General features: G+C 60.9%; 54 protein-coding genes and 1 other RNA gene (2 of these 55 cut by a window edge). 26 read left to right on the top strand and 29 right to left on the bottom strand.

From position 1 onward, the window contains the following. Together pepP and BLT16_RS08225 are read right to left on the bottom strand one after the other, a co-directional pair. On the bottom strand, positions 1-234 hold the 5' portion of the coding sequence (pepP, locus tag BLT16_RS08230) for a Xaa-Pro aminopeptidase (RefSeq protein ID WP_089658044.1). Its footprint begins 1,125 nt before the window's first position; the window shows 234 of its 1,359 coding nt (coding positions 1-234); its start codon is at positions 232-234; its stop codon lies off the left edge, out of view. Then, entirely contained in the window at positions 235-807 is a 573-nt protein-coding gene (locus tag BLT16_RS08225; RefSeq protein WP_089658043.1) for a UPF0149 family protein, read from the bottom strand. A 143-nt stretch (positions 808-950) separates the two neighbouring features. Here BLT16_RS08225 and BLT16_RS08220 point away from each other — a divergent pair, with 143 nt between their 5' ends. The 3 genes from BLT16_RS08220 (at position 951) to BLT16_RS08210 (ending at position 2,154) form a co-directional block, all read left to right on the top strand. Beyond that, positions 951-1,250 (top strand): cell division protein ZapA, encoded by a 300-nt coding sequence (locus tag BLT16_RS08220; RefSeq protein WP_089658042.1) that lies wholly within the window; start codon positions 951-953, stop codon positions 1,248-1,250. Between the two features lie 60 nt (positions 1,251-1,310). After that, a non-coding RNA gene (gene ssrS / locus BLT16_RS08215) (6S RNA) lies at positions 1,311-1,495 on the top strand. A gap of 29 nt (positions 1,496-1,524) precedes the next feature. Beyond that, positions 1,525-2,154: a 5-formyltetrahydrofolate cyclo-ligase gene (locus tag BLT16_RS08210; RefSeq protein ID WP_089658041.1), complete on the top strand. Its 630-nt coding sequence runs from the start codon at positions 1,525-1,527 to the stop codon at positions 2,152-2,154. Between the two features lie 366 nt (positions 2,155-2,520). On the opposite strand, the gene ilvA is transcribed toward BLT16_RS08210, so the two are convergent. Continuing rightward, on the bottom strand, positions 2,521-4,041 hold the full coding sequence (gene ilvA / locus BLT16_RS08205) for a threonine ammonia-lyase, biosynthetic (RefSeq protein WP_281243299.1): 1,521 nt from the start codon (positions 4,039-4,041) through the stop codon (positions 2,521-2,523). 165 nt (positions 4,042-4,206) lie between these two features. Between ilvA and rpiA the strand changes: the two genes are divergently transcribed. Next, on the top strand, positions 4,207-4,884 hold the full coding sequence (gene rpiA / locus BLT16_RS08200) for a ribose-5-phosphate isomerase RpiA (protein WP_089658039.1): 678 nt from the start codon (positions 4,207-4,209) through the stop codon (positions 4,882-4,884). 8 nt (positions 4,885-4,892) lie between these two features. Here rpiA and waaA read toward each other — a convergent pair whose 3' ends face one another. Genes waaA through BLT16_RS08185 form a run of 3 tightly spaced genes read right to left on the bottom strand, consistent with a single transcriptional unit; the run spans position 4,893 to position 8,684 of the window. Further along, entirely contained in the window at positions 4,893-6,188 is a 1,296-nt protein-coding gene (gene waaA, locus BLT16_RS08195; protein ID WP_089658038.1) for a lipid IV(A) 3-deoxy-D-manno-octulosonic acid transferase, read from the bottom strand. Then, positions 6,188-7,618 carry a bifunctional D-glycero-beta-D-manno-heptose-7-phosphate kinase/D-glycero-beta-D-manno-heptose 1-phosphate adenylyltransferase HldE gene (hldE, locus tag BLT16_RS08190; RefSeq protein ID WP_089658037.1) on the bottom strand — a complete coding sequence of 477 codons (1,431 nt, stop codon included), beginning with the start codon at positions 7,616-7,618 and terminating at the stop codon, positions 6,188-6,190. The genes waaA and hldE overlap by 1 nt, the downstream gene beginning before the upstream one ends. Further along, complete coding sequence (locus BLT16_RS08185) at positions 7,608-8,684, bottom strand: glycosyltransferase family 9 protein (RefSeq protein WP_089658036.1); 1,077 nt, start codon at positions 8,682-8,684, stop codon at positions 7,608-7,610. The genes hldE and BLT16_RS08185 overlap by 11 nt, the downstream gene beginning before the upstream one ends. Here BLT16_RS08185 and BLT16_RS08180 point away from each other — a divergent pair. Continuing rightward, a complete protein-coding gene (locus tag BLT16_RS08180) occupies positions 8,683-9,411 on the top strand; it encodes a 3-deoxy-D-manno-octulosonic acid kinase (protein WP_089658035.1) in 729 nt (242 codons plus the stop codon). The two genes, BLT16_RS08185 and BLT16_RS08180, sit on opposite strands and share 2 nt — an antisense overlap. Here BLT16_RS08180 and BLT16_RS08175 read toward each other — a convergent pair. Together BLT16_RS08175 and BLT16_RS08170 are read right to left on the bottom strand one after the other, a co-directional pair. Continuing rightward, positions 9,375-10,409, bottom strand: a complete 1,035-nt coding sequence (locus tag BLT16_RS08175) for a glycosyltransferase family 9 protein (protein ID WP_089658034.1) — start codon at positions 10,407-10,409, stop codon at positions 9,375-9,377. The two genes, BLT16_RS08180 and BLT16_RS08175, sit on opposite strands and share 37 nt — an antisense overlap. Further along, the gene (locus tag BLT16_RS08170; protein WP_245701530.1) at positions 10,406-11,533 is read right to left on the bottom strand and encodes a glycosyltransferase family 4 protein; all 1,128 of its coding nucleotides are present in this window, start codon (positions 11,531-11,533) and stop codon (positions 10,406-10,408) included. The genes BLT16_RS08175 and BLT16_RS08170 overlap by 4 nt, the downstream gene beginning before the upstream one ends. A gap of 12 nt (positions 11,534-11,545) precedes the next feature. Between BLT16_RS08170 and BLT16_RS08165 the strand changes: the two genes are divergently transcribed. Continuing rightward, positions 11,546-12,619, top strand: coding sequence for a glycosyltransferase family 9 protein (locus BLT16_RS08165; RefSeq protein WP_089658033.1), 1,074 nt, complete (start codon positions 11,546-11,548; stop codon positions 12,617-12,619). On the opposite strand, the gene BLT16_RS08160 is transcribed toward BLT16_RS08165, so the two are convergent. After that, positions 12,576-13,349, bottom strand: a complete 774-nt coding sequence (locus BLT16_RS08160; protein ID WP_089658032.1) for a glycosyltransferase family 2 protein — start codon at positions 13,347-13,349, stop codon at positions 12,576-12,578. The two genes, BLT16_RS08165 and BLT16_RS08160, sit on opposite strands and share 44 nt — an antisense overlap. A 137-nt stretch (positions 13,350-13,486) precedes the next feature. Here BLT16_RS08160 and BLT16_RS08155 point away from each other — a divergent pair, with 137 nt between their 5' ends. Further along, positions 13,487-15,136: a sulfatase-like hydrolase/transferase gene (locus BLT16_RS08155; protein ID WP_089658031.1), complete on the top strand. Its 1,650-nt coding sequence runs from the start codon at positions 13,487-13,489 to the stop codon at positions 15,134-15,136. Between the two features lies 1 nt (position 15,137). On the opposite strand, the gene waaF is transcribed toward BLT16_RS08155, so the two are convergent. After that, positions 15,138-16,160, bottom strand: a complete 1,023-nt coding sequence (waaF, locus tag BLT16_RS08150) for a lipopolysaccharide heptosyltransferase II (RefSeq protein WP_089658030.1) — start codon at positions 16,158-16,160, stop codon at positions 15,138-15,140. After that, positions 16,153-17,109: an ADP-glyceromanno-heptose 6-epimerase gene (gene rfaD, locus BLT16_RS08145; RefSeq protein ID WP_089658029.1), complete on the bottom strand. Its 957-nt coding sequence runs from the start codon at positions 17,107-17,109 to the stop codon at positions 16,153-16,155. Before rfaD ends, waaF begins: the two co-directional genes overlap by 8 nt. Positions 17,110-17,255: 146 nt before the next feature. Between rfaD and glyQ the strand changes: the two genes are divergently transcribed. From glyQ to gmhB, 3 genes are all read left to right on the top strand, one after another. Beyond that, positions 17,256-18,215, top strand: coding sequence for a glycine--tRNA ligase subunit alpha (glyQ, locus tag BLT16_RS08140; protein WP_089658028.1), 960 nt, complete (start codon positions 17,256-17,258; stop codon positions 18,213-18,215). Positions 18,216-18,217: 2 nt separating this feature from the next. After that, positions 18,218-20,284, top strand: a complete 2,067-nt coding sequence (glyS, locus tag BLT16_RS08135) for a glycine--tRNA ligase subunit beta (protein ID WP_089658101.1) — start codon at positions 18,218-18,220, stop codon at positions 20,282-20,284. 194 nt (positions 20,285-20,478) lie between these two features. After that, entirely contained in the window at positions 20,479-21,054 is a 576-nt protein-coding gene (gene gmhB, locus BLT16_RS08130) for a D-glycero-beta-D-manno-heptose 1,7-bisphosphate 7-phosphatase (RefSeq protein ID WP_089658027.1), read from the top strand. A gap of 93 nt (positions 21,055-21,147) precedes the next feature. Here gmhB and gyrB read toward each other — a convergent pair whose 3' ends face one another. The 4 genes from gyrB to dnaA are packed head-to-tail and all read right to left on the bottom strand — an operon-like array spanning position 21,148 to position 27,350. After that, complete coding sequence (gyrB, locus tag BLT16_RS08125) at positions 21,148-23,568, bottom strand: DNA topoisomerase (ATP-hydrolyzing) subunit B (RefSeq protein WP_089658026.1); 2,421 nt, start codon at positions 23,566-23,568, stop codon at positions 21,148-21,150. Between the two features lie 3 nt (positions 23,569-23,571). After that, a complete protein-coding gene (gene recF, locus BLT16_RS08120) occupies positions 23,572-24,702 on the bottom strand; it encodes a DNA replication/repair protein RecF (protein ID WP_089658025.1) in 1,131 nt (376 codons plus the stop codon). Positions 24,703-24,723: 21 nt separating this feature from the next. After that, positions 24,724-25,827, bottom strand: coding sequence for a DNA polymerase III subunit beta (gene dnaN / locus BLT16_RS08115; RefSeq protein ID WP_089658024.1), 1,104 nt, complete (start codon positions 25,825-25,827; stop codon positions 24,724-24,726). 47 nt (positions 25,828-25,874) lie between these two features. Further along, positions 25,875-27,350: a chromosomal replication initiator protein DnaA gene (gene dnaA / locus BLT16_RS08110; protein ID WP_089658023.1), complete on the bottom strand. Its 1,476-nt coding sequence runs from the start codon at positions 27,348-27,350 to the stop codon at positions 25,875-25,877. Between the two features lie 501 nt (positions 27,351-27,851). Between dnaA and rpmH the strand changes: the two genes are divergently transcribed. The 4 genes from rpmH to mnmE all read left to right on the top strand — a co-directional run bounded on the left by rpmH (position 27,852) and on the right by mnmE (position 31,666). Next, positions 27,852-27,986, top strand: a complete 135-nt coding sequence (gene rpmH, locus BLT16_RS08105; RefSeq protein ID WP_010626003.1) for a 50S ribosomal protein L34 — start codon at positions 27,852-27,854, stop codon at positions 27,984-27,986. 13 nt (positions 27,987-27,999) lie between these two features. Further along, positions 28,000-28,407, top strand: coding sequence for a ribonuclease P protein component (rnpA, locus tag BLT16_RS08100; RefSeq protein ID WP_089658100.1), 408 nt, complete (start codon positions 28,000-28,002; stop codon positions 28,405-28,407). 97 nt (positions 28,408-28,504) lie between these two features. Then, the gene (gene yidC / locus BLT16_RS08095) at positions 28,505-30,193 is read left to right on the top strand and encodes a membrane protein insertase YidC (protein ID WP_089658022.1); all 1,689 of its coding nucleotides are present in this window, start codon (positions 28,505-28,507) and stop codon (positions 30,191-30,193) included. 102 nt (positions 30,194-30,295) lie between these two features. Further along, positions 30,296-31,666, top strand: a complete 1,371-nt coding sequence (mnmE, locus tag BLT16_RS08090) for a tRNA uridine-5-carboxymethylaminomethyl(34) synthesis GTPase MnmE (protein WP_089658021.1) — start codon at positions 30,296-30,298, stop codon at positions 31,664-31,666. 28 nt (positions 31,667-31,694) lie between these two features. Here the strand turns inward: mnmE and BLT16_RS08085 are convergent, their stop codons facing one another. From BLT16_RS08085 to BLT16_RS08070, 4 genes are all read right to left on the bottom strand, one after another. Beyond that, entirely contained in the window at positions 31,695-32,546 is an 852-nt protein-coding gene (locus BLT16_RS08085) for a 23S rRNA (adenine(2030)-N(6))-methyltransferase RlmJ (RefSeq protein ID WP_089658020.1), read from the bottom strand. Between the two features lie 61 nt (positions 32,547-32,607). After that, positions 32,608-33,282 (bottom strand): YiaD family glycine zipper/OmpA-like lipoprotein, encoded by a 675-nt coding sequence (locus BLT16_RS08080; protein ID WP_089658019.1) that lies wholly within the window; start codon positions 33,280-33,282, stop codon positions 32,608-32,610. A gap of 40 nt (positions 33,283-33,322) precedes the next feature. Next, complete coding sequence (gene hemW, locus BLT16_RS08075; protein WP_089658018.1) at positions 33,323-34,486, bottom strand: radical SAM family heme chaperone HemW; 1,164 nt, start codon at positions 34,484-34,486, stop codon at positions 33,323-33,325. Then, positions 34,486-35,088: an XTP/dITP diphosphatase gene (locus tag BLT16_RS08070; protein ID WP_089658017.1), complete on the bottom strand. Its 603-nt coding sequence runs from the start codon at positions 35,086-35,088 to the stop codon at positions 34,486-34,488. The genes hemW and BLT16_RS08070 overlap by 1 nt, the downstream gene beginning before the upstream one ends. A gap of 372 nt (positions 35,089-35,460) precedes the next feature. Here BLT16_RS08070 and BLT16_RS08065 point away from each other — a divergent pair, with 372 nt between their 5' ends. The 4 genes from BLT16_RS08065 to BLT16_RS08050 all read left to right on the top strand — a co-directional run bounded on the left by BLT16_RS08065 (position 35,461) and on the right by BLT16_RS08050 (position 40,312). After that, positions 35,461-36,156, top strand: a complete 696-nt coding sequence (locus BLT16_RS08065; protein ID WP_089658016.1) for a LuxR C-terminal-related transcriptional regulator — start codon at positions 35,461-35,463, stop codon at positions 36,154-36,156. 42 nt (positions 36,157-36,198) lie between these two features. Further along, complete coding sequence (locus BLT16_RS08060) at positions 36,199-37,542, top strand: sigma-54 interaction domain-containing protein (RefSeq protein ID WP_176817192.1); 1,344 nt, start codon at positions 36,199-36,201, stop codon at positions 37,540-37,542. 288 nt (positions 37,543-37,830) lie between these two features. Then, positions 37,831-39,198, top strand: a complete 1,368-nt coding sequence (locus tag BLT16_RS08055) for a sigma-54 interaction domain-containing protein (RefSeq protein ID WP_176817191.1) — start codon at positions 37,831-37,833, stop codon at positions 39,196-39,198. Positions 39,199-39,253: 55 nt separating this feature from the next. After that, positions 39,254-40,312, top strand: coding sequence for a transporter (locus BLT16_RS08050; RefSeq protein WP_143025053.1), 1,059 nt, complete (start codon positions 39,254-39,256; stop codon positions 40,310-40,312). 51 nt (positions 40,313-40,363) lie between these two features. On the opposite strand, the gene BLT16_RS08045 is transcribed toward BLT16_RS08050, so the two are convergent. The 10 genes from BLT16_RS08045 to BLT16_RS08000 form a co-directional block, all read right to left on the bottom strand. Then, positions 40,364-40,972, bottom strand: coding sequence for a hypothetical protein (locus BLT16_RS08045; RefSeq protein WP_143025052.1), 609 nt, complete (start codon positions 40,970-40,972; stop codon positions 40,364-40,366). 80 nt (positions 40,973-41,052) lie between these two features. After that, positions 41,053-41,751, bottom strand: a complete 699-nt coding sequence (locus BLT16_RS08040) for a C39 family peptidase (protein ID WP_176817190.1) — start codon at positions 41,749-41,751, stop codon at positions 41,053-41,055. A gap of 43 nt (positions 41,752-41,794) precedes the next feature. After that, on the bottom strand, positions 41,795-42,136 hold the full coding sequence (locus BLT16_RS08035; protein WP_089658012.1) for a hypothetical protein: 342 nt from the start codon (positions 42,134-42,136) through the stop codon (positions 41,795-41,797). Between the two features lie 120 nt (positions 42,137-42,256). Further along, positions 42,257-43,423 carry a hypothetical protein gene (locus BLT16_RS21100; protein ID WP_176817189.1) on the bottom strand — a complete coding sequence of 389 codons (1,167 nt, stop codon included), beginning with the start codon at positions 43,421-43,423 and terminating at the stop codon, positions 42,257-42,259. 394 nt (positions 43,424-43,817) lie between these two features. Then, positions 43,818-45,392, bottom strand: a complete 1,575-nt coding sequence (locus BLT16_RS08025) for a bifunctional aminoglycoside phosphotransferase/ATP-binding protein (RefSeq protein ID WP_089658010.1) — start codon at positions 45,390-45,392, stop codon at positions 43,818-43,820. Positions 45,393-45,422: 30 nt separating this feature from the next. Continuing rightward, positions 45,423-46,715, bottom strand: coding sequence for a glutamate-1-semialdehyde 2,1-aminomutase (hemL, locus tag BLT16_RS08020; RefSeq protein ID WP_089658009.1), 1,293 nt, complete (start codon positions 46,713-46,715; stop codon positions 45,423-45,425). A 90-nt stretch (positions 46,716-46,805) separates the two neighbouring features. Beyond that, a complete protein-coding gene (gene thiE, locus BLT16_RS08015) occupies positions 46,806-47,486 on the bottom strand; it encodes a thiamine phosphate synthase (protein ID WP_089658008.1) in 681 nt (226 codons plus the stop codon). Beyond that, on the bottom strand, positions 47,476-48,342 hold the full coding sequence (thiD, locus tag BLT16_RS08010; protein WP_089658007.1) for a bifunctional hydroxymethylpyrimidine kinase/phosphomethylpyrimidine kinase: 867 nt from the start codon (positions 48,340-48,342) through the stop codon (positions 47,476-47,478). Before thiD ends, thiE begins: the two co-directional genes overlap by 11 nt. Further along, positions 48,342-48,773: a protoporphyrinogen oxidase HemJ gene (hemJ, locus tag BLT16_RS08005; RefSeq protein WP_089658006.1), complete on the bottom strand. Its 432-nt coding sequence runs from the start codon at positions 48,771-48,773 to the stop codon at positions 48,342-48,344. The genes thiD and hemJ overlap by 1 nt, the downstream gene beginning before the upstream one ends. A 37-nt stretch (positions 48,774-48,810) precedes the next feature. Continuing rightward, on the bottom strand, positions 48,811-50,556 hold the full coding sequence (locus tag BLT16_RS08000; RefSeq protein ID WP_245701529.1) for a chloride channel protein: 1,746 nt from the start codon (positions 50,554-50,556) through the stop codon (positions 48,811-48,813). Between the two features lie 196 nt (positions 50,557-50,752). On the opposite strand from BLT16_RS08000, the gene erpA reads away from it, so the two are divergent. The 8 genes from erpA to BLT16_RS07960 form a co-directional block, all read left to right on the top strand. After that, positions 50,753-51,106 carry an iron-sulfur cluster insertion protein ErpA gene (gene erpA / locus BLT16_RS07995; RefSeq protein ID WP_089658004.1) on the top strand — a complete coding sequence of 118 codons (354 nt, stop codon included), beginning with the start codon at positions 50,753-50,755 and terminating at the stop codon, positions 51,104-51,106. A gap of 104 nt (positions 51,107-51,210) precedes the next feature. Beyond that, positions 51,211-51,996: a transporter substrate-binding domain-containing protein gene (locus tag BLT16_RS07990; protein ID WP_089658003.1), complete on the top strand. Its 786-nt coding sequence runs from the start codon at positions 51,211-51,213 to the stop codon at positions 51,994-51,996. An 80-nt stretch (positions 51,997-52,076) separates the two neighbouring features. Continuing rightward, the gene (locus BLT16_RS07985; RefSeq protein ID WP_089658002.1) at positions 52,077-52,748 is read left to right on the top strand and encodes an amino acid ABC transporter permease; all 672 of its coding nucleotides are present in this window, start codon (positions 52,077-52,079) and stop codon (positions 52,746-52,748) included. 11 nt (positions 52,749-52,759) lie between these two features. Continuing rightward, a complete protein-coding gene (locus BLT16_RS07980) occupies positions 52,760-53,530 on the top strand; it encodes an amino acid ABC transporter ATP-binding protein (protein ID WP_089658001.1) in 771 nt (256 codons plus the stop codon). Positions 53,531-54,077: 547 nt separating this feature from the next. Then, positions 54,078-55,982, top strand: a complete 1,905-nt coding sequence (gene mnmG / locus BLT16_RS07975; RefSeq protein ID WP_089658000.1) for a tRNA uridine-5-carboxymethylaminomethyl(34) synthesis enzyme MnmG — start codon at positions 54,078-54,080, stop codon at positions 55,980-55,982. Continuing rightward, the gene (rsmG, locus tag BLT16_RS07970) at positions 55,979-56,617 is read left to right on the top strand and encodes a 16S rRNA (guanine(527)-N(7))-methyltransferase RsmG (protein ID WP_089657999.1); all 639 of its coding nucleotides are present in this window, start codon (positions 55,979-55,981) and stop codon (positions 56,615-56,617) included. The genes mnmG and rsmG overlap by 4 nt, the downstream gene beginning before the upstream one ends. Positions 56,618-56,656: 39 nt before the next feature. Beyond that, a complete protein-coding gene (locus tag BLT16_RS07965) occupies positions 56,657-57,427 on the top strand; it encodes a ParA family protein (protein WP_089657998.1) in 771 nt (256 codons plus the stop codon). Between the two features lie 34 nt (positions 57,428-57,461). Next, positions 57,462-57,671, top strand: partial view of a ParB/RepB/Spo0J family partition protein gene (locus BLT16_RS07960; RefSeq protein ID WP_089657997.1) — the start only. 705 nt of this gene lie beyond the right edge of the window; only the first 210 of its 915 coding nucleotides appear in the window; the start codon lies at positions 57,462-57,464; its stop codon lies off the right edge, out of view.

Here is a 57,671-nt window from a genome sequence, read left to right as displayed (position 1 = left end):
CAGCAGGGCATCTGGTTCAGGAAACCCCGTCAGATAGTGGAAGTCGCTGTTCTGGCGAAAGGCGAACTCGCTATCCCGCGAGCGGGTCACCAGTGCCGCCGATGGCAGTAGCACGGCGCTATTGGGCGCCAGTGACGCCATCAGGGTCTGGCGACGGCGGCGATATTCGGCCAAGCTGATCGGCGCCGGCCGTGGCAGGGCAGGGCAGGTTGGTGGGATTACTTGTGACGCCATTCAGTGAGGCTCCTCGACCTGTTCGACCTGGGGCTGACCGGGATGCTGCTCGGTATACAGCAGCATCGCCGCCATGCGTACGTGCTCGGTAAGAGCGAACAAGTCGTTCTCGTTGTCACTGCTCTCTTCGAGCTCGGTATCGATGGCAGCCAGGCCTTCGAGGTCGTCCAACGCTTCGCGCAGCGGCGCCGACCAGCCCTGGCGACGCTCAGGATCCACGTCGTTGAGGACCTCGAGAAAACCCAGTGTCCACTCCTGCAGGCCACGGGCGCGCTCGGCCAGCGAGAACATCTCGTCGGGCAGCAGCGGCTCGTAGTTGAGTGCCTCGCCGGCCAGCGCCTCGAGGCTCTGGCACCGCCAGGCCAGCAGTACCTCGGCGCTCTCGGGGTCGCGCGGCTGGTCGACGCCGAGCGCATCGCAGAGTTCGTTGAGCCAGGCCTCGGCGGCCAGGTCGTGAAGGGCCAGACCTGCGGCCAAGCGACCATCCAGAAACGCCGGCGACTGCAGGCTGCCGTGTATCAGGAAGGCGTCGGCGACGTCAGAAAAGCTGAGCTGTTGATTGATCAATGACATGACTAGGCATCCGGAGGAGAAGGGCGAGACGCTGCGGCGCGTTGACCGTCTGCAAGCGGCTCTCTTATGATGATCGAATAGTCATAGCCTAACGCATCTGCCCCATTCTTGGCCCACCCTCATCCCTTACCCGGGAGCGCACCATGACCGATGAAAGCCGGCCGACCACTGAGATCACGCTGCTGGGGCGCGGCTACGTCATCGCCTGCCCGCCGGAAGAGCAGGAGCAGCTCAATCGTTCCGCCCGCTACCTGGATCGGGCCATGCACGGCATCCATGCCCGCGGCAAGGTGCTCGGCGCCGAGAAGATCGCTATCATGGCGGCACTCAATATCACCCACGAGCTGCTGCAGGCCCTCGACGAGCGCAAGGACAGCGAGGCCGCGCTGGCGCGTCTCGGCGAGCGCCTCGAACGGGCCCTGACCGACCTCACGCCGCGCTAGGCCGCCGCGATAATTCACACCATCGCTTTGGCGCACCCACCGCCTCTGTTAGGATGAAGACGTTCTCTGGGGTGTGCGCCAGTCGTTATAGTCCCTCGAGCCTATGCGCAGTACCCAGGGGGCCAATTGCTAGACAGACCCGTGTGCATGTCCGTGCGACGGAAAGCCTGACGGTCTGTCTGCGGCCACCCACCTTGAACCAATGGGTTCAAGGGCCAGAACGACAGCGGCACTCCGGGGAACTCTCTACATCCGACTACGCGGTTTCCGCTCTGTGACCAACACCGCCCCGACACTTGCCGAGCAGCGCCGCCAGCTGCGTCGTGAGCTGCGCCAACGCCGACGCGCCCTGAGCGCCAGCCAGCAGCGCGACGCCTCTCGCCGCCTGTGCCGCCAGCTGCGCCGGCTACCCGAAGTACAGCGCGCCCGCCGTGTTGCCCTCTACCTGCCCAACGACGGCGAAATCGATCCTACACCGCTGCTCGACTGGCTACGCCAGCGTGGCGCCAAGGCCTATCTGCCAGTACTGATGCCACTGGCCGACAACCGGCTGTGGTTCGTCCACTATCACGCCGCCACGCCCATGGTACGCAACCGCTTCGGCATCTCCGAACCCAGCACCCGCCATGCCGCTCATCGTGCTCGACGCCTGCCGCCCTGGGCGCTGGACCTGGTACTGCTGCCGCTGGTGGGCTTCGACGCCCACGGCCAACGTATGGGCATGGGCGGCGGCTTCTACGACCGCAGCTTTGCCTTTACCCGTCGCCAGGGGCCGCGACCGCGGCTGCTCGGCGTGGCTCATACCTGCCAGCAGGTCGCGGCGCTGCCCAGTGCCGGCTGGGACATCCCGCTGGATGCCATTGTCAGCGATAGCGCCGTGATACGCCCGCCGCGTCCGGCCTGAGCCCGCGATTTCCACGAAAAAGCCGATGCGGGTCGTCCCGCATCGGCTCGGTCGTTCTCTGGTCATGGCACTGCCGTGCCAGGGATATCTGCTCAGCTACCGGCAAGTGCCTGAGCGTAGCCGGTCGCCACGACACCAATGACAAACAGCAGCGCCAATGCCATGACCAGATCGGGCTTGCGCTTCATGGAGAGCTCCGTGAAATTGTTACATTCGGAAACGTTAATGTCGCCCTTGACGACAGGCTGACTATAGGCCTCAAGGACAACAAAAACAACTCTCTCGATCCCACGATTTGAGCATCAACCCCCTGCCATATCGCCATCAGGGAGTTAGTTTGCGCTCACTACCACCCGGTGCGATCCATTAGGCCATGAATAAGCGGTAGGCCGGGTTATCGGTTTCTTTCCAGTAGCGATAGCCGATTTCGTCGAAATGCTCCTCTACATGGCTGCGATCGCCGTTGGGGATCTGCATCCCCACCAGCACCCGACCGTAGGCGGCACCGTGGTTACGATAGTGAAACAGTGAAATGTTCCAATCGTGGGGCAGATGGGTGAGGAAGTTCATCAACGCCCCGGGGCGTTCGGGAAACTCGAAGCGGTAGACCTCTTCCTCGAAATGCTCCTTGGGTCGGCCGCCGCCGAGGTGGCGAATGTGCAACTTGGCCAGTTCGTTGTCGGTAAGGTCTTCCACCGGATAGTCGGCATCGCGCAACCGCTCGATCACCGCCTGGCGATCCTCGCCGCCGGGCTTGACCTGCACGCCGACGAAGATGTGAGCATGCGCCGGATCGGCATAGCGGTAGTTGAACTCGGTGACCATGCGCTTGCCGATGGTCTTGCAGAACTTCTTGAAGCTGCCGGGCTGCTCGGGGATGGTCACCGCCAGGATCGCCTCGCGCTGCTCACCGAGCTCGGTACGCTCGGCGATATGCTGCAGGCGGTCGAAGTTGGTATTGGCCCCGGAGTTGATGCACAGCAGGGTCTGACCCTCGACTCCGGTCTGCTGGACGTACTTCTTGAGACCCGCCAACGACAGCGCGCCGGAGGTCTCCGAGACCGCTCGGGTGTCATCGAAGATATCCTTGACCGCGGCACACATCTCATCGGTGTTGACGGTGATGACGTCATCGACCAGATCGCGCATGATCTTGAACGGCATCTCGCCGATCTGTGCCACCGCCACGCCTTCGGCGAACACCCCTACCTGGTCCAGGGTGACCCGCTTGCCGGCGTCCAGCGCCGCCTTGAGACAGGCGCTATCCTCGGCCTCGACGCCGATCACCTTGATATCGGGGCGCAGGTACTTGAGGTAGGCCGCCACGCCGGCGATCAGACCGCCGCCGCCAACCGGTATGAACACCGCATCGAGGCGGCCGCTGTGCTGACGCAGGATCTCCACGCCGATGGTGCCCTGACCGGCGATCACGTCGATATCGTCGAACGGCGGAATGTAAGTATAACCGTGCTCGGCCACCAGCTCGCGGGCATGCTCGGCGGCGGCGGAGAAGGCGTCCCCCTTGAGGATTACCTTGGCGCCGCGGGCACGCACCGCCTGAACCTTGATGTCGGGCGTGATGCGCGGCATCACGATCACCGCCTTGACGCCCATCAGCTTGGCGGCCATCGCCAGTCCCTGGGCGTGGTTGCCCGCCGAGGCGGCGATCACGCCCTTGGCTTTCTGCGCCTCGCTGAGCTGGGACATCTTGTTGAAGGCGCCGCGAATCTTGAACGAGTAGACCGGCTGCAGGTCCTCGCGCTTGATCAGGATCTGATTATTGAAGCGGCGGGAGAGGAAAGGGGCCTGGGAGATCGGCGTTTCCCGGGCGGCATCGTAGACCCGGGCCTGGAGAATCTTCTTGACGGTAGCTTCGAGCATCCTGATGTCCTGATGGGAATGACGCAGCGCGGGAGCGCAAACCGCAAACGGCGGAGAAAACCCCTATTGGTAGCATTCCCGCGGCCCCGGCGTCCAGCGCGTCATCCACAGCGGCGAGCGGCTCACGTATACTGATGGCGCTTTCATCCACCAGTTGCGACGAATACGCCCATGACCCAAGACGAACTCAAGGACGCCGTGGCCGCCGCGGCCATCGATGAAGTCCGCCCGTATCTTTACCGCGACACCGTACTCGGCATCGGCACCGGCTCCACGGCCAACTGCTTCATCGACCGACTGGCCGAGCTGCGCGACAGCTTCAAGGGGGCAGTGGCCAGCTCCGAAGCCAGCGCCGAGCGTCTGCGGAGACACGACATCGCGGTGTTCGAGCTCAACGAAGTAGGAAGCGTGCCTTTCTACATCGATGGTGCAGACGAAGTAAATGCTCACTTACACATGATCAAAGGCGGCGGAGCGGCCCTGACCCGCGAGAAGATCGTCGCCGCCTGCAGCGAGCTTTTCATCTGCATCGCCGACGCTTCCAAGCGGGTGGCACGCCTCGGCGCCTTTCCGCTGCCGGTGGAGGTGATCCCCATGGCGCGCTCCTATGTAGCCCGAGAACTGGTCAAACTGGGCGCCGATCCGGTCTATCGCCAGGGGGTGGTGACCGACAACGGCAACCAGATCATCGACTGCTTCGACTTCATGATCGATGACCCGGTGGCCATGGAAGCGCGCTTGAACGCCATCGTCGGCGTAGTGACCAACGGCCTATTTGCCGCCCGCGGGGCCGACGTGCTGTTTCTCGGCGATACCAGCGGCGTTGAGCGCCTGACACCCACCGAGTAAGCGAGTACTCACTCAGCTGGTAGCAATCGCGCCAAGCCTTCCCGGGTACTCGCCAGAGCGCCGCGGTTGGCCGCCACCACCCGCTGGCCAGCCTCGCCCAGTCGCAATCGCTCGGCTTCATCGTCAAACAGGGCGGCGAGTGTGCTAGCCAGCCCAGCGGCGTCGGCGACACGTACCAGCGCATCGGCGTCATCAAGCACGGCGGCGACATCCTGGAAGTTGGCCAGCTGCTCGCCGCTGAGCACCGGAGTGCCCATTGCCGCCGGTTCGAGCAGGTTGTGGCCGCCCACCGGCACCAGGCTGCCGCCGACGAAGGCCAGATCAGCAGCGCCGTAGAGAAGCGTGAGTTCGCCAAGGGTATCGCCCAGGTAGACCGCCGCGTCACGTGGCGGCAGCTGTCCAAGCGAGCGGCGAGGCGCCGGCATGCCATGCGCCTCGCACAGCGCTGCGACCGCATCGAAACGCTGAGGGTGGCGCGGCACCAGCACCAGCAGCGCGTTGCGGTGGGAGCGGCGTAACAGCGCATGGGCCTCGAGCAACTGCTGATCCTCGCCGGGATGGGTGGAACCGGCAATCCATACCGGACGATCACCCAGCGTGACGCGCAGCGTTTCGGCCTCGCTTCGCAGCTCGGGCGCCACGCTGATATCGAACTTCAGCGAACCCACCGCCTGGCTGCGCGCGGCATCCATGCCCAGCGCCCGGAAGCGGGCGAGATCCTGTGCGGACTTGGCCGCCAGCCAGTCGATGCCGCACAGCGCGTCCTGCATCAGCGGGCGAATCCGACGATAGCGTGCAAAGGCCTGCGGCGAGAGTCGGCCGTTGACCACCGCCAAGGGGATCCCGCGGCGGCGGCAAGCAACCAGCAGGTTGGGCCATAGCTCGGTTTCGAAGACGATCGCCAGCGCCGGTGACAACCGCGCCACGAAGCGCCGCGCCGCGCCGGGGAAATCCAACGGCAGGAAACGATGATGCAGTCGCGTCGCTAGACTGGCCTCGCGGCGCGCGGCGATCATTGCCTCGACGCGCTCGGCGCCGGTGGCGGTCATGGTGGTGACCGTGAGGTGGTGAGCAGGATAGTCGTCGAGCAGCGCCTCGATCAGCGGCCGAGCAGCCTGTATCTCGCCCAGCGACGCACAGTGCAGCCATAGACTGGGGCGCGGCGGCGGCGCCATCAGCCCCAGCCGCTCGCGGCGCGGACGCCCGGGGCGCTGCTCGCGCCAGACCCGACGCCAGATCAGCGGCGCCAGCAGGGCCAGCGCCGCGGAATAGAGTCCCCGCGCCCAGGGCTTGCCAGCCGCCATCAGCGCTCGCGGTCGAGGATGGTGGAAATCATCGCGGTAGTCGAGACCCCGTCCTCGAAGCCCAGCACCCGCACCTCGCCGCCAGCGTCACGCACCGCCTGACCACCGGCGATCTCCTCGGGCCGGTAGTCGCCGCCCTTGACCAGAATATCCGGCAGCACCGCCTCGATCAGCCGCTGCGGGGTGTCCTCACCGAAGGGGACCACCCAATCCACCGCGCCGAGCCCGGACAGCACTTGCATGCGTCGCGCCAGCGGGTTGATCGGACGCTTGGGCCCCTTGAGGCGGCCGATGGACGCGTCGTCGTTGACTGCCACGATCAAGCGATCTCCGAGCTGGCGGGCATGCTCCAGGTAGGCGACGTGCCCGGCGTGTAGGATATCGAAACAGCCATTGGTCATCACTACGCGCTCGCCGCGGGCCTGGGCCGCGCGCACTGCCTCGATCAGCGGCACCTCGCCGATCACGCCGAACTCGGCCAGCTTGTCGCCATGCACAGCGGTATATAGCTCGGCGATCGAAAGCGTGGCGGTGCCCGGCTTGGCCACCACCAGGCCAGCGGCGAGATTAGCCAGGGTCATGGCCTCGGCGAAGCCGTGATCGGCAGCCAGGGCCAGGCCGAGCACCCCAATCACGGTATCGCCGGCGCCGGTGACATCGAACACTTCACGCGCCCGGGTCGGCAGGTGCAGGGGGGCGTGATCACCGCGAATCAGCGTCATGCCCTTCTCACTGCGGGTGATCAGCAGCGCTTCCAGTTCCAGCTCGGCGCGCAGCGCCTCACCTTTGGCAGCCAGCTCGTCATCGCTGCGGCAAGGGCCTACCACCGCCTCGAACTCGGTAAGATTGGGGGTGATCACGCTGGCGCCGTGATAACGGCGAAAATCGCTGCCCTTGGGATCGACCAGCACTCGCTTGCCGGCGCCACGCACCAGTGCGATCAGCTCCTCGATGCGGTTGAGCGTACCCTTGCCGTAGTCGGACAGGATCACCAGGTCGACGTCGTCCAGTGCCGCCGCGACGCGCTCGGTGAGCGCGCTAGTATCGACATCACCGAGCCCCTGCTCGAAGTCGAGACGGATCAACTGCTGATTGCGGCTCATCACCCGTAGCTTGGTGATCGTGGGAATCTCTGCACTGCGCTGGAAGTGAGTGCTCACTCCGGCATCTTCCAGGCGGGTACTGAGCAGATCGGCGTTGGCATCGTCGCCGACCAGACCGGCGAGGCCGGCATGGCCACCCAATGAGGCGATATTGAGCGCCACGTTGGCGGCACCGCCCGGGCGGTCGTCGGCCTCCTCGACGCGCACCACCGGCACCGGCGCCTCGGGGGAGATCCGCGAGGTGCCGCCATGCCAGTAGCGGTCGAGCATGGCATCGCCCACCACCAGCACGCGGGCCTGTTCCAGGGCGGTGAGATCAAGTTTCATCACGTGGCTCCGTGAGTAGAGTATCCAAACGCTCGATGACGTCGTCGGCAGCAATCAGGGACATGGCATCCGGGTGACGCACCCGCTCGCCCCAACCGAGCGCCTCGATGTCCTTGTGCAGAAAGCGCGCCACCGCCTGGGGGTAGCGGTCCACCGCCAGGTGGCGCCAGTCATAGGGGCCGGTACGCTGCAGGTTGGAGGTGGCGTAAAGGCCAATCACCGGAGTGCCGAGGGCATTGGCCATGTGCACCGGGCCGGAGTCGGGTGCGATCACCGCCTGGGCCTCGTCGATCAGCGCCAGCAAGCCCTTGAGCGATAGCTGGCCAACGCCGTCGACCAGCGCCTCGCGGTCCGGCACCAGGGCGGTGATTCGCTCGCACATCTCGCGCTCCTTGGCAGTGCCGCTGCCGGTGAGCAGCGTGACTAGCCCGTACTGCTGCCAGGCATGTTCGATCACCGCGGCAAAGCCCTCTGCCGACCAGTTGCGGAAGTTGCGCACCCGCACACTGCTGCAGGGGCTGACCATCAGGTAGCGGCGCCCGGCGCTGAGCTGGCGCGCCTCCTCGTAGGCGGCATCGGGGACGCTGAGCTGCCACTCGAGGCGGGTATCCTCGACCCCAAGCAGCCGCGCGAAGTCCATGAACGAGTCGACAACGTGGGCACGCGGATGTGGTGGCAACTGACGGTGGGTGAACCAGTGCTGAGCGTCCTTGGCGCGAGCCTTGTCGTAGCCCACTCGTACCCCGGCCTTGAGCCCCAGCCCAAGCAGGCTGGCGCGCAGCGCCTGCTGCATGTGCAACAACACGTCGAAGCGCGTATCGGTGAGTTCGCGCCATAGCGCGCGCATGCCGGCCACGCCGGAGGCCTTGTCGTAGACCACGAACTCGACCCCGGACAGGCCCGCCAGTAGACTATGTTCACCCTTGCCGATGATCCAGGTGATGCGCGCATCGGGCCATTGGCGCTGCAAGGCACGCACGGTGGGCACCAGATTACACACATCGCCCAGCGCGGACAGGCGCAGGATGCCAATGTGGCGAGGCTGGGCGGGTAGAGGACGCTTCATGCAGTTGGCAAGGTTCCAGGCGGCGAAAACATTCATTCTATATGATGCGCACAGTGTATGTGACGCCTTGCCCGCCTCACAAATCGACCCAACGCTGTTCTCGACCACCTACTGGCACCGCCAAGGGGCCGTGGTGGGCGAGGCCCCCGGGCGCGGCACCAGCCTGTTCGTGCAGGCCGGTACACAGCAGTGGGTGTTGCGCCACTACCGCCGCGGTGGCCTGATCGGCCGCATCAACCGCGCTCGCTACCTGTGGACCGGCCTGGAGCGGACCCGCGCCTTCCGCGAGCTGCGCTTGACCGCCGAGCTCCATGCTCGCAGCCTGCCAGTGCCCCCGCCGGTGGCGGCCTGCGTGTGGCGCTCTGGCCTGAGCTACCAGGCGGCACTGATCACTCAGCGGCTGGCCGGCAGCCGAGCGCTGGCCGAGCGGCTGATCGATGCCGACCCTGAGCTGCTCGAACGGGTTGGCACCACCGTTGCGCGTTTCCATGCTGCCGGTCTCGACCATGTCGACCTCAACGCCCGCAACCTGCTAGTGGATGCTGAGGACCGCGTGTGGTTGATCGACCTCGACCGCTGCCGGCTGCGGCGGCCAGGCGCCTGGCAGGCCGCCAATCTCGACCGCCTGGCCCGTTCGCTGGCCAAGTTCGACGCTCCACCCGGTGCAATGGCGGTGATTCGCCGCGGCTATCAGGCTTGGCCAGCAGTGACGCCTCGCGCCGGGTAGAGCCGATTCAACAGGGCCTCGAGACCGTCAACGATATCCATCCGACCCGGGACTTGGCCATCGCGGTGAAACACTGCCTCATGGCAATCTTCGTAGCGCGGCCAGTAGCGAAACGGCACCGTCATGAAGAAGATCCCCAGCGTCGGCGTATGAGTCGCCAGGGCCAAGTTACGCACTCCGGTATCCCCCGACACCAGCACGCTGGATGCCGCCATGTAAGGCCCCAACGCGTCGAGGCTTAGGCGTGGTTGCACACTTACATTGTCATGCTGAACCAACACCTGATCCAGAAACTCACTGCCCTCCTCGTCCTTGTGGCCCTCCAGCAATACATGCTCGAACTGCGGCAAGCGCTGTGCCGCCTGCTCGATCACCCCGCACCACGACTCAGGCGATAGCGACTTTTCAGCCATCGCGGCGAACGGAAAGTAGACGATACGCGGGTGCGCCGTCTCACGCCGATGGCGAGGCATGGCGAATTCCAGCGGATACTGTGGCTTGTGGCCCATGATCTTAAGGAAGTCGAGCAGCACCTCCGCCTCGTAATGAAAGTCCGAACGCAGAATACCGATGTCAAACAGCAGGCGGTTGAAGCTTCGCCGATAGGGAAAACCGAGCTTGACCCGCGCCGGCGTCAGCAGGGTCAACAGTCGCGAGCGAGCAGTATCGGCGAGATCGAACAGCACGTCCGGCTCGCCCAGAGCCTTGAGCTGCGCCCAGCGCCCTTTCAGAGAGCGCTGTTCGGTGTCGAGTACATGCACGGCATCGACCAGGTCATGCGGCAGCGCGTACTGGTAGCGGCTGACGGTGCTCAGGGTGATATGCGCTCCGGGGAAGAATCGCCGCAGCTCAACCAGGAAAGGCCGGGTCGCCATCATGTCACCGAAGGCGCACTGGCGAATCACCACGATGCGCTTGATGTTGTCGACGTGCAGGCGCGACAGCCAGCGCCGACCGGTATGATTGAGATAGCCGCCTTTTTCCACCCAAGCTTTCATGCCGACTCCATGCTGATTGTGTAGGCGGTGCACAGAGCCGCCACGTGAGCGCTCAGCGTAAAATCACGCAGCACCCGCTCGGCAGCGGCCTTGCCCAAGCGTTGGCGCAGCCCGGGGTCGCTGGCCAGGGCCTCGAGCTGGCGCGCCCAGGCGTCAGGATCGTCGGGCGCGGCCAGACGCCCAACCTCGCTGTCGAGCAACTCAGGAATTGCCCCGCTGTCGGCACCGATCACCGGCCGACCGGCGGCCATGGCTTCGATCACCGTCAGACCGAAGGCCTCATTGGTCGAGGGAATGCAGACGATATCCAGCGTACCCAGCAGACGCGGCAGATCGCTGCGGAAGCCTGCAAAGCTGACCCGCTCGTTGAGCCCCAGTGCCGTGACCTTGGCCTCGAGCTCAGCGACATAGGCCTCGTCGCTGCCTTCGCTGGCCGTCAGGCCGCCAATCATAGCTGCGTGCCAAGGCAGCGCCGGCGCCCGCTCGGCCAGCCGCGCCAGGGCCTCCAACCAGAGGTCCTGGCCCTTGCCCGGCGTCAGCCGTCCAGGCAAGCCGATGAGCAGCGCGCCCTGTGGGGTACCAAGCTCGCCACGCAGCGCCTGGCTATCGTCGCCAGCGGCGTAGGGGGCCGGATCGATCCCCAGATAGAGCCGCTGGATACGCTCGGGTGGCAAGGCAAACGCCTTGAGGTTGCGCGCGCGGGTTGCCTCGCTGATCGAGAAAAGACGGCTCAGTTTACCGTAGGCCCATCGGTGGTAGAGTCCCTTCTTGGGGCGGGTAACGCCCATGTGCTCGGTGAAGAACAGCCGCAGGCCGGGGCGCAGCGACTTGAGCAGCGCGGCCAGCCGCAGGTCGGAAGACTTGTGGCAGTGCAGCACCTGAATATGGTGGCGACGCAGATACGACAGGATGCGCACCGTCGCCAGCAGCGCCTGGCCGCGTGACGCCACCGTCAGCGGCGTTACGCCCGCGGCCCGCAGGCTATCGGCCACCCGCGAGCCGGCCAGCGCCATTCCATGGACCTCCCAGCCCTGATGCTCCAGCTCGGGTATAATCCGCGAGGGATACATTTCCAGACCACCCCAGCCGCTTGAGAGGCAGATGTGCATGACCTTGTGCGACAAGACGACTCTCCTATGACCGCGCCCCAGGATGCGCCGCGGCGCATCCTGGTGGTGCGTAACGATAAACTCGGCGATTTCATGCTCGCCTGGCCGGCGCTGGCATGCCTCAAGCAGGCTAACGCCGTGCTGCATATCACTGCCCTGGTGCCGGCCTACACCGCACCGCTGGCCGAGGCCTGCCCGTGGATCGACGCAGTGATCCTGGATCCCGGCGATGACGCACCGCGTCAGGCGCAGCGCGAACTGCTCGAACAGCTGCGTAGCGCCCGCTTCGATGCAATGCTGACGCTGTTCTCAACGCCGCGCATCGGCTGGCTGGGCTTCCGCGCCAAGATTCCTCTGCGGCTGGCCCCGGCCACCAAGTGGGCACAGCTATTCTATAATCACCGCCTGACGCAGCGCAGGTCGCGCTCGCTACAGCCCGAGTATGCCTACAACCTCGAACTCGCCGAAGCGCTGTTGAAGCGTTTAGGCATTACCCCACCCCGGGTGGCACCGCCCTACTGGCCGCTCGACGCGGCGACGTGCGCCAACGAACGGCGGCGCCTGGCGCAGACTCTCGACCTCGACCTCACCCGCCCCTGGGTGTTCCTGCACCCAGGCAGCGGCGGCTCGGCAGTCAATCTCGATAGCGCACAGTACGCGCGGCTGGCGGCCGACATCGAGCGCCATGCGCAGTGCTCACCGCACTGGCTACTGACCTTCGGCCCCGGCGAGCAGCAAGCCGCCGAGACGCTGTGCGAGGCACTCGGTGAGCATGGGCTCGACGCGCAGCTGGTGCCGCCGCGCGCATCGCTGCGCGACTTTGCCCAGGGTCTCGCCGCCGCCGACCTGTTGATCGCCGGCTCCACCGGGCCACTCCACGTGGCCGGCTGCCTGAACCTGGCCACCGCGGGGTTCTATCCGGCCAAGCGCTCATCGACGCCGCTGCGCTGGCAGACCTGCAACGCCGCTGAACGCCGCCTGGCATTCAGCCCGCCGCCGGGCAAAGAGAGCGAGAGCGACATGTCGCGCATCGACTTGCACGATGCCGCCCTGCGCATCAGCGCACTGCTGGATCGTCTGGCGGTGCCGTCCGGGTCCTGACCCATAGATCGGCGTACTTGGCGAAGGTCGAATGCGCCGACAGCAGTGCCAACAGCAGCCCAGCACGCCCATCGAGAAACCCCGCCTTTAGCAGATACATGCGCAGAAAGCAGCCGAGGCCGTGGCCAATCCCCGCCGCCAGGCTGCCGCGCTTGCCACGGGCAGCGCGCTGCTCGGCCCAGGCCTGAGCGTAGTGAGCCGACTTTTCCAGATAGTGGCGCAGGTCACGGTAAGTGAAATGCAGCAGGTCACCCTTGAGGTCACGCACCGCCAGTCCCTCGGGGTTGGTGAGCTTTTCATGCACCAGGGCGCTGTCGTAGCCGGCGCGGCCACGCGGGTAGAGTCGTGCCACCCGGTCGGGATACCAGCCGGCATGCCGGATGTAGGCGCCGAAACACCATGACAGCCGCGCCACACGGTAGATCGCCGGTTCTCCGCTCAGCGCCGCTTCGATGCTGGCGCGAAGCTCGGGGGTTACGCGCTCGTCGGCATCAACCATCAGGATCCAGTCGCTTTCGACCAGCGCCTCGGCGCGCTGGCGCTGCACCCCGAACCCCTGCCAGTCGGCGTTGACCTCGACCTTGTCGGTAAAGCGCCTGGCGATCTCGACGCTGGCATCCTGGCTGCCGGCATCCAGCACCACCAGCTCATCGACCCAGCGCAGGGTGTCGAGGCAGGCGGCCAGGTTGTCGGCTTCATTCTTGATGATCACTACCGCAGCCAGCGACATGGGATTTCCTTGAGGGTCGGCAAACCGCCAAGTGTAGAGCCGCGCGGCAAGTCCGGCAAACACAGGTCCGCCATGCGTATGAGCGAGCGCCTAGCCTTGCTAAGCTAGAGGCACATAGAACCTGCCGAGCGCTTGCAATGATCCACGCCGTACTCCGTGACCCCAGGCTCCGCCAGCCGCGCTGGTGGGCACTGCTCTTCCTGGGCGGGTGCCTGGCTTACGCTACTACATCGCTACTACCGTTAGGCCCCTGGCCGTTTTTCCTGGTCGCCGCTGCTTGGCTGCTCGCCGCGTACCTGTTCCGCTGGGGGGCGCCACGTCAGCCACGGCCACCCAAGTCGGTGATTCCCTGGTCGCTTGTCCCGCTACTGCTATGGTGGCTCTATGTCTATCTTGCCGCCAGTTTCGGCATCGTGGATCTGGGGGCGATCTATTTCCACCTCCAGGCCGGCATGACCGACCACGGCGGCGCCAGTCGTATCGTGGCGGCCATCGTTTCCACCCTGTGTGCGCTGCTGATCGTCGTCGCTTTCACCTGGCTGGTCCGAAACGACCATCGCTGGCGGCTGTTCGAGCGTATCCTGGCGTTGATACTGCTGGCCAGCAACCCGCTGCTCCACGGCATTACCCAGCGCAGTGCCGCCATTGTCGCCGACGATGGCGCCTGGCTCGACCGCCGCTACGTGGAACCGGTGATTCATAGTGCCCCGGACACGCCGCCCAACCTGCTATTCATCTACATTGAAAGCATTGAACGCACCTACGCCGACCGCGAACGCTTCGGCGACGCCTATGCCGATTTCGACGTCATCGGTGAGCAGGGCAAGGTCTTCGAAGGGGTTCGTCAGATCGACAACACCGGCTGGACCATGGCCGGCATGATCGCCAGCCAGTGCGGCAGCCCGCTGATGCCCGCCGGCCTGCTCCATGACCGGCAGTTCGAACCCCTCGATGATGTGGTGCCCGGCGTCACCTGCCTCGGTGACCTGCTCAGCGAGCAGGGCTACCGTCAGTCCTACCTGGGCGGTGCCAGCAAGGTCTTCGCCGGTAAGGGGTTGTTCTACTACGGCCACGGCTTCGACAGCGTCTACGGTCGCGAGGAGCTGGTCCCACGAATGGAGGACCCGGAGTACCTCAACAGCTGGGGGCTTTACGACGACACCCTTTTCGATTTCGTCCACGAAGAGATACGTGAGCTGGCCGCCGGCGACGCGCCCTGGAACCTCACCACCCTGACCATCGGCGGTCATGCGCCTCACGGCCATCCGGCCCAGCGCTGCCTGGACCGCCAAGGCGAATTCGACGGCGTCGATATCCTCTATTCGGTGGAGTGCAACGCCTGGCTGACCCGTGAACTGCTCAATGACCTTTCCGACGAGGGGCTACTCGACAACACCCTGGTGGTAATCGCCAGCGACCACCTGACCATGCGCGTCTCAGTCTGGGATGAGCTGATTGCCGGCCCGCGCGATAACACCTTCATGCTGCTGGGCAACGACCTGGAGCCCCAGCGCATCGAGCGCGAGTCGTCGATGGTCGACCTCTTCCCGACCATTCTCGAAGCGATGGGCTTCGAGATTCATCAGCATCGCGCCGGCCTCGGTGCCTCGCTGCTGTCACCGGTGCAGACGCTGCTCGAACGTCATCAGATCGAGCTGATCAATACCAAACTGCGCGAGGAGCGCGAGCTGCAGCTGAGGCTATGGGACGGCCTGGCGCCGACAGCACGCCAGCAGCAGGACGCGGGCCTCAGCGAAGAGGAGGAGCAGCTACCACCAGTGATGTAGCTTACCCCGCTTGAGAGGTCACCAGCGCGTCAAAAATGCGCTGGGGCGACAGCTGGTTGAGGCAATTGGTATGCCCCAGCGGGCAGACCCGGGCAAAACAGGGCGAACAGGACAGGCCCAGCCGATGGATCTGCGCCTGGACGGTCAACGGCGGCGTGAAATCGGGCGACGAGGAGCCATAGAGGGCATGCACCCGGGTACCCACCGCCGCCGCCACATGCATCAGCCCCGAGTCGTTGGTCACCACCTGCTGGCAGTCGGCGAGAAGGTCCACGGCATCGGCCAGCCGCGTCTTGCCGCACAGGTTGTGGACGTGCTTTAGCTCCGCAGCAATCTGCTCGCCATCCTCGACGTCCTTGGGGCCGCCAAGCACCCTGACTTCGAACCCTGCCTCGACCAGCCAAGCGGCCAACTGTCGAAAGTAGGCCGGCGGCCACTGCTTGGCCGGGCCGTACTCGGCGCCGGGCATCATGCCGATCGCCGGGCGTGACGAGAGCCCCAGGCGAAGGCGCAGTTCGACCAGGTTGTCGGCATCCACCGCCAGGTGTGGACGGGGAATGGCGAAGTCGCCGCTGACAGCATCTGATTCGGGCAAGCCCAGCGAGACGAAGCGCTTGACGGTCTGGTCGAGCCGTTGCTTGTCGAGACGACGGCGCTGGTTGAGCAGCACCACACGCTGCTCACCGGTGAACCCGAGACGCTGAGGAATCCGCGCCAGGAACGGCACCAGCGCCGACTTCCACGAGCGCGGCAGCACGATGGCGCGATCGAAGCGCCCGCGCAGCGCTGCCGCCACATTGCGTCGCGCCCGCCAGCCAAACTCGCCGTGCCCCACGTCGAGGGCGATCGCCTCGTCGACTTCGACCATACGCGACAGCATCGGCAGCGACCAGGCCGGCGCCACCACCCCGATTCGGCAACAGGGGTGACGCGCCTTGAGGGTCATCAGCAAGCTCTGGGCCATCACCATGTCACCGACCCAGGAGGGTCCTACGACCAGGATCCGCTCACCGGCATCAGCCATTCAACCACTCCAGGTAGGCCTGTACACCCTCGGCGACGGTCTTGAACTCATGCGGATAACCGGCGGCGCGCAGCCGCGAGATATCGGCCCGAGTGTAGCTCTGATAGCGGCCTTTGAGCTCGTCGGGAAACTCGATGTAGTCGATATCGCCCTTGCCGTAGTAGTGGATGACACTCTCGGCGATGGCCTTGAAGGGCTCGGCGCGGCCGCTGCCCAGGTTGAAGATGCCCGACTGTTCAGGGTGGTCAAGGAACCACAGGTTGACGTCGACCACGTCACCGACATAGACGAAGTCGCGACTCTGCATGCCGGCTTCGTAGCCGTCCCAGGCACCGAACAGCTTGGGGTTCTCGCCGGCCTGCACCTGGGTATGATGATGAAAGGCGACGCTCGCCATCTTGCCCTTGTGCTGCTCCCGCGGTCCATAGACATTGAAGTAGCGGAAACCCACCACCTGGCTGGTGAACTGCTCCCAGCGTGCCCGTACGTACTGGTCGAAGAGTAGCTTGGAGTAGCCATAAACGTTGAGCGGGCGCTCGTGCTCGGGCGCCTCGACGAACACCTCGCTGCCGCCGTAGGTCGCCGCCGAGGAGGCGTACAGGAAGGGAATGCCCTTCTTCTGGCAGTAGTGCAGTAGCACCTTGGAGTACTCGAAGTTGTTCTCGAGCATGAAACGACCATCCCACTCGGTAGTGTCCGAGCAGGCCCCCTCGTGGAAGATCGCCTCGATGCTCGGCAGGCCTGCGTCCTCACCGCGCAGCTCCGCCTCGACGCGCATCAGGAAGTCGTCCTTGTCGAGGTAGTCCCCCAGGGTGCAATCGGCCAGGTTGACGAACTTGGTGCCGTCGCTCAGGTCGTCGACCACCAGCACATCGTTGCGGCCGCGCGCGTTCAACGCCTTGACCAGATTGGCGCCGATGAACCCGGCGCCGCCCGTCACTACGATCATGTGTCTATCCTCTTGGTTGCCGCGCCTGCCGGGGCAGGCCTCGGACCGATGGCCAGGCCGACATTCCTGCAGCGTGCCTATAACCGATTCGCTGGTAATTGTATACTTGGCGGTTCTTGAATTCATGGGCCAACGGTGCATCAGCAATGACACAGTCGACGCCAGACGTGGCAACCTTCCAGGGCCTGATCCTCGCCCTGCAGCAATATTGGGCCGAACACGGCTGCGTGATCATGCAGCCGCTGGACATGGAAGTCGGTGCCGGTACCTTTCACCCGGCGACTTTCCTGCGCGCCATTGGTCCCGAGACCTGGAACGCCGCCTACGTGCAGCCCTCGCGACGCCCGACCGACGGCCGCTACGGCGAGAACCCCAACCGCCTTCAGCACTACTATCAGTTTCAAGTGGTAATGAAACCCTCACCCTCCGACCTTCAGGACCTCTACCTGGGTTCCCTGGAGCGTCTCGGCATCGACCCGCTGGTGCACGACATCCGCTTCGTCGAGGACAACTGGGAGTCGCCCACTCTAGGCGCCTGGGGATTGGGCTGGGAAGTCTGGCTCAACGGTATGGAGGTTACCCAGTTCACCTATTTCCAGCAGGCCGGCGGCATCGAATGCTATCCGGTCACCGGAGAGCTGACCTACGGTCTGGAACGCATCGCCATGTACCTACAGGACGTCGACAGCGTCTATGACCTGGTCTGGACCCATGCCCCGGACGGCAGCAAGGTCACCTACGGCGACGTCTATCTGCAGAACGAGCGCGAGCAATCGGCCTATAACTTCGAGCATGCTGATGTGCCGGCACTGTTCGAGGGCTTCGACCATCAGGAGCGCGAGTGCAGCAAGCTACTCGAGGCCGGTTTGCCACTGCCCGCCTACGAGATGGTGCTCAAGGCCTCGCACACCTTCAACTTGCTCGATGCCCGCCACGCCATCTCAGTGACCGAACGCCAGCGCTTCATCCTCCGTGTTCGCACCATGGCCCGCAACGTGGCTCACGCCTACTACGAATCACGCAAGGCTGCCGGCTTTCCCATGGCACCCGACGCCTTGCGCCGCGAGCTGCTCGAGACAGCCGCCGACACACAGGGAGATGCATGAGCATGGCTTTTCACCCGCTACTGGTCGAACTCGGCGTTGAGGAACTGCCGCCCGCCGCCATCGATCGCCTTTCCGATGCGCTGGCAGACGGTATCCGCCAAGGCCTTAACGACGCCGAGGTACGCTTCGGCGAGGTGACCGCCTACGCCTCGCCGCGGCGCCTCGCAGTGCATATCAGCGAACTGGCCGACAAGCAGCCTGACCGTGAGATCGAGCGCCGCGGCCCTGCACTCGCCGCCGCCTTCAAGGACGGCCAACCGACCAAGGCCGCCGAGGGCTTCGCCCGCTCCTGTGGCGTCGACGTCGGCGACTTGATCCACCTCGAGACCGACAAAGGTACCTGGCTTGGCTACCGTGAACAGCAACAGGGCGACGCGATCGAGCAGTTGCTGCCGGCTATCGTCGACAAGGCCATCGCTGCACTCCCGGTGCCCAAGAACATGCGCTGGGGCGCGTTACGCACGGAGTTCTCACGCCCCGTGCATTGGCTAGTAATGCTTTATGGCGAGCGAGTGATCGAGGCCGAGACCCTCGGCTTGAGCGCCGACCGCCTCACCTACGGTCACCGTTTCCATGCGCCCGCAGCCATCTCGCTTGCCCACGCCGATGATTATCTCGACGCCCTGGAAAACGCCTACGTACTGGCCGACCGCCAGCGTCGCCGCGAGCGCATTCGCGAGCAGGTGCTGGCCGAGGCCGAAGTACAGGATGCCCAGGCGGTCATCGACGACGCACTGCTTACTGAGGTCAGCGGCCTGGTCGAGTGGCCGGTGGCACTCACCGGCAGCTTCGACGAGCGCTTCCTGGAGGTCCCGCCGGAGTGCCTGATTTCCTCCATGAAGGCCAATCAGAAATACTTCCACCTGCTTGACGAGCACGGCAAGCTCAAGCCGCTGTTTATCACCATCGCCAATATCGAAAGCCATGAGCCTGAGCGGGTGATCGACGGCAATGAGAAGGTCATACGCCCACGCCTGGCCGACGCCGCCTTCTTTTACGATGTCGATCGCAAGACGCCGCTGGCCGAGCGCCAGGCCGGCCTCGACAGTGTGGTCTTCCAGCAACAGCTCGGCTCCCTGGCCGATAAGGCCCGCCGTAGCGCCGTCGTAGCCCGAGCCATCGCCGAGCGCATCGGCGGTAATAGCGACCACGCCGAACGCGCCGCACTGCTCGCCAAGTGCGACTTGGTCACCGAGATGGTGCTCGAGTTCCCCGAACTTCAGGGCATCATGGGCTGCTACTACGCGCGCCAGGATGGCGAGCCCGAGGAGGTTGCTCAGGCGCTCTATGAGCAATACCTACCGCGTTTTGCCACTGATGCTATCCCCCAGACTCGCACTGGCCTGGCACTGGCGCTGGCTGACCGCCTCGATACGCTTACCGGCATCTTCGGTATCGGCCAGCGCCCTACCGGTGCCAAGGACCCATTCGCCCTACGCCGTGCCGCCATTGGCGTACTCAATATCATGGTCAAGGCCGAACTCGACCTCGATCTGCGTGAGTTGCTAAACCTGGCGGCAGAACAGCACCAGCAGCTGCCCAAGGCAGAGGGCTTGGTGGATGAGGTCTTGGACTACATGCTGGAGCGCTTCCGGGCCTGGGCCCAGGATGAAGGCATTGCGGTTGGGAGTTATCTAGCGGTCCGCGCCCGCCCAGTGACCAAACCACTCGATTTCGCCCGCCGTATGCGAGCAGTACACGGCTTCGCCGCTCGTGACGAGGCCGCTGCGCTGGCCGCTGCCAATAAGCGGGTTTCCAACATTCTCTCCAAGCAAACCCATGACCGGAATATCTCGGTTAATGCCGAGCTGCTTCAGGAGAACGCCGAGATAGCCCTTCATCGCGCCCTTGCGGCCCGGCGCGAGGAAGTTGTCCCGCTGTTCCAGGCCGCGGACTACAGTGCCGCACTGGACTGCCTGGCCGCCCTGCGTGAACCGGTGGATACCTTCTTCGATCAAGTCATGGTAATGGCCGAGGAGCCTGCAGTCCGCGACAACCGCCTGGCACTATTGGCTGAGCTCCAGGCACTGTTCCTGGAAGTTGCCGATATCGCCGAGCTTCAGCAGTAACCCCTGCTCGGCTACAGAATGGGCCGGCGAGCGTTATGCTTGCCGGCCCTTTTCATGCCCTCAGCAACGTGTTTCACGTGGAACATATCCGTGATGGAGTGACGGAAACAGGTTGAGGTTTCTTCAACCTTGGCAGACGCTGTTCCACGTGAAACACTCAGTGCTCACTCCTAGCCGAGAGCAACACCATAGCCATGCCCAGAGCCAACCGCCTGGTAATTCTCGACCGAGACGGCGTAATCAACCGGGACTCCGACAATTACGTGAAGTCGCTGGATGAGTTCCTGCCCTACCCCAGTGCTATCAACGCGATTGCCCGCCTGTGTCGAGCCGGCTGGACGGTGGCAGTGGCCACCAACCAATCAGGCATCGCCCGCGGCTACTATGACGAAGACACCCTGGCCACCATGCATGAATATCTTAGCGCGCTGGTGACCCAGGCCGGCGGTAAAATAGCGCATTTCGCCCACTGCCCCCACGGCCCCAACGATGGCTGTGACTGTCGCAAGCCGCTCCCGGGGCTCCTCGAGCAGATCCGCACCGCCCTAGGCATGACGGATCTACAAGGGAGCTGGATGGTCGGTGACAGCCTGCGCGACCTTCAAGCCGGTGAACCAATGGGCTGCAGGCCTGTGCTGGTACGTACCGGCAAGGGCGAACGCACTCTGGCCAAGCAGCCCGAACTGATGTCAGTCGACAGCGGCATACGCATCTTCGATGACCTGGCCGGCTTCGCTGACTGGCTCCTCGACCAACAGCGAGCGCACTAGCATTACGTAGTGCACAAGCAAAAGCCCCGGGATGTATAATCCCGGGGCTTTTTGCTTGGCGCTTAACCAGCATGTTTCACGTGGAACATCACCTTAAATATCGAGATTGGCCACCAAGGCGAAGCGCTCGATGAAGTCGCGACGCGGCTCGACTTCATCACCCATCAGGGTGTTAAACATCATATCGGCCGCTACCGCATCCTCAATCGAAACCCGCAGCATACGCCGCGTCTCGGGATTCATGGTGGTCTCCCACAGCTGATCGGGGTTCATTTCACCGAGCCCCTTGTAGCGCTGGATAGAAAAGCCGCGCTGTGCCTCCTTCATAAGCCACTCGAGCGCCTCGTAGAAGGTCTCAACGGGCTGTTGGCGCTCACCACGGGCTACGTAAGCCCCCTCGTCGAGCAGGCCGTTAAGCGTCTCGCCAAGCTTGGCCATAGCGCGATAGTCGGCGCTGCGGAAAAAATCCACGCCCCATGTGTAGTCCGTGGTCACACCATGCGCGGCCAACGAAACTGCAGGCAGGAAGAAACCGCGCTCGGTATCCTCCTGCAGCTCGAAGGTATAGCGTGGCCCACCCTGATAGGCCACCACTTCGTCCATCTCCTGCTGCAGGAAGTCGATCCAGTGCTGCATGGTGACGCGATCCTTGAGGCTGGCCTCGGCCTCAAGGGTCGCACCGTGCACGATCTTGCGCAGCACTTCGCTGGGATAGACGCGCGACAGGCGGTCGATACGCTTCATGACGTCACGATACTGATTGACCAAGGCTTCGAGCTGCTCACCGGCAACGCCTGGCGCATCGGGATTGACGTAAAGACGCGCGCCGTCCAGCGCGGTAGTGGTCAGGTAGTCGATCAGCGCCTGCTCATCCTTAAGATAGCTCTCCTGCTTGCCACGCTTGATCTTATAAAGCGGCGGCTGAGCAATGAACACATGCCCGCGCTCGATCAGCTGAGACATCTGGCGGAAGAAGAAAGTCAGCAGCAGAGTCCGGATGTGCGAGCCGTCGACATCAGCATCGGTCATGATGATGATCGAATGATAGCGCAGCTTGTCGGGGTTGAACTCTTCTCTACCGATACCACAGCCGAGCGCGGTAATCAGAGTCCCCACCTCGGCAGACGATAACATCTTGTCAAAACGTGCTTTTTCGACGTTGAGAATCTTGCCCTTGAGCGGCAGGATCGCTTGGGTACGCCGGTCACGGCCCTGCTTGGCACTGCCGCCCGCGGAATCACCCTCGACCAGGTACAGTTCCGACAGGCTTGGATCTTTCTCCTGGCAGTCGGCCAGCTTGCCAGGCAAACCGGCAATATCCAGTGCGCCCTTGCGTCGCGTCATGTCACGCGCCTTGCGCGCAGCCTCACGAGCACGCGCTGCCTCGAGCATCTTGTTGACGATCGCCTTGGCTTCATTGGGCTTTTCAACTAGATAGTCAGCAAACAGGCGGCCCATCTCCTGCTCAACCGCGGTCTTTACCTCGGAAGAGACTAGCTTTTCTTTTGTCTGCGAGGAAAATTTCGGATCAGGAACCTTCACTGAAATGATCGCAGTCAATCCCTCTCGGGCATCGTCGCCAGCGGTATTGACCTTTGCCTTCTTGAGCAAGCCTTCGGCTTCGATATAGTTGTTCAGGGTCCGAGTCAGCGACGCACGAAAGCCTGCCAGGTGCGTACCGCCGTCACGCTGAGGGATATTATTGGTATAGCAGAAGATGTTTTCCGCGAAGGTGTCATTCCACTGCATCGCTACTTCTACGCCAACGCCATCGTCACGCTCAGCACTGAAGTGAAAGACGGGGTTGATGGCCGTCTTGTTGGTGTTGAGGTGGTCGACGAATGCCCGTAGCCCGCCCTCGTAGTGGAAAAGCTCCTCTTTACCGCTGCGCTCATCGAGTAATCGAATCGCCACACCGGAGTTGAGAAAAGAGAGTTCTCTCAGTCGCTTGGCAAGAATATCATAGTGAAACTCGATGTTGCCGAAGGTGTCAGGAGATGGACGGAAGTGCACACGGGTACCGGACTTCTCGGTCTTGCCAACGACACCCAACGGGCCCTCAGGTACGCCATGATGATAGATCTGCTCATGTACCTGACCAGCACGCCATATCGTCAGTTTGAGTTCTTCCGAGAGCGCATTGACCACCGATACCCCCACACCGTGGAGGCCACCGGACACCTTGTAGGAGTTGTCATCGAACTTTCCGCCAGCGTGCAGTACCGTCATGATGACTTCGGCGGCGGATACGCCTTCTTCCTCATGGATATCGGTCGGAACGCCGCGGCCGTTGTCGCTCACCGTGATCGTCTCATCTGGGTGGATGATGACACGTATCTCGCTGCAGTAGCCCGCCAGAGCTTCATCGATGGAGTTGTCCACCAGCTCGAACACCATATGGTGTAGCCCCGTGCCATCATCGGTGTCACCGATATACATGCCGGGACGTTTGCGTACTGCATCCAGTCCCTTGAGGACCTTGATGCTCGATGAGTCGTAAGCTTGTTCGCTCATTGACTACTCCGTCGTGAAGTCTTTCGTTCCGTGATTCAGTGCCACCGAATCATCCGGGGCGACCTTGCCATGTTTCACGTGAAACACGCTGAGCGGTGTTTCTGGTTGCCAGGCATTGTTCAGTGCCTGAGGGTCGACGCTGGTAATAAACGCCTGACAACGCATCGCCTCCAACCACTGGCAAAACACCTGCTGGTGTCGCGCATCGAGTTCAGCTGGCAGGTCATCAATCAGATATAGGCAGCGCCGTCCTGTCTGGTACTCCAGCAGACGACCTTGCGCCAGCTTGAGGGCACTGACGACGAGCTTCTGCTGGCCACGCGACAGCACCTCCACTGCTGGACGACGCTCAAGCCGGAGGCGCAAATCAGCTCGCTGCGGACCCTGCTGGGTAAAGCCCATCTGGCGGTCACTATTCCTGCTCTGTTCAAGCACCTCTCGCAGTGAGCGTTGCCTATCCCAACCGCGATAGTAGCGCAACATCAGGCCAGGCAACGGCAGCAGAGCGGCCAGAGTCTCTTCAAACACTGGCACGAAGGCGTTCATGTAATTGCTGCGCATGGCATCAAGACGCTCGCCCAACTGCACCAACTCATGCTCCCATACCGCCAGGGAGCGATCATCCATACTACCATGCCTTAATAGTGCGTTCCGATGTTTCAATGCCCGGCGCACGCCCTTCCAGACCTCGAAGAAGTCGTGTTTCACGTGAAACACCCCCCAGTCGAGGAACTCTCGGCGCGAAGAGGGGGAGCCCTCCAGCAACCGGAATGCATCGGGATTGATCAGCTGCAGCGGAAGTGCATCGACCAACTGAGCGACTCGCGCGACGCGCTCGCCGGCCATGCGCATCTCGAGCTCACTTCCACTGCGCTGCCGGCGCACACCTATCGGCAACGGTGGATCACCGGCGATTCGGGCATGGAGGGTTAGCGCATCGGCATCATGGGAGATGACATTCTTGAGCTGATGGGTACGGAATGAACGCCCCATGCCAAGCACATGGATGCCTTCAAGCAAGCTGGTCTTGCCACTGCCATTGGCACCCAGTAACAGGTTAATACCGGGCTGAGGCCGCATATCCAGGGGGGCCAGATTACGCACCCCCTGGAAGGCGAGACGATCTATCGGCATGGGCTCGATGTCGGCCGGGGCTTAGAGGCGCATCGGCATAACGACGTACATGGCGTCGCCACCACCCGGCTCCTCCATCAGCGCACTACTGTTGGGATCAGCCAGCGTCATCTGTACGCGGTCCTCGTCGAGGACACCTAGTACGTCGATCAAATAACCGACGTTGAAGCCGATTTCCATGGCGGCACCGCTGTACTCAACGGCCACGTTCTCCTCCGCCTCTTCCTGCTCAGGGTTATTGGCCATGACCCTCAGGTTGCCCTCTTCCAGGTGCAAGCGCACCCCACGGTATTTCTCGTTGGAAAGAATCGAGGTACGTGACAACACCTGGCGCAGCTCGGCACGCTCGGCGATGAAGACCTTGTCTCCCCCGCGCGGCACCACTCGTTCGTAGTCGGGGAACTTGCCATCGACCAGCTTGGACGTGAACGTGAAGTCCCCCGTGTGAGCGCGCACATGGCTGGCTCCCAGGGTCAGGCTGACCGGCTCGTCACTATCATCCAGCAACCGCACTAGCTCGAGAATGCCCTTGCGCGGCACGATCAGCTTCTGGGCCGGCTCGACGCTGATCTCCACCGGTCGAGAGCATACCGCCAGGCGGTGGCCGTCGGTGGCCACGGTTCGCACCAGGTTTGAGCGCAGCTCGAGCAGCATGCCATTCAAATAATAACGCACGTCTTGCTGGGCCATGGCGAAGGAGGTGGCATCGATCAGATGCTTGAGCGTACCCCGCGGAAGACTGAGCTCAACGCTGCCCTGGCCTTCTTCGATATTGGGAAATTCCGCCACCGGAAGAGTCGATAGGGTGAAGCGCGAGCGGCCACTGCGTAGCACGGCACGGCCCTCTTCCAGTGCAAGGCTGATCTCGGCCTGCTCCGGCAGTGACTTGCAGATGTCCATCAGCTTGCGTGCTGGCACCGTTGCTGAACCGGGCTGCTCGACCTGAGAGGGAGCCGTTCGTCCGATCAGCTCGACTTCGAGGTCGGTACCGGTCAGCGACAGCTCATCGGTGCTGGCCTGAATCAGTACATTGGAAAGTACCGGCAGCGTCTGGCGCCGTTCGACCACGCCGGCGACCAGCGTCAAAGGGCGCAGCAAGGCTTCGCGGGAGATGGAAAATTTCATGAAGGCTCCACTCTAGTCCTGAGTTTCAATGACTTGCATTGCCACGATCAGCTGGTCAGCAACCGTAGCAGGTTCTTGTAGTCCTCGCGGATGTCCGCGCTCTCTTCCTTGAGCGATTGCACCTTGCGACAAGCGTGCAATACGGTGGTGTGATCGCGGCCACCAAAGGCATCGCCGATCTCTGGCAAGCTATGGTTGGTCAGCTCCTTGGCCAGCGCCATGGCCACCTGACGAGGCCGTGCCACCGAGCGCGAGCGACGCTTTGAGAGTAGATCGGCCAGCTTGATCTTGTAGTACTCCGCCACCGTGCGCTGGATATTGTCGACGCCGACCTGCTTGTCCTGAAGTGCCAGCAGATCCTTCAACGACTCACGGATGAAGTCCTGGGTGATCGTCTTGCCCATGAAATGAGAGTCAGCGATCACCTTTTTCAACGCGCCCTCCAGCTCACGCACGTTGGAGCGTATTTTCTGGGCGATGAAAAAGGCAGCATCGTGGGGCAGATCGACCTTGGCCTGGTCGGCCTTCTTCATCAGGATCGCCACCCGCGTCTCGAGCTCCGGTGGCTCGATGGCCACGGTCAGCCCCCACCCGAAGCGAGACTTGAGTCGTTCTTCTACACCATTGATTTCTTTGGGATATCTGTCAGACGTCAGGATCATCTGCTGGCCGCCCTCGAGCAGCGCATTGAAGGTGTGGAAGAACTCTTCCTGGGAGCGCTCCTTGCCGGCGAAGAACTGGATATCATCGATCAGCAGAGCATCGACGCTGCGATAGAAGCGCTTGAAGTCGTTGATCGCGTTGAGCTGCAGCGCCTTGACCATGTCGGCCACGAAACGCTCGGAGTGCAGATAGACCACCTTGGCATTGTCGCGCCGGGTGGCCAGTGCATTGCCCACCGCGTGCATCAAGTGAGTCTTACCCAGGCCAACGCCACCGTAGAGGAATAGCGGATTATAGGCGCCGCCGGGGTTCTCAGAGACCTGGCGCGAAGCAGCACGTGCCAACTGGTTCGACTTACCCTCGACAAACGTCTCGAAGGTAAAATTGGGGTTGAGGCCACTCTGGTGCTTCAGACTGCCTTCAACCTGCACCTGCCTTTCACCGCCGCCACGCGATGACCCGCTGCGCGATGACGCCTCGCTGGGTGTCTCGATCTCACGCTCGTCGGCAAGATCGCCGCGTGGTGGCGTATGCACTGCCGGTGCCGCGGGCTGACGAAGAGTGGCAGAGACAGGATTGCCCAATTCTCGTGGCTGCGGGCTAGGCACGGCGCGTCGACTGCCCACTACCAGCGTCACCTTGGGCGGCTTGGTAGGCGCCAGTTCGCGCAGCAGTTCATTGATTCGCTTGATGTACTTGTCGCTTACCCAATCACGTACGAAACGGTTGGGGGCCAACAGGCAGAGTTCGTTGGATTCTCCCTGCTCCGCCTGAAGAGGGCGAATCCAGGTGTTGAACTGCTGTGAGCTGAGCTCGTCCTGCAAAAAATCCAAACATTGTTGCCAAAGAGCGACCGACACGCGACCTCACCATCCCGTTGATGAATGACCGGCCATTGTATAGCTCAAGAGGCAAGTTATCCACACGCACCAGCACCGAAGCCGCGCTGTGGAAAACTCAGCACACCAGCGTGCCGCAACCCAGATGGCACAGCGATCCGCCAAGCAATCACACAGCAGCAGGCGGTGATGCTTTTGGCCATCGCCTAACAAGTTGTCAATACTTTTCCCACACCGCCAACTCCCGACTATCTATATGTAATAACTACAGAAAATCTTCTTATCCACATATTTCGTCCCCAGTCTTAATAACAAGATGGTGTAACCATGGCCGGGATTCACGCGATGCCACATGGCAAGTCCGCTTGACGCTTCGTGCCCTAGCCACGAGAAAAATTGCACCCGTGGCTCGAATTCACTAAAATGCCCGGTCTTGAGCCGAATTACCCCGGGTTCCCCGCCGGAGCCAGGGCGCCTCACCATTGACGTTCCGTCCAATTAACCACGTGGGAATCGATAGTTATGAAACGCACTTTTCAACCCAGCGTTCTCAAGCGCAAGCGCGTGCACGGTTTCCGTGCCCGCATGGCCACCAAGAACGGTCGCGCCGTTCTGGCGCGGCGTCGCGCGAAGGGCCGCAAGCGTCTGAGCGCTTGATCTCGGCTTGCGTGTGTCCTGTCTGGGCTTCCCCCGGCGTCTGCGACTGCTGAATGCCGGGGAATACCGACACGTCTTCGATCACGCGGCGTTCAAGATTCACGGCAAAGGATTGCTGGCACTGGCAAGCCCCAACGCAATGGGCCACCCGCGCGTGGGCTTGGTCTTCAGCAAGAAGAACGTGCGCCGGGCCGTGGATCGCAACCGGTTAAAACGACTGGTTCGCGAATCCATCCGTCTCCAGCAGCATCGGCTTCCCGCTGTCGACATCGTGGTACTCTCCCGGCGAGGCGTACACGAGCTGGACAACGACACCCTGCATCGTCAGCTATACGGCATGTGGCGGCGTCTGGAAAAGGATGTGCGTAGGCAGTCGACGGCCGCTGTCAGTCAGGACACTTCCTCGCCGTCTTCGCGGTGACGCTTCGAGCCTGCCTCCGGCAGGCTTTCGCGTGTATCGGCACCGCTGATATCGATGTTGCCGTCAGAATGTTCATTACCCATCGGGCAGGACCCTCATGGACGTAAAACGACTACTGCTGCTGGTTCCGCTGGCCGTGCTGGCATATCTGCTGGTGGTACAGTGGAATCAGGATTACGGCCAGGCAACGCCTGAGCCGGACGCCCCCTCCTTCACCAACGGCGGCGCGCCTCAGGTCGAGCAAGAGCCTAGCGACGACGATGGAGGCCTGAGCGTTCCCAGCGCCAGTCAGGAGGCGGCAGAAAGCGAGCTGCCACAGGCTACCGAGAGCGATACCCGTAGCCGCGACCTGATTGCCGTGGTTACCGATGTACACGACATACGCATCGACCCTCAAGGTGGCGATATTGTCTACGCTGCGCTGCCGCAGCATAAGCTGACGCTGGACTCCGACCGCCCCTTCGTACTGCTTTCCGACAGCGAGTCACGCAGCTACGTGGCCAAGTCGGGCCTGCAGCTTGAGGGCCACTCGGGGCGCATCGGTTTCAACGTCGAGCAGACCGAGTATCGTCTCGAGGAGGGTGAAGATAGCCTGACTGTCGACCTCACCGCGCAGGTCAACGGTGTCGACATAATCAAACGCTACACCTTCCAGCGCGACAACTACGCGGTCGACGTCGACTATTACCTGGCCAACAATACCCAGGAACCGGTGACCGCACGTTTCATCGGTCAGCTGGCTCGTGACGATAGTCCCGATCCCACCAGCGGTGTAGCGCTCGGCATGAGCTCCTATCTGGGGGCTGCCTTCTCCTCGCCTGACAATCGCTATGAGAAAGTCGATTTCAGCGACATTCGTGGCGGCAGCCTCAATAACCGCGATGTGGAAGGCGGCTGGGTGGCAATCATCCAGCACTACTTCACCACCGCCTGGGCACCGGCTCAGAACCAACAGAACCTCTACTACGGCACTACTGACTCCCGTAACCGCACCGTGGCGGCTTTCGCCGGGCCGTCGACGCAGATCGCCGCCGAGGGGGAGAGTCGCCTGGGTGCAACCCTGTACATGGGGCCCAAGGTCCAGGAGCGGCTCGAACAGGTGGCGCCCAACCTGCGGCTGACGGTTGACTACGGCTGGCTGTGGTTCATCGCCAACCCGCTGTTCTGGCTGCTCGATCAGATTCACAGTCTGCTCGGCAACTGGGGCTGGTCGATCGTGTTCCTGACCATTCTGGTCAAGCTGGCCATGTGGCCGCTGTCGGCCAAGGCCTACAAGTCGATGGCACGCATGCGTAAGCTGGGCCCGGAGATGCAGCGGCTCAAAGAGCAGTACGGCGACGACCGCCAGAAGATGTCCCAGGAGATGATGAAGTTCTACCAGAAGGAGAAGATCAATCCTCTGGGTGGCTGTCTGCCGATCCTGGTACAGATGCCGGTATTCATCGCCCTGTACTGGATGCTGCTCGAGTCGGTGGAGCTGCGCCACGCGCCCTTCATGTTCTGGATTCAGGACCTGTCGGTGAAGGATCCATTCTTCATCCTGCCGATCCTGATGGGCGCCTCGATGTTCGTTCAGCAGCTGCTCAACCCGACGCCGCCGGACCCCATGCAGGCCAAGATCATGAAGATGCTGCCGATCGTCTTCACGTTCTTCTTCCTGTGGTTCCCGGCCGGCCTGGTCATCTATTGGGTGGTCAACAACATCATCTCGATTGCGCAGCAGTACGTGATCACGCGCAAGATCGAGAACGACCCCAGCATTGGCAAGGGTATGAAGACCAAGTAACCCGTCCCATGCCCGCCCCCAGACCCCCGCCCCCGTGCGGGGGTCTGGCGTTTGTGGGCCACGCCCGAGACAATACGCAACGCCCACGATCAGGAGTTCCCCATGTCGCAGCGCCTCTACACGCAGGACACTATCGCGGCACTGGCCACACCCCCCGGCCGCGGCGGGGTCGGCATCATTCGCGTATCGGGGCCGCTGAGCCGTGCTATCGCCGACGCAGTGGTCGGCCACTGCCCCGCCCCGCGCCGCGCCCACTATGGCCCCTTCCAGGGCGCCGAGGGCAACATCGACGAAGGCATCGCGCTCTACTTTGCCGGTCCGCACTCCTTCACCGGCGAAGACGTGCTGGAGCTACAGGGCCACGGTGGCCCGGTGCTGATGGATCTGCTGCTGGAGCGCTGCGTTCAGCTCGGTGCACGCCTGGCACGACCCGGCGAGTTTTCCGAGCGTGCCTTTCTCAACGACAAGCTCGATCTGGCCCAGGCCGAGGCCATTGCCGACCTGATCGAAGCAAGCTCGAGGGCTGCCGCCGAGAACGCCCTACGCTCGCTCCAGGGCGCCTTCTCCCAGCGCGTCGAGGGACTGGTCCAGCGCTTGATCGAACTACGTATGTACGTCGAGGCGGCGATCGATTTTCCTGAGGAGGAGATAGATTTCCTGGCGGACGGCAAGGTCGCGGCGATGTTGTCAGGGGTCAAGAGCGAGCTAGCCGATGTTCGCGACGCCGCCAACCAGGGTGCCCTGCTGCGCGAAGGCATGAGCGTGGTGATCGCCGGGCGTCCCAATGCCGGCAAGTCGAGCCTGCTCAACGCCCTGACCGAACAGGAGACGGCGATCGTCACCGAGATAGAGGGCACCACCCGCGACGTGCTCCGCGAACATATCCACATCGACGGAATGCCGTTACACGTGATCGATACCGCAGGGCTCCGCGATACGCCCGATGCGGTAGAGAAGATTGGCGTGGCTCGCGCCTGGGACGAGATCGCCAAGGCCGATCGGGTCCTGCTGTTGGTGGATGCGACCACCTCCAACGCCACCGACCCGATGGCCATCTGGCCGGAGTTTGTGGCCCGGCTGGCCGATCCTGGCCGCTTGACGCTGGTACGTAACAAGATCGACACCAGCGATGAACCAGCAGGGCTCGATGATACCCTCGCCACCCCGGTACTGCGTCTGTCGGCCAAGACCGGCGCCGGCATCGAGCCGCTCAAGGAGCATCTCAAAGCGGTGATGGGCTTCAACGCGACCCCGGAGGGCAGATTCTCGGCACGGCGCCGCCATCTGGACGCACTCGATCGTGCCCAGACGGCCCTCACCAATGGCGAAACCCAACTCGCGGGCTACGGCGCCGGCGAGCTGCTTGCCGAGGACCTACGCGATGCGCAGCAGGCACTGGGTGAGATCACCGGCGAATTCAGCGCCGATGACCTGCTGGGCGAGATTTTCGGCAGTTTCTGCATCGGTAAATAAGCCCCCTACCCTGTTAGGATCCATAGGATCACTCCTCGACCCACCACTCACCGCGGTGCCGAGCCGACTCGCCGAGCAGCGGCAACGCGGTATCGAGTGCCTCACCTAACGCAGCGTCTAGCCCCCAGGGCGGATTGAGCAGCAGCAGGCCACTGCCGTACATGCCATGGCGGCTGGCGCCGGGCGCATGGCGCACCAGCTCACTGCGCCACAGCTTGCGCAACCCCGCGGCACGCAATGCATCGAGCATCTCCTGATGACGAGCAGCCGGTAGCAGCGGATACCACACCATCACCATCGCATGACGCGCCTTGCGCGCCGTCTCGAGCAGCGCATCAGCCACCTCGAGATATTCCGACTTGCGCTCGTAGCTGGGATCGATCAGCACGCACAGCCGCGGCGTGGACACCGGCAGCCGCTTAAGCAGTCCAGCCAAGCCATCGCCGAAGGTATGTGAAGCATTGCCGGGCAGCTGCTGGCGCTCGAGTTCTGCATGCTCTCCAGGATGAAGCTCGAACATCTGTAGATGATCCTGCGCGCGCAGCGCCCGGGCAAGCCACCAGGGCGAGCCGGGATAGTGGCTGAGCTCTGAGCTGCTCTGCTGTGCCTCGCCCAGGGCCGCCAGCCAGGCATCCAGCAGCGCACTGCCCCTCTGCAACCGCTCGCGGGCCAGCCATAGTGGCGCCACTCCCTGACGGTACTCCTGTAGCTTGCGAGTCTCGGGCGCCCCCAGCGGATAGAGTCCACGCCCGGCATGAGTGTCGACATACGTAATAGGGGATTCTTTACGTAAAAGGTGCTGAGTTAGCGCAAAGAGCGTCAAGTGCTTATGAACGTCGGCAAAGTTGCCGGCATGGTAGGCGTGTTGGTAGGCGAGCATGGCGACATCCAATAAAAAACCCGCGGGCCAAGGACCCGCGGGCTGCAAGAACGATGACGGCTCAGATCTGCTGCTGCATCGGCGTCAAGGTAATTTCCACGCGGCGGTTCTGCGCTCGCCCGGATTCTGTATCATTGCTGGCCACAGGCTGCGTCAAGCCGTAGCCGCGCATGCTGAGTCGCGAACGGTCGACGCCACTCTGGCCCAGGTAGTTGCCTACCGACTCGGCGCGACGCTCAGAGAGACGCTGATTGTAGTCCGCTGAGCCCGTGCTGTCGGTATGGCCGGCGATATTGATCCGCGTCTCCGGATACTCGCGTAGCACATTGGAAACATCGTTGAGGGCCGTACGAGCCGAACTGGTCAGCTCACTGGAGTCGAACCCGAAGGTCACGCTACTCGGCATGTTAAGCACGATGTCGTCACCCTGACGATCGACTTCGATACCGGTGCCCTGCATGCTTTCGCGCAGCTGCGCTTCCTGGCGGTCCATATAGGCGCCAATCCCACCGCCAGCGGCAGCCCCTACGGCCGCCCCGATTAGCGCACGATCGCGGCGACTGGTGCTGCCACTGCCACTGAGTGCTCCTGCGGCAGCGCCCACTGCAGCGCCGATACCGGCCCCAGTCACCGTGCTGCTACGCTGGGTCTGACCACCATAGGGGTCATTGGTCGCACACCCCACCACCAGCAGGGCGGCAGCCAGAGAGGGGGCTAGGCGTAGTGTCTTGCGCATAGCGAAATAACTCCTTGAACGTCGAGGTAAGAACCGCTGATCAGATCTCAATCGTGGCCAGCAGTTCATTCAAGAATAATAGACCCTGAGCAGAAGCTTGCAGGCGCTGACCATCTTCCACAACAAGTCCTTTTTTACGTGCTTCAGCAAGCCGTGACCAGATCACCGTATCGCGCTGTCCCGTACGCGCCGACCACAACGACAGCGGTACCCCGTCAATCAGCCGCAGAGCGTTCATGGTGAACTCCAGCGGCAGCTCCTCTGGCGTCAGCATTCGCTGCCCAGCGACGAACCCCCGCGGATCGCAACGGCGGCGTAGATAGGCATCGGGCTGACGCGCCTTCCAGCGCCGCTGAATCGTCCAGCATCCACTGTCATCCACCCGACTCAGCTTGCCGTGGGCGCCCGCACCGATCCCGAGGTAGTCGCCAAAGCGCCAGTAGTTGAGATTATGTCGTGACTGCAGACCCACGCGGGAATAAGCCGATATCTCGTACTGCTGAAATCCGGCGTCGGTCAAGCGCGCATGACCAGCGTCCTGGATATCCCACAGCTGCTCCTCTTCAGGCAGCCGCGGTGGGTGAGAATAAAACTCGGTATTGGGCTCCAATGTGAGCTGATACCAGGAGAGATGGCTAGGCGCTAGCGCCAATGCCGTATCCAGATCCGCCAGCGCAGCCTCGATATCCTGGCCGGGGAGCCCGTGCATCAAGTCGAGATTAAGGTTGTCGAATCCAGCCTCGCGAGCATTGAGCACGGCGGTGCTGGCGTCGTCTCCGCTATGAATACGCCCCAGCGCCGAAAGCTGCGCCGGCTGAAAGCTTTGCACCCCAAGCGACAGGCGGTTGATGCCCGCCTCGCGGTATCCAGCAAAACGCGCCTGCTCGAACGTCCCGGGATTGGCCTCCAGCGTAATCTCACACGCTTTGGAGAGCGGCAGTCTACCTCGCAACGCCGTGAAGAAATCATGATAGAAACGTGACGACATCAAGCTCGGCGTACCACCACCAATGAACACGCTTTCCAGTTCGCGATCCGCCACAAAGGGGAGCTCGGCTTCGAGATCCTCGAGCAAGGCGGCTAGATAGGCTCGCTCGGGTAAGTCGGGCTCATGGCCCACGCCATGCGAATTGAAATCGCAGTAGGGGCATTTGCGCACACACCAGGGCACGTGGACATAAAGTGAAAGAGGAGGAAGCGGCATCAGCGACCCGACAGCTGTGATAGCAGCGCTTGCATCGCGCGCCCACGATGACTGAGACGGTTCTTCTCTTCGGAGGAGAGCTCGGCTACGCTCATGCCTACCTCGGGAATCCAGAACAGCGGATCATAGCCGAAGCCTCCCTCTCCGCGCGGATGGGCGAGGATCTCACCCTCCCAGTGCTGCTGGACGATCAACGGTACCGGGTCGCCAGGGTGACGCAGATAGACCAACACACACCAGTAACGCGCGGTTCGCCCGCCTTCTGGCACCTCCAGCAGCTGATCTAATAGCTTGCGATTGTTCGCCTGGTCACTCTTGGGCTCACCGGCATAGCGCGCCGAATAAATACCGGGCGCTCCGTTCAACGCATCCACTTCTAGGCCTGAATCATCAGCCAATGCCGGCAGGCCACTGACACGACTGGCCTCTCGCGCCTTGAGCAGCGCATTCTCGACAAAGGTCAGCCCTGTCTCCTCAACGTCGGCGACTCCGTAGCCCGCCTGAGCCTTCACCTCATAACCAAGCGGTGAAAGTAGCTGATTGAATTCCTTGATTTTTCCAGCATTACCGCTGGCCAGAACGATGTCAGACACTTGCGACATGAAGGACTCCTCGATGATACGGCGCGACTCATTCTACGCCGCTATACAAGCCAGGCGAAATAGCGCATCGACGCTGGCAAGCAACGCATCAAGAACCTCACCTGTCCTGGATCAGGGAAAGCCTGAAAAAACATACGGAAACATCATTTTCATCAGCCATCCCTTCGGGCAGCGATCCAAAAAGACAACTATCCATTTGATTTTGAATGAAGATTAGTTAAATATAAAAAAGCAAAGGCAGATTATCCAGAAACAAAACATTGCAAGAATTACTATAATTTACAAAAATGACATGATGACACATACTAGAAGCCCATTTTGGTCTGCCCTGGGCATCAAGATAGCGGCGTACTTTTTTCAGGGGAACGTTTCATGGACTCTGAACACACCAAGGTCTTGCTCATCACCGACGCTAACCCGCAGTCGCAGTTGTTCGTCGACTATATCAAGAATGAAGTGGACTGCAGTGTCGGCATACTACCGCCCGAAGCCTATCGGCAAGAGCTGTCGACTCAGCGTATCGTGCTGTTGATCGACGCAGACCATGTCAGTGAGGGCGATATGCACGAATGGCACTTGGCCTGCATGGAAAGCCCACCTAGAATCATGTCTGTCTTTAATCTCAAGGATGAAGAGCATGCCATGGATATCATGCGCATGCTACATATTCATGGCGTCTTTTACCGTAATGATTCGATTTCTCTTATATGCAAAGGCATCGGTGCCTTGATCGAGGGTGATTTCTGGATGTCGCGCTCGCTGATGACCCGCTTGATCGATTTTTACCGACACCAGCAGCTCAGCATCTTCCGCCCCGCATGTGGTCTGACACAGCGTGAGATGGAGATTATCAGCCTACTGGCATCTGGAGATTCCAATCTGGAAATTGCCGAGAAGCTCTTTGTCAGTGAGCATACGGTAAAATCACATATTTATAACATCTTCAGGAAAATCAAGGTTCACAATAGAATACAAGCCATGAACTGGGCTAAAAAGAATCTTATGACGACACCTAGATTGCCTCTATCGGGAAATAAAGGAGGGGATATTCGGCGAAATCATCATTGACACCTTGCTATCATAAAAAGGGCGAAAGTGATGAAAAGCAGAGTGCTCGCCGTGTTTGATCAAAACACCCGTTTTCATAAACTGATAAAGGCACTTTCCTCTATTCATGACTGGGAGCCTTGTCTTTACGGTACATTTTCAGGAACAATAAATGGTACAAATAAGGCCGCTCGGGTAGGGGTGGTGCTGCTTGATAAGCAGTCTGTACAAGACCCCCAATACCTCACTAAGCTGAAGCAGCAATTATGTGGCTCAAGACTTTATTGGTTAGCGTTATTAGATACACTAGAATTGCCCAGTAATGGCTTCCTGAACAGCATGCTGGATCGCTTCTTCCATTGCTATCAGATGCTACCCTGTAGCGTCGAAAGAGTGCACTATCTGCTCGCTGAAATGCATGAGCTACATGTTTGGCAGCGACTCTCCTGGCCCAGCACACCGCGAGCAAGTAGCGAGGCTTTGACGATCATTGGCAGCCAGCAAACGACAAGCAAGCTCTTTGATAGGATAAAGCGCTTTGCCAGCGTCGACGCACCGGTGATGATCAGTGGTGAAACCGGCACCGGCAAAGAACTGGCTGCTCATGCGATACACCTGGCCTCCTCACGAGCTAACGGCCCCTTCATCGCAGTTAACTGTGGCGCCTTACCCGAGGGGCTTGCCCAGTCAGAGCTATACGGATATGAAAAGGGGGCTTTCACCGGTGCCTATCAGCAACGCAAGGGATATATAGAAGCCGCATCAGGAGGCACTCTGTTCCTGGATGAAATAGGCGATCTGCCTCTACCTATCCAGGTAAATTTATTACGCTTCCTCGAGAGCCAACGAATGATGCGAGTCGGTGGCCGAAACGAATTTTTTGCCAACGTAAGAATTATTGCCGCGACCCACGTCGACCTATATAAAGCCGTCGTGTCCAATACCTTTCGTGACGACCTTTACCATCGTCTCAACGTCCTGAATATCCAACTTCTACCGCTTCGTGAGCGAATATCGGATATCCAACCGCTCGCCGAATTCTTCTTCCGTAAGTTTCGTAACGAGGGGGGCTGCTGTCTCTGGGGTATTAGTCAGGAAGCGCTCGATGTAATGCAGAGCCACACTTGGCCAGGAAATATTCGCGAGCTCATGAATCGCATGCGCCGCGCTATTTTACATAGCGACTCTCCTCTCTTACTGCCCATTGATATGGGTCTCGAGAAACGCCAGAAAGAGCGCTATATCACCTCCTTGGAACTAATAAGAAACCAGGCGGAATATCGGGCATTATGCGAGTCGCTTACAAACAACTCATATGATCTGGCGCGCGTTGCCAGTGAACTGATGATCTCAAAAATCACGCTTTATCGACTGATAGAAAAACACAACCTAAAACTTTCTTCATAATTCATATAAGATTTCACTAAAAAACAACAATAGTATGACAAATTTCATGCATCTACCATGCGTGGCTCATACTATAAAGTAACAATTTATGGAGAGTCTAACACAGGCGTACTATAAGAGACTATGCTCACTCTAGTGAGCTTTCTTTCTAGTACTATATTGCGATAAAAACCATGTCAACGCCAACAGAACAAAACTTTACAAAAGCGTTGCCGACAACCAGTCTAACAGAGTCCAGAGCATCTTTTATTACCGGCTTTTTCCCTATAACTACCTATGGAATATCAGATGTTACTCCCCAAGCACGTGGTAGTAATTAACGATAGCCCAACCCGACAGTCGGTGCTCATCGAGAGCCTATCGGCGCTCGGTTGGAGTACGGAGTGCTATAGGTCTCTCTATTCCGCAAATGATGTTTTATTACGTTCAAAGCCTGGTGGCATTGCTATCATCATCGTCGAGGAGCTGGTGAGCACTCCTCTAAAGGACGTTGAAAATTTTATATGCAACAAAAAAATGGTATGGCTTGGCGTAATATCTGACGAGCAGCATGATAACTCGCACGCAAGGCATATAGTGCGCCTGCTCAACGGAGTGTTTAGATTACCACTCACGGACAATAGACTGAGTAACTTACTTGACTATGCCTATGGTCAAGCAATGATCAAAGCCAGTATCAGCAACATTGATAGAATCAACGTAAATGGCATTATGTTGAGAAGCTGCATTCCAGAGGTCAAGCATATCTTTCGTCTGATTCACAGGGTTGCTGACAGTAGGGCGGCTGTCATGATTCTGGGTGAGTCAGGGACCGGTAAGGAGCTAGTGTCACGTGCAATACATGACCTATCGATGCGTGCCACAGGCCCCTTCGTCGCCTTGAACTGTGGTTCGCTGGCCAATGAGCTGATTCAATCAGAGCTCTTCGGGCATGAAAAAGGCGCCTTTACCGGAGCCACTAGACAACGAATCGGCCATATCGAAGCAGCCTCGGGCGGTACGCTGTTTCTGGATGAGATCGGAGACCTCAGCACTCCACTTCAAGTCAATCTGCTGCGTTTTCTCGAGACACATAGCATTCAGCGCCTGAGCAGCAGTCAAGAAATATCCGTGGATGTCAGAATCGTATCGGCTACCCACGTCGATCTTGAACAGGCGGTAGAGCAGGGCAGGTTTCGTTTAGATCTCTTGCACCGCCTCAATACTGTCATAATCCACCTTCCTCCGCTCAGGCAGCGCAAGGCGGATATCGAGTTAATCGCCAACCAAATTTTTGAAGACTTGTCATCCCGCTATCCATGCAAGGCAAGGGGGTTTCACCGAGATACCATTGCATTGATGAAGTCTTACCATTGGCCGGGCAATATACGCGAAATGCTTAATAGGATAAAGAGTGCGATGCTACTTTGTGACGGAAAACTAATCCTGCCAGATAAATTAAACATTGAGCATATTCCAAGAGCCAATAGTGGTAATTCATTAAATGAAATAAAGAGCCAAGCCGAGCGACGCTTACTTACCAGTGTGCTCAGAAAGAACGAAAATAATATTGCACGATCTGCCAAGGAGATGGGAGTTTCAAGAGTAACATTTTACCGTCTCGCTAAGAAGCATAACATAATCCATCGAGGAGATGATCAAAAAAAGACCATGTAATAAGGCTAACAACGATCACTACATAATGGGGAACACGATAATGAATGTTAGCATAATGAAGCTCATCGCCCCGCTACCGTTGACAGCGTCGATGTTGAGTTCACAGATGGTGTACGCTCAACAAGAGCCCGTTGGGCAAGCACCGCCCGAAGCCATCAACCAACCTGAGGTACAGGCGATCACCGAATTCGGTGGCGTTCTCACACCACGTGGACAGTTGGTCATAGAACCATCACTGCAGTATTCTCACGCGGGGGTCAATCGCCTGACCTTTCAGGGAATCGAAATACTCAGCACGTTGCTTATCGGTGTCTTTAGTGCCGAGGAAGCCAATCGCGATACCTGGACAGCCGCCATCACCGGTCGACTCGGCGTTAGCGATCGCCTGGAGCTGGAAGCCAAGGTGCCGTATGTCTATCGCAGTGACACCCTGTTTGCCACCGTGCCTACGGTGGAGGGCAGTGAGGCCGGCCAGTTTGACATCGACCGAGATTTATCGGGTAACGGTCTTGGTGATATCGAACTGGCCGCCCGCTACCAGCTGACTAGCGGACGGAATAACTGGCCATACCTGATTGGCAACCTTCGCTACAAAACCACGACGGGTGACGGTCCCTTCGATATTCGCCGTGATGATGATGGCATCGAAAGAGAATTGGCGACCGGTTCAGGATTCCACTCCATTGAGCCTAGCATTACGGCTCTATACCCATCGGATCCTGCCGTATTCTTTGCCAACCTCGGCTATATGTATACGAGAAAGGATAGTATCAACAAACGCATCAATGATGATATTACAATTGGCGATGTAGATCCCGGCGATGCGATTCGGGTCAGCTTCGGGATGGGCTATGCGATCAATGAGCGAGCCTCGTTCAGCATGGGTTATAAACATGATTTCATTGACAGCACAAAAACGGAGTTTATCGGTGCCAACGGCAATTCTACCACTCAAAGCTCGCGCAGCCTTAATATTGGATCACTACTGCTCGGCTGGTCGTATCAGCTCAAGCCAGAGGTGTCTGTCAACCTGGGGCTGGAGCTAGGGGTTACTGACGATGCCCCTGATACCGTGATTACGCTACGCATTCCGTTTGGCATGGGCATGTATTGATTGCTGGCTATGAGAGGTTGGTGATGCCGGTTATCGCCAACCTCTTGCCCCTTATCTAGACAGTGAGTTGAGAATTGCCTGGCGCTGCGATGCGGCCTGAAGTGCCGGCATATTGCGAACGTTGATATTGATATCGATGGTCTGTTGAACACTGCGTTGAGAAGCATCACTTACCACCGCGCTGACGATTGCCTGCTTGGTAATATTATGCAGCGCGGCAGTAAACCCCTTACTGTCATTGATTGCAAGACCTGAGTAATCCTTCAAGCCGGTCAGATTAAGGGAACCCGGTGCTACGTCATTGAGCGACGCGCCTGAACCAACCACCGAGGCTTGAATATCGCCCGGAAGTGAGCCGATGTCCATGCCATTCAGCATCTGCGTGGATAGCCGTGCTCCAGACTGGTCAATTGTTACAATTGACTCGAGTACCATGCTGTCGATCTGGGTCTTGAGCACTGCACCAAAGTTAAGGTCCATGCCCGAGACGGAAAAGCCACCGCGCAATGTATCCAATGTCGCCTCATCGAGGCGCGTGGACTGAGCATAGAAGGACTCATCCTGCAATACTTCCCGCGTATCGTGTAGTGGTTCTGCACTATCGTATTTGATAATGGCATCGTAGAAACTGGCAGAGTGCAATGTGTCTGCCGACAACATGCAACAGGCACCTATCAGAAGCATATTAAGTCCGCGGAGCCCTATGTTGCGTGGCTGTGACAGATTGGCATCCTTCATGGCTATCGTCCCATTTCATTATGGGCTGGCAAGTTGAGTATCATGCTGGACATCGGCGTACGCCTGATCATCTGCTCCTTAGGCGCCTTGGCTCTCAACCGCCAGTCACTGTCGTGGTTAAAATTCCGCTGTGCCAATTCGATATCCTCACGCGCTCCCAATACTGTGCCACTCCAGAGCGTGGCAAAGTGCTCGGTTGGCACTATCACCGTCCCCACCGCAGGATCTGCCACAACGATATTGTGCTCATCGATACCCTTGACCACCACGAAATGGCGGTAGCCGCCGGTATTGATCAAGGTAATCGCCGGCACACCGATCCGCGCCAAATCCTCCAGCGAGACCCTGAAGCCATCCGCATTGAGTCCCTGAGCATCGAGATAACGCTTCATGTCGAGCATCGAGAAGCCCTGCTCCTGAATCTGCTCGATGTCACCCGTGGCGATCATCTGCTCGAAGACCTCAGCTTCAGTCGTCGGGCGCCCGTAGTGGAAGGTCAGCAGGGTGGCCACCGCGGCCGCACCACAGCTGTAGTCATACTGCTGGGGGATGACTCGGTCCCAGCGCATTGACTCTAGGCTGCGGGCGGGTACGTTGACGCTACCGAATGGCCCCTGAATATGCACGCTGCCGGCCATGGCGACACTAGCAATCCCCAAACACAACAGCAGGAGATATCGGCACAGGGTGACAGAATGCATGGCGCTCTCCATGAAGTAAGCCATCGCTCGACGGCATGCCAAATCACTGCGTCGGGGCATAGATACTGATGTTGACACCCGTGCTGACAGCATTGCTATGTCCGGTATTGATGTTGAAAAGCCCTATTCCCGAGAAGTTATCCAGCGCACGGTTCTCGATCACGACATTGCCGCTAACAATGCTGCCAGCGGTGAAAGAGGCGCCTGTCACCGCAGCATCGAGATGCTGAATACTCTGCACATTGACCAGATTGAAGCCCCCCTCCCGCCCATGCAGATCGGCCAGCTCCTGATCATCGATCATCTCGAGTGCCGCAAACCCCTCGTTAGTCTGCTCAGTAGCCGATGTTCCATCTGCCAGCGTCCATGGCGAGCTCAGCAACATGGCTACTCCTAGGCAGGTCCCTGAGAATACGCGGAATTTCATGATTACCCCTCCAATGGCCAGCAGAGAAGAGGGGCTGACGGTAAACCGCCAGCCCATCACAGGTCGTTACTGCATGGATCAGTTGCCGATGTTCACATTGCTGTGAGCCGCGACGTTGGTGGCTGCCAGCTGGGAATTGTAGATCCCGGTCGACAGGTTCATGTTGGCAATGCCGCCGAAGGTCCCGGCACCCGCCGCCATACTGGCGCTGCCAGTCATCAGGCTGGCCGCACCGCCATTGCCACCGTTGCCACCATTGCCGCCATTGCCTGCCTGAGCCATGGCATCACCGCTGGTAGAGGTCGCACCGCCGCCGCCACCACCGTTGCCATTACCGCCTGCGCCGCCCTGGGCCAGGGCATCACCGCCGGCACCGCCGTTGCCACCGGTGCCACTACCGGTGCCACTACCACTACCAGTGCCTGAGCCAGCCCCACCGGTGCCACCATTAACGGCAGCACTTGCCATAGCATCACCATTGGAGGTGTCGCCATTGGTTGCCGTGTTGGTATTGTCGTCATCGAAATCATCAGCAACGTTGGCTGCTAGACCCAGTGCTGTCCCACCGGCTGCAGAAGTATCATCATTATTGGCATTCGCGTTTCCACCCTGGCCCTGGCCTACGCCGAGGCCCAGGCCGAGGCCAATGCCATCGCCACCGTCGTCACCGTTGCCAGCATTGGCATCGGCTTCACCGCCGGCACCGCCGGTGCCGCTGCCACCATCACCACCGGCGCCCAGGGCAGCGGTCACCGCCAGGGCATCGCCCCCGGCACCGCCAGACGCACCTGTTGCACCGTCACCCGCATTGATGTAAATACGCGAGCCGGTCACGGTGGACTGTAGTTCCTGCAATGCGATTACGCTGGTCGAGGTGTTATAGGACTCACTCATCGCCCAGGCGTCACCGCCAGCTCCGGAGGTGCCGCCGGCACCGCCCATGCCGCCAGCGCCGCCGGTACCGGAACCGCTGGTCGCACCGCTGCTAGCGCTAAAACCGTTATCCTCGTCATCAATCTCTTCGAAGGCATTGAACGCAGTGGAGTTGGCGGTGCTGCTGCCGTTACCTCCGTTACCACCACTCCCCCCGTTTGCCGGTCCACTGTTTCCCCCGGTAGCCACAGCCGTGGAGGTGACCTGCTGGTCGACTTCGTCAGCCACCCCGGCGCTAGGGTTAGCGTGCGCTGTGGAAATCGCGACCACTAATGCCAGCATTGATGTTCCCGCAATCACATAATTTTTCATGATCCTTCTCCATACCATGCATGATTTTTGTTTCCTGCGATCACTGGGTTGCACGGCAAGCTGAAGCGGCGGTTGCTCTAGATGCTCACACCACTTGTCCAACCTGGCGATCGAAAGATTAATTGCACGATATGTGCCACAAAACATTACAAACTGAAACGCATAGCATATTCAGATACTTAACCATGCTGGAAAGTAACGCTTTCACATCATTGGAGAGAAAAACGGGGGCGGATCGGAGAAAGCGTCATCAATAAGTTTACACTGCTTACATCGACCCGCTGGGGAGGAAAAAGAAATGCTTTTACTATAATAGTTTAGCGAAAAAGAGCGAATATCATAAGTGATACACTTCGCCACAAAAGCGCCAAGTCACGCCTTTAATCATGCAACATTAGCGGCCTTCCAAGCCCCCAACCTTCGCCTGGATCAGGCTTACCAGGGTCTCGGTAGCATCATCAGCAGTGGTGTCGAGGTGGATCAGATGGCGGCGCTCATCGTCGCCAAACGGCTCTAGCCCGGCCAACTGTCGCTCGAGCACGTCCAGGCTCGCCTCAGAAGGGTCACCACCGCGCCTGGCGCGCTTTACGATGCGCTGACGCAGGGTCTCTACGTCAGCCTCGAAGCTCACCGTCAACAGCGGCAAGCCACGGCCCTCGGCCTCCCAACCCAGCATATCGCGCTGCCAGCGCGCCAGGCAGGTGGCATCGATGCACACGGGGAGTCCCGACTCCAGCAGCATACCGGTGAGTTCGGCAAGCCGCTGGTAGGTGCGATGAGTGGCCGATGAGGTATAGATATCCACACCCTGTTGCTGACTACTGGCCTGTGGATGAAAACCAAACAGCCGCTTGCGCTCCACATCGGAACGTAGCCGTACGCCACCCAACCGGCGGATAACCTCAGCAGTGAACCGGCTCTTGCCACTACCCGAGACGCCAACGCCGATCAACAGGTAAGGGAAGGCAAAGCGGGCATAGCCGTCGGCCAAATTCAGATAGCGGCGACACTCCGCCAGTGCCGGCTGCTGCTGGTCGTCATCGTTCGCCTGGCGATAGCGGATAGCCGCCACCTTGGCCATGACCAGCGCACGGTAGAGCTTGTAGTAGGCAAGCACCCGGACTAGCCCATAGTCGCCGGAAAGCTCTAGATAGCGGTTCAGTGCATGACGGGCGAGGGGCTGCTCGCCGCGGGCCTCGAGATCCATCAGCAAAAACGCCAAGTCGCAGGCCACATCGTTCCAGCGCAGTTCGTCGTTGAACTCGATGCCATCGAATAGTAGGGCACGGCCTTCATGATGGACGGCATTGCCAAGGTGGATATCGCCATGGGTTTCACGTACGAAGCCATCTCGGTGACGTGCCGCAAACGCTTCCTGCAATCGAGCATGTGCCTCGTTGGCCAAGGTCTCGAGGCAGGCCAGGCGAGCCAGGTCGTCACTGTTGTTGAGGCGTTCACGAATCAGGCTGAACTCCCGCTCCATGATCGCCGCGGTCGACTCGCCGCTGCCCAGCGTGCTATCCACCGCTACCGGCGCTGCCTGCTCATGAAAGTCGACCAGTTGATCAATCAGGTCGTCGATCAACTCCTGGGACAACTCACCGCTAGCCTGCAAGTGGCTGAACAATAACCGATTGCTGAACTGGCGCATCTTCACAGCGTACTCGAAGGGAGCGCTGGCGTCGTTGATACGCGGCGCCTCGGGCGTGCCGGAGATCGGAACCGCAGCGACGTAAAGGTTTGGCGCCAGGCGGCGATTGAGGCGCACCTCCTGTTCGCAAAGCGCACGCCGCTTGGCCAGTGTGGAAAAGTCCAGAAAGCTGCCAAAACAGATCGGTTTCTTGATCTTGTAGGCAAATTCGCCGGTCAGCAGGATCCAAGAGATATGCGTCTCGTGGACCTCCACCGTAGCCACAGGGTGATCATAACCACTCGACGACTTGAGCGCCTCGATCAGCGTATCACTCACTCTGGACTCCCCCTGATAGCAGCTGACGTATCACGCCTCTCGCGCCATGATGGCAAATGCCTGCTCGGCGGCATCCAGCGTGGTCTGGATGTCTTCTGCCGTATGCGCACTCGACATGAAGCCAGCTTCGAAGGCTGACGGCGCGAGATAGACGCCTTGGTCGAGCATCGCCGAGAAGAAGCGACGAAAGGCGTCGGCATCGCAGGCCGTGGCCTGGCCGAAGTTATCGACCCGCGACTGGCCAGTGAAGAAGACCCCGAACATGCCCCCAGCACGTTGTGTGATCATCGCTACTCCAGCCGCCTCGGCGCGCGCCTCGAGCCCACTGCACAAGGTCTCGACGCGCTGGGCCAGGGCATCGTGGAAGCCCGGCTCGCGCAGCTTGGTGAGCAGGGCAATACCGGCGGCCATGGCCAACGGATTGCCGGCCAGGGTGCCAGCCTGATAAACCGGCCCAAGCGGCGAGATGTGCGACATGATCTCGCGCTTGCCGCCGAAAGCCCCCACCGGCATGCCGCCACCGACGATCTTGCCCAGGCAGGTCAGGTCAGGTGTCACGCCATAGTGGGCCTGAGCACCCCCCAACGCCACCCGAAACCCGGTCATCACCTCATCGAATATCAGCACGCTGCCGTGCTGGTCGCAGACGCGACGCAGTCCTTCGAGGAAGCCCGGTAGTGGCGGGATGCAATTCATATTGCCGGCCACCGGCTCGACGATAATGCAGGCCACCTGATCACCGATCTCCTCGAAACAGGCTTCCAACGCATCGAGGTCATTGTGCGGTAGGGTCACGGTGTGCTCGGCCAGCGCCGCCGGTACCCCAGGAGAACTCGGCTCACCGTGGGTCAGCGCCCCGGAGCCGGCCTTGACCAGCAGCGAGTCGGAATGGCCGTGGTAGTTGCCCTCGAACTTGACGATCTTGTCGCGCCCGGTAAAGCCGCGCGCCAGGCGAATCGCCGACATAGTGGCTTCGGTGCCCGAATTGACCATGCGGACCAGCTCGATGCTGGGGATGATCTCGCACACCAGATCTGCCATGCGGGTCTCGATAGCGGTAGGGGTACCAAACGAAAGACCGTGGTCGAGCTTATCACGCACCGCGCTCAACACCTCAGGGTCGGCGTGGCCGGTGATCATCGGCCCCCAGGAACCGACATAATCGACGTAGCGCTTGCCCTCGACGTCGAACAGGTAGGCGCCCTGCGCACGCTCGATGAACACCGGCGGCCGATGCAGGCCCTTGAAGGCACGCACCGGGGAATTGACGCCACCGGGAATGTGGCGACAGGCCTGTTCGAAAAGCTCGGCGGAAGTGGTCATGGCAATCTCTCGGCAGTCAAAAAAGCAAAATTCTGTGGATAACCCTCTGGACAGTGCGGATAACTCTCTCTGCACTGCCTGTGGATAAGGCTAAGGCGTTACATCATGCTCACCCTCGATCAAGGCAAGTTGTTGATTTAGGTGTCGAACCCGAGCTTCGACATCGCTGCCACCGAACACCGCTTCAACGCTGGCCAGCAGCTCGGCGCCGGCTTGCCGCGCCGCCGTGGCGGTATGCGCGTCGATGCCGCCGATCGCCACTCGCGGCAACCCCAGACCAGCCGCCTCAGTGAGCAGCGATAGCGGTGCCGGTGGCGCTTCTGGCTTGGTGCGCGAGGCAAAGAAACGCCCGAAAGCAACGTAGCTTGCGCCCTCGGCCTTGGCCCGTTCGGCCAGGTCGAGTCGCGCATGGCAGGTGGCGCCGATCAGCGCCTCGACACCCAACCGCTGCCTGGCCTCGGCCAGCTCACCGTCACGCTGCCCGAGGTGCAGACCAACGCCTGCGAAGCCAGCGTCGCGAAGCCGCAGCGCCAGCGCGGTATCATCGTTGATGATCAGCGGAACCGCATGATCCTGGCACAGGCTGGCCAGCGACGTAGCCTGGCGCCAACGACGGGCATCGTCGCCAGACTTGTCTCGATACTGCAACAGTGCCAGCCCGCCGCGCAAGGCGGCGTCGCAGGCCGTCAGCAGTGTGTGGTCATCCGGCAGCAGCACACCATCGGTGATCGCGTAGAGACCGCGCTGCCAACCTCTAGGGTCAGTCGTCATATCGATCGCTCCAGGCCGGGTGACGCCACAGCCGACGCGGCAGCGCCTGGCCGCCTCGATGCTGCAGATCGGGTAGCCAGCCATGTTCAAGTGTCTCCCAGGTGTAAGCCTGGGCCTGCTCACAGGCCGGCAGCAGTCGTTCGCCGCAGGCCAGCCGCGACGCCAGCGCCGCGGCCAGGGTACAGCCCGAGCCATGGAAACGCCCGGGCAGGCGCGGCCAGTGCCACTGGCGCCCCTCGTCAGGGGTATGCAGGGTGTGGATAACCTGGCGCCGGTCACTCCCCGGAAGCGGGTCATCCGTGGCGGTCACCAGCACTGCCTGACAGCCCAGCGACAGCAGCGCAATGGCGCGGTCGGTGTCGTTATCCTGGTCATCACCGGCCAGGCGCGCCAGTTCGAGACGATTGGGGGTAAGAATATCCACTCGTGGTAGCAGTCGCTCGCGGAACGCGTCGCGCAGCTCGAGGCTGGAGAGCTCTCGGCCACCGCCCGCCTTGAGCACGGGATCCATCACCAGCGGCACACCGGGAAAGCGACGCACGATATCCACCACGGCATCGAGTGTCTCGAGACTCGCTACCAGGCCAACCTTGATCGCCGCCACCGAGAACTCGTCGAGCGCTGCGGCCATGGCACGCATGGTATCCGGATCGCAGGGCGTCACCGCGCTGACGTCGGTACTGTTCTGCACCGTCAGCGCGGTAGGAATCGTCAACGGCCAGGCGCCGCAGGCACTGATTGCCTCGGCGTCGGCCACCAGTCCGGCACCGCCCGTAGGGTCGTGACCGGCCAGCACCACCACGGCCGGCAGCTGGCGGCTCGCCACCCGAGGCGAATGAGTTGCGTCACTGGCCATCAGAACGGCTTGACCACGGCCAGCACCACGATGATCAACAGCGCGATCACCGGTGCCTCATTGAACCAGCGGAAGAACACATGGGATTTGTCACAGCGGCCAGCGGCGAACTTCTTCAGGTACGCCAGGCACACGTGATGGTAGCCGACCAGGAGCGCCACCAGCAGCAACTTGAGATGCATCCAGCCCTGACTCATCCACACCGGCGCCAGCGCCAACAGCCAGATGCCGAAGCCCAGTACGGCAATCATCGACGGCAACATGATCCCGCGGTAGAGCTTACGCTCCATGATCAGAAAATAGTCGATAGCCTGCTGGTCGCCCTTGTCCCGTGCCATGGCGTGATAGACGAAAAGTCGCGGCAGATAGAACATCGCGGCAAACCAGGTAATGATGGCGATCAGGTGCAGCGCCTTGATCCACAGATACATGCCGGCTCCTCAGACAGCGGATGCCTCGCCGCAGCCCTCAGCGACGATAGCGATAGTAGGTTTCGATGGCGTCGCGGGAGATGATACCGGAAATTCGCGGCCCCTTCGGCCGTCGCGTATTTTCGACGTAGAGGGCGTCGACTGAGTGGTCGTTGAGCAAGTCAAAGGCTTCACTGAGGGTGGCCTGGACATGGATCGGCGCCATTTCCAGACGCTGTCCCGGCACCTCCAGCAGATCGAGCCGTTGCTCGGCATTCCATAGCGTGTCGTCGTTCATCGCCCGAGCCAGGTCAGCGGCCTTCAGCGCCAGGGTCGGCTTGTCGTCGCTCGAGCGCAGGATCACCAGCCACAGGGGCTTGCCAGCGAGCAGCATGCGCGCCTCGTCGCGCCCCACCCAGCGCAGCGTAGTCGCCACATTGCGTTCCATCACCGCCGGCACCGAGACCCGCGACAGTGCCTGCATCAGCGGCTGCTGCAGCGGGTGCAGGCCGTGGCGAGTCACGGCGATGAAGAAACCGTCACAGCGACACAGCTGCCGAGCGGTAAGCCCAGACACCACCACCGCCAACATACCCGGCAAGATGATATTGGGATTGTGGGTCAGCTCGAGCAGCGCCATCAATGCTGCCAGGGGCGCCTGCAGCACAGCCCCCATCATCGCCGCCATGCCCAACATGGCATACAACCCTGGGTCGGCGGAGGCGTTGGGCCACAGCCAGTGCCCCAGCATGCCGCTCAACGCACCCGCCGCGGCCCCCACCACCAGCACCGGCCCGATAATGCCGATCGGCACCCCGCAAGCCACGGTGAAAGCCGTCAACAGCAGCTTGGCCAACACCAGAGCCAACAAGACATCCACCGCCAGCACCCCGTTGAGCGTGGCATCAAGGCTGTCGTAACCGATGCCCTGCACTTCCGGATACCACAGCGCCACGCCACCGGTAACGATCCCTACCGCCGCCAACCGCTGCCACCACGGCCAGCGCGTCAACAACTCGCCGCTGCGTGCAACATGGATGAACAGCCCAGCCAATAGCCCGATGCCCAGCGCAGTGACCACGATCCACGGCAGGTTGAACATTGAATCGAGCGTTACGATGGGCACCTGGAAGGCTGGCTCCGATCCGTACACCAGTTGGGCAATCAGGGCGCCCATGGTCGAGGCCAGGATCACCGGCATGAAACCGGCAATGGTGTACTCCATCATCACCACTTCCATGGCGAAGATGACGCCAGCGATGGGCGTATTGAACGATGCCGAGATGCCCGCCGCGGTGCCGCAGGCCACCAGCACACGCAGACTGTTGTGAGGCAGGCGTAGCTGCTGGCCAATACCGCTAGAGGCAGCCGCACCGAGATGGATAGCGGGGCCTTCACGGCCGGCGGAGAGACCGCCGAGTACCGCCACGATACCCACCCACCACTGGTTGAGCCAATTGCGCAGTGGAAAACGCCCCTGATGGTAGGTGAGCCGCTCGATCACATGGCCGACCCCGAGCTTGCGTGCTGCGAGGGGCTGACGACCCAGCCACAGCCCGATCAGGATCACCGCCAACAGCGGCAACAGAACGCGCGCCCAGGTAGGGAGTTCCTGGAAGGCTTCATGGTCGCCGCCCGGCATGAAGGCCAGCCCACCCAGGTCAAGCAGCAGGCGAAAGCCCACCATCAATCCGCCGGTGACCACACCCGAGACTAGCCCCAGCACGCATAGCTGGGGTAGCGCATCGACATTGGCGAGCTGGCGTCGAAAGCGTTCGAGACTCAGGTCGGGCAGGCGCGGCAAGGCTGACTCCTGTCGGCGCGTCGAGCAGCCAAACGCAGCGGCCACTGGACATCTGGTGTATGCCTTCAGCATACAATAGCTAGATCCTACGCCAAGCCTCGATCGGGTCGTGAAAAGTTGACCCTTTTGCTAGGGATTGCCGATAATGGCTGACTGCCCGATTAAGATCACTCACCTCTGGCTCAGGAGCACGTCCATGAGCAGTGCCGAATCCTTCGTTCCCCGCCCGATGTTCCTCAGCGACAGCGCTCAGGCGCGGCTGCGCGAGCTGATTCGCGAGGAGGGCAACCCGACGCTCAAGCTGCGCGTCTACGTGACCGGCGGCGGCTGCTCGGGCTTCCAGTACGGCTTCGATTTTTCCGACAGCGTCGCCGACGACGATACCCTGGTCGATTATGACGACGTGGCAATGATCGTCGATCCACTCTCCTACCAGTATCTGGTCGGCTCCACCGTCGATTTCGAACAGGGTCTGGCCGGCGCACGTTTCGTGATCCAGAACCCCAATGCCACCACTACCTGTGGCTGCGGCGCCTCTTTCATGGTCTGAGCCGACAGGTTCAGCACGATTTGCTGTTGCTTGACGCTTCCCCATTATCTCGCCATGGTTTATTGGCGAGTTCCAGAAATAATCGTTCTACAATGGGGAACCACATGCACCGTAATCTGCTAGATCGTTATCTATCCCGCACCGCGCTGAGCGCCACCGTCGCACTGGGCCTCGGGGTTTCCGGTACCGCCGTCGCCGACTTGCCCACCGTCAACGTGGTCACCGACCCGAGCTTCGTACCCTTCGAGATGATGGATCCGGATACCGGCGAGATGGTCGGCTTCGATATGGACATCATCAACGAGGTGGCCGAGCGCGCCGGCTTCGAGATCAATCTCACCACCATGGAGTTTGCCGGCATCATCCCCGCCGTGCAGACCGGCAATCAGGAGATTGCCATTGCCGGGGTGACGATCACCGAAGAACGTGCCGAGATCGTCGATTTTTCCGACCCCTACTACGACAGCGGCCTGCAGATCATCGTCCGCGCCGACAACGACGACGTCGAAACCATCGAGGACCTCGAAGGCAAGAGCATCGCCACGCGGATCGGCTCCACCAGCTACGACTACCTGCAGGAAACCCTCGGCGACGACGCTGATATTACGCCCTACCCCGGCAACAGCGACATGTACATGGCACTGCTCGGCGGCAACGTCGACGCCGCCTTCTACGATGCACCCAACGTCGCCTACTTCTCCCAGACCCGTGGCGAAGGCCGCACCAAGGTCGTCGGGCCGCTCTACGAGGGCCAACAGTACGGCATCGTCTTCCATCAGGGCAGCGAGTGGGTCGAGCCCGCCAACCAGGCACTGGCCGAGATGCGCGAAGATGGTACCTACGACGCCATCTATGAAGAGTGGTTCGGCGAATCCCCCGACGCCGATTGATCCTCATGCCAGCCTGACGGGGCCGGGTCCACCCGGCCCCGTCGACGTTCTACTGCCTGTCCTCAACGGGAGACCCTGACGTGGACCTGACCTTTCAATTCAACTGGTCGGCGGCGCTAGCCTCGATCCCCTACCTGCTGCCGGGGATTCCCTACACGCTGCTGATCTCCTTCGGCGGACTGGCCATCGGCTTCTTCATCGGCATCTTCTTTGGCCTGCTGCGCATCAGCCCAGTGCGCTGGCTGCGCTGGCCGGCGATTTTCTATATCGAGGTGTTCCGCGGCACCCCGATCCTGGTGCAGGTGCTGTTCATCTTCTACGGCCTGCCGCAGCTGCTGGGCGGCCCGATCAATGCCCTGGTGGCTGGCATCGCCGCCATCGCCATCAACTCCGGCGCCTATATCTCCGAGATCGTGCGCGGCGGCGTGCAGTCGATCGAGCGTGGCCAGCGCGAGGCGTCACTGTCGCTGGGTCTGTCACGCACCCAATCGTTCCGCTACATCATCTGGCCCCAGGCATTTCGGCGCATGATTCCCCCCCTGGGTAACCAGGGAATCATCAGTATCAAGGACACCTCGCTGTTCTCGGTGATCGGCGTGGGTGAGCTGGTGCGCCAGGGCCAGATCTACATCGCCACCACCTTCACCGCACTGGAGGTCTACTTCATGGTCGCGCTGATGTACCTGGCGATCACCTGGACGTTATCGCTGATCCTGCGCCAACTGGAGCGCCGCGGCCTGGTCGGACAATAAAGGAGCCACGCATGACAACTGACACACCCACCGCGGCCCAACCCATCGTGCACATGCAACAGGTCAACAAGCATTTTGGTAGCCTGCACGTGCTCAAGGATATCGAACTCAGCGTCGAGCCTGGCGAAGTGGTCGTGATTATCGGCGCCAGCGGCTCCGGAAAATCGACGCTGATTCGCTGCATCAACGGCCTCGAAGAGTTCCAGTCCGGTCACATCGAGGTCGACGGCAACCCGCTGACCCCCTACGGCAAGAGCAGCAAGGCACTGCAGACCATCCGCACCGAAGTCGGTATGGTCTTCCAGCAGTTCAACCTGTTTCCCCATCTCAGCGTGCGCGACAACGTCACCCTGGCCCCCATCAAGGTCCGCGGCGTCAGTCGCCAACAGGCATCGAGTACTGCCCAACGCCTCCTGGAACGGGTGGGCATCAGCGACCAGGCCGACAAGTACCCAAGCCAGCTCTCAGGTGGCCAACAGCAGCGCGTGGCATTGGCCAGGGCGCTGGCCATGGAGCCACGTCTTATGCTGTTCGACGAGCCGACCTCAGCGCTGGACCCGGAGATGATCGGCGAAGTGCTCGACGCCATGCGTGAGCTGGCCCGAGAAGGCATGACGATGATGATCGTCACCCACGAGATGGGCTTTGCTCGGGAGGTGGCCGATCGCGTGATCTACATCCACAGCGGTCAGATCGTCGAGCAAGGCCCCCCTGCAGCCGTGTTCGACAACCCACAGCATGCTCGTACGCAAAGCTTCCTATCGCGGGTGCTCAAGCACTGATTTTTTGCTCCCCGCACCTCTCAAAAAGGCCAGTCGGACAACGACTGGCCTTTTTTTGGCGCTTTTTTGGCCTGTGGACAAAAAAAATTCATTTGCCGCGAGAATGCTCGCCAGCCCCCACCACCATGGTGTTGGTGGAATTTTCACCAGCATGTGGGCGGGCGCGGTAACAACTGCCAACGAGGTCGGTGGATAAGCGGTGCACGCCTCGGGCTGTGCACAAGTCGCGCTTTCATCCACAGGCTCATGACCGGCTGTCCGCAGCTGATACGCTGTTTTTCCGCGTGACGGTCAACACTCCAAGAGACTGATTAGGAAATGGAAAAGTGGCTTACCCACAGAAAATATCCACACCAGTAGTCACAACAACAACAGAACTTCTTTTTTACTCTACTTATTTTTATTCTTGTTTGACGCGTGATGTCACCCGGCAGGGCAAGGCAGTGTGGAAAACCCCTGACGGTTACCCACAGGAGGTTTATACTGGGCGCCCAATTTTTGGCATTGATCATTTTTTAGGCACCAACGGTGCCATTCGAGGTGCAACGTGGATTACCCCGACCGCTTTGACGTCATCGTCATCGGCGGTGGCCATGCGGGAACCGAAGCCGCCCTGGCCTCCGCTCGCATGGGCTGTCAGACCCTACTGCTAACTCACAACATCGAGACACTCGGTCAGATGTCCTGCAATCCCGCTATCGGCGGGATCGGCAAGAGTCATCTGGTCAAGGAGATCGATGCGCTGGGTGGTGGCATGGGACTGGCCACTGACCGGGGAGGAATCCAGTTCCGAGTGCTCAACGCGCGCAAGGGACCGGCGGTGCGTGCCACTCGTGCCCAAGCCGATCGGGTACGCTACAAGGCTGCCATCCGCGGCATGCTGGAGCAGCAGCCCAACCTGACGCTATTTCAGCAGGCTGCCGGCGACCTGATGGTCAGCGACGATCGAGTAACCGGCGTGGTCACCGAGACCGGCATTCGCTTCCATGCCGAGAGCGTGGTGCTGTGCACCGGAACCTTCCTCGGTGGGGTCATTCATATTGGCCTAGACCAGAGTCGTGGAGGACGCGCCGGTGACCCACCCTCGAATGCATTGGCTGAGCGGCTGCGGGCGCTGCCGTTCAACGTCGCACGGCTGAAGACCGGCACGCCGCCGCGGCTAAATGCCAAGAGCGTCGACTTCAGCCAACTCGAGGAACAGCCCGGCGATAGCCCAACGCCGGTGATGTCCTATCTTGGCGATCGCAGCATGCATCCGCGCCAGGTCAGCTGCCATATCGCCCATACCAACGAGCGTACTCACGAGATCATCTTCGCCAATCTCGATCGTTCACCGATGTATTCCGGGCTTATCGAAGGCGTGGGGCCGCGCTATTGCCCGTCAATCGAGGACAAGGTTCATCGCTTTGCCGACAAGGCCAGTCACCAGGTGTTCGTCGAGCCGGAAGGCCTGGATACCCACGAACTTTATCCCAATGGGATTTCCACCTCGCTACCGTTTGACGTGCAGCTGCAGGTAGTACGCTCGATCAAGGGGATGGAAAATGCGCATATCACCCGCCCGGGCTATGCCATCGAGTACGACTTCTTCGATCCCCGCGACCTAAAGCACTCGCTGGAGACGAAATTCATTCACAACCTGTTCTTCGCCGGGCAGATCAACGGCACTACCGGCTATGAGGAAGCTGGCGCCCAAGGGTTGCTGGCGGGTCTCAATGCCGCGCGGCGTGCCAAGGGGCTAGACAGCTGGTCGCCACGGCGTGACGAAGCCTACCTGGGGGTGCTGGTCGATGACCTGATTACCATGGGCACCCAGGAACCCTATCGCATGTTCACCTCGCGGGCCGAATATCGCCTGCTGCTGCGTGAGGACAACGCTGACCTGCGACTGACCGAGATCGGTCGTGAACTGGGTCTGGTTGATGACACCCGCTGGGCGGCCTTTAGCACCAAGCGCGAGGCCATAGAGCGCGAGCAGTCGCGGCTCAAGGCCAGCTGGGTCCAGCCCGGCACAGCGGCCGCCGAGGCCATCGCCAGCAAGATCGGCAAACCGCTGGCCCACGAATATTCGCTGCTCGAGCTGCTCAAGCGGCCCGAACTCGAGTATCGCGACCTGGCCTCGCTGGAAGGGATCGACGGCCAGGCGGTGGACGACGCCGCCGTTGCCGAACAGGTGCAGATCCAGGCCAAGTACCAGGGCTATATCGATCGTCAACAGCAGGAGATCGACAAGCTCAAGCGCCACGAGGCCACGCCGCTACCGGCGGATCTGGACTTCGACCAGGTTGAGGGGCTATCCAATGAGATTCGCCAGAAACTCAGCGCTGCGCGTCCAGCAACACTCGCTCACGCCGGGCGAATTGCCGGGGTCACCCCCGCTGCGGTGTCGATCCTGTTGATTCACCTCAAGAAACGTCGGCTGCTCGATGATTCCCGGGTGGTCAACGGATGATCGATGCCGATATCGCCGCTCGGCTCGATGCGGGGCTCAAGCAACTCGAGATCGTTCCACAGGCCAACCAACGCGATAAACTGCTCGACCTGTTGGCGCTGTTGCACAAGTGGAATCGCGCCTATAACCTCACCGCGGTACGCTCGATGGATGAGATGGTGCCTCGGCACCTGCTCGACAGCGCCGCGGTGTTGCCTTACGTCGCCGGCCCGACACTGCTCGACGTTGGCGCAGGGCCGGGGTTACCCGGGCTGGTGCTGGCGATTCTGGCGCCGCAACTGCAGGTCAGCCTGCTCGACAGCAACGGCAAGAAAGTACGCTTTCAACGCCAGGCTGTGCTGGAATTGGGGCTCGATAACGTGACGCCGATCCAGGCACGGGTCGAAGCACTCGAGGCGGGGCCATTCGACCAGGTGATTTCTCGCGCCTTTGCCAGCCTCGACGACTTCGTGGCGTTAAGTGATCATCTGCTAGCCGCCAACGGGCAGTGGTTGGCGATGAAAGGGCCCAGCGCCGATGATGAGCTGGCAGGGTTGCCGGCAGATGTCGTGTTACGCCAGCGTCATGCGCTGCGGGTGCCCTTCGAGAATGCACAACGGCAGCTGCTGGTACTCGAACGCCCGGGTCTCACCTAGGCCTCCCCCGGCAGGCCGGCACAAGGAAGGAAGTCGCTCGTGACCAAGATCATCGCCTTGACCAATCAGAAGGGTGGCGTGGGCAAGACCACCACCGCCGTCAATCTTGCCGCCAGCTTGGCGGCACTTGACCGGCGCGTACTGCTGATCGATCTCGACCCCCAGGGCCATGCCACCATGGGCAGCGGTATCGACAAGCACGAACTCGATGGCAGCGTGCTTGACGTACTGATGGGGGACAAGCGCGCCACCGAGGTGATTCTCGACTGCCCCGATGCCGGCTACGCGCTGCTACCCGGTAACGGTGACCTGACCGCGGCCGAAGTCGATCTGCTCGACCGTGACCAGGGCCGTGAACGTTGCCTGCTGGACGCGGTTCGCGATCTGGCTGCCGAGTATGACGTTGTGCTGATTGACTGCCCGCCATCGCTCAACATGCTCACCGTCAATGCCTTGACCGCGGCCGATGGCCTGCTGATTCCGCTGCAGTGCGAGTTCTATGCCCTCGAAGGTCTCTCGGCGCTGCTCGATACCGTCGAGCAGATCAAGGACAGTGTGAACCCCAATCTCGAGATACTGGGCATCGTGCGAACCATGTTCGACTCGCGCAACAGCCTGACGCGTGACGTCAGTAAGCAACTGCGCGACTATTTCGGTGACACCCTGCTCAAGACCACCATTCCGCGCAACGTGCGCGTTGCCGAGGCGCCCAGCCACGGCTTGCCGGTGACCAAGTATGCGCGCTTCTCGCGTGGTAGCCAGGCCCACCGGGTACTGGCCAAGGAACTGATTCGTCGTCTGTCGCTGTAAGCGATATCGCCATCTGCCAGTTGAGGAAGTGCCGATGACCCGTAAACGTGCCCTGGGGCGTGGTCTGGATGCTTTGATCAGTGGCGGCGCTCGGCGCCGCGACGGCGAGCCGCTGCCCGAGGTCGAGCTGGAAGCTGGCGATGAGCCCGCCGAGGCGGCGCCGGCCGGTGCCGATGAACGCCTCGAGCGGCTACCGCTGGGTCAGCTGAGTCGTGGCAAGTATCAGCCCCGCCGTGATATCCAA

The organism is Franzmannia pantelleriensis, assembly GCF_900102875.1.
Taxonomy (GTDB): domain Bacteria; phylum Pseudomonadota; class Gammaproteobacteria; order Pseudomonadales; family Halomonadaceae; genus Franzmannia; species Franzmannia pantelleriensis.
This window is presented reverse-complemented; position numbering and strand designations above follow the sequence as displayed.

Coding starts and splice junctions, on each gene's coding strand:
- BLT16_RS08225 (WP_089658043.1), bottom strand. CDS start 807: ATGTCATTGATCAATCAACAGCTCAGCTTTTCTGACGTCGCCGACGCC.
- BLT16_RS08220 (WP_089658042.1), top strand. CDS start 951: ATGACCGATGAAAGCCGGCCGACCACTGAGATCACGCTGCTGGGGCGC.
- rpiA (WP_089658039.1), top strand. CDS start 4,207: ATGACCCAAGACGAACTCAAGGACGCCGTGGCCGCCGCGGCCATCGAT.
- waaA (WP_089658038.1), bottom strand. CDS start 6,188: ATGGCGGCTGGCAAGCCCTGGGCGCGGGGACTCTATTCCGCGGCGCTG.
- hldE (WP_089658037.1), bottom strand. CDS start 7,618: ATGAAACTTGATCTCACCGCCCTGGAACAGGCCCGCGTGCTGGTGGTG.
- BLT16_RS08180 (WP_089658035.1), top strand. CDS start 8,683: ATGCAGTTGGCAAGGTTCCAGGCGGCGAAAACATTCATTCTATATGAT.
- BLT16_RS08185 (WP_089658036.1), bottom strand. CDS start 8,684: ATGAAGCGTCCTCTACCCGCCCAGCCTCGCCACATTGGCATCCTGCGC.
- BLT16_RS08175 (WP_089658034.1), bottom strand. CDS start 10,409: ATGAAAGCTTGGGTGGAAAAAGGCGGCTATCTCAATCATACCGGTCGG.
- BLT16_RS08165 (WP_089658033.1), top strand. CDS start 11,546: ATGACCGCGCCCCAGGATGCGCCGCGGCGCATCCTGGTGGTGCGTAAC.
- BLT16_RS08160 (WP_089658032.1), bottom strand. CDS start 13,349: ATGTCGCTGGCTGCGGTAGTGATCATCAAGAATGAAGCCGACAACCTG.
- BLT16_RS08155 (WP_089658031.1), top strand. CDS start 13,487: ATGATCCACGCCGTACTCCGTGACCCCAGGCTCCGCCAGCCGCGCTGG.
- waaF (WP_089658030.1), bottom strand. CDS start 16,160: ATGGCTGATGCCGGTGAGCGGATCCTGGTCGTAGGACCCTCCTGGGTC.
- rfaD (WP_089658029.1), bottom strand. CDS start 17,109: ATGATCGTAGTGACGGGCGGCGCCGGGTTCATCGGCGCCAATCTGGTC.
- glyQ (WP_089658028.1), top strand. CDS start 17,256: ATGACACAGTCGACGCCAGACGTGGCAACCTTCCAGGGCCTGATCCTC.
- glyS (WP_089658101.1), top strand. CDS start 18,218: ATGGCTTTTCACCCGCTACTGGTCGAACTCGGCGTTGAGGAACTGCCG.
- gmhB (WP_089658027.1), top strand. CDS start 20,479: ATGCCCAGAGCCAACCGCCTGGTAATTCTCGACCGAGACGGCGTAATC.
- gyrB (WP_089658026.1), bottom strand. CDS start 23,568: ATGAGCGAACAAGCTTACGACTCATCGAGCATCAAGGTCCTCAAGGGA.
- recF (WP_089658025.1), bottom strand. CDS start 24,702: ATGCCGATAGATCGTCTCGCCTTCCAGGGGGTGCGTAATCTGGCCCCC.
- dnaN (WP_089658024.1), bottom strand. CDS start 25,827: ATGAAATTTTCCATCTCCCGCGAAGCCTTGCTGCGCCCTTTGACGCTG.
- rpmH (WP_010626003.1), top strand. CDS start 27,852: ATGAAACGCACTTTTCAACCCAGCGTTCTCAAGCGCAAGCGCGTGCAC.
- yidC (WP_089658022.1), top strand. CDS start 28,505: ATGGACGTAAAACGACTACTGCTGCTGGTTCCGCTGGCCGTGCTGGCA.
- mnmE (WP_089658021.1), top strand. CDS start 30,296: ATGTCGCAGCGCCTCTACACGCAGGACACTATCGCGGCACTGGCCACA.
- BLT16_RS08085 (WP_089658020.1), bottom strand. CDS start 32,546: ATGCTCGCCTACCAACACGCCTACCATGCCGGCAACTTTGCCGACGTT.
- BLT16_RS08080 (WP_089658019.1), bottom strand. CDS start 33,282: ATGCGCAAGACACTACGCCTAGCCCCCTCTCTGGCTGCCGCCCTGCTG.
- hemW (WP_089658018.1), bottom strand. CDS start 34,486: ATGCCGCTTCCTCCTCTTTCACTTTATGTCCACGTGCCCTGGTGTGTG.
- BLT16_RS08070 (WP_089658017.1), bottom strand. CDS start 35,088: ATGTCGCAAGTGTCTGACATCGTTCTGGCCAGCGGTAATGCTGGAAAA.
- BLT16_RS08065 (WP_089658016.1), top strand. CDS start 35,461: ATGGACTCTGAACACACCAAGGTCTTGCTCATCACCGACGCTAACCCG.
- BLT16_RS08055 (WP_176817191.1), top strand. CDS start 37,831: ATGTTACTCCCCAAGCACGTGGTAGTAATTAACGATAGCCCAACCCGA.
- BLT16_RS08050 (WP_143025053.1), top strand. CDS start 39,254: ATGAAGCTCATCGCCCCGCTACCGTTGACAGCGTCGATGTTGAGTTCA.
- BLT16_RS08045 (WP_143025052.1), bottom strand. CDS start 40,972: ATGTTGTCGGCAGACACATTGCACTCTGCCAGTTTCTACGATGCCATT.
- BLT16_RS08040 (WP_176817190.1), bottom strand. CDS start 41,751: ATGCATTCTGTCACCCTGTGCCGATATCTCCTGCTGTTGTGTTTGGGG.
- BLT16_RS08035 (WP_089658012.1), bottom strand. CDS start 42,136: ATGTTGCTGAGCTCGCCATGGACGCTGGCAGATGGAACATCGGCTACT.
- BLT16_RS21100 (WP_176817189.1), bottom strand. CDS start 43,423: ATGAAAAATTATGTGATTGCGGGAACATCAATGCTGGCATTAGTGGTC.
- hemL (WP_089658009.1), bottom strand. CDS start 46,715: ATGACCACTTCCGCCGAGCTTTTCGAACAGGCCTGTCGCCACATTCCC.
- thiE (WP_089658008.1), bottom strand. CDS start 47,486: ATGACGACTGACCCTAGAGGTTGGCAGCGCGGTCTCTACGCGATCACC.
- thiD (WP_089658007.1), bottom strand. CDS start 48,342: ATGGCCAGTGACGCAACTCATTCGCCTCGGGTGGCGAGCCGCCAGCTG.
- hemJ (WP_089658006.1), bottom strand. CDS start 48,773: ATGTATCTGTGGATCAAGGCGCTGCACCTGATCGCCATCATTACCTGG.
- erpA (WP_089658004.1), top strand. CDS start 50,753: ATGAGCAGTGCCGAATCCTTCGTTCCCCGCCCGATGTTCCTCAGCGAC.
- BLT16_RS07990 (WP_089658003.1), top strand. CDS start 51,211: ATGCACCGTAATCTGCTAGATCGTTATCTATCCCGCACCGCGCTGAGC.
- BLT16_RS07980 (WP_089658001.1), top strand. CDS start 52,760: ATGACAACTGACACACCCACCGCGGCCCAACCCATCGTGCACATGCAA.
- rsmG (WP_089657999.1), top strand. CDS start 55,979: ATGATCGATGCCGATATCGCCGCTCGGCTCGATGCGGGGCTCAAGCAA.